The following is a 57,671-nucleotide window of genomic DNA, read 5'->3' as shown; positions in this document are numbered from 1 at the left end:
ACTTTGGTTAACCAAACCTTTACAACGCTTGAAAAAAGGAAAAGTGTACATCTTTTTAATTTCATTATCGGTGTTGTGGTTTTACGCTGTTTTAGCTGGATTTTCTGCTTCAATAGTTCGTGCAGCGGTGTTGTTTTCCATTATTGCTTTTGCAAAAATCTTAAACCGACAATCTAATATTTACAATTCATTAGCGTTATCCGCGATGTTTTTATTGTTATATAATCCAAATTATCTGTTTGATGTTGGATTTCAATTGAGTTTCGCAGCCGTTTTAAGCATTGTTGTTTTTCAACCTTTTGTTCGAAAATACAGTTATTCGAAATATTATATTGTACGAGAAACCAAGTCGTTATTATTGATTTCATTAGTGGCGCAAATTGGCGTGTTGCCCTTGACCTTGTATTATTTCGGACAATTTCCGTTGTTGTTTTTGGTGGCGAATTTAATTGCGATTCCGCTGTCAAGTATAATTTTAGTTGTAGGATTGGTTTTAATTCCGTTCAATTTTTTACTTCCTAAAGTTGCTGTTTATTTGAGTCTTTTCGTAAATATGTTAATTGATTGGATGAATAATTTTACAGCTTGGATTGTTCAATTCGAAACTTTTATAATTAAGAATATCGCTTTTCACGAAGTGTTAGTCGTACTTTTATATGTAATAATCGGCTGTTTAATTTATTTTGTTTACCATCCGAAAGTTAAGAATTTGAGTCCAATTTTAGTTGCTGTTTTACTATTTCAAATGGGTTATTTCTTTTTGAATTCTAATGAAAAAGGTAATGATGAATTTGTGGTTTTTAATGTGATGAAACACAATCTTTTCGTGGAAACTAAAAATAATTCTGCTGTTTTTTATACCGATGATATAATCAATTCTAAACAAACTATTGAATCGTACACACGAGGTAAATTCGTAAAAAACTATCGTGTTGAACCTGTAAAAAATGTATTTGCTTTCAAGAAAAAGATACTTTGTATTGACAGTTTGGGTGTTTATAATTCGATGCAAAAACCAGAAGTTGTGGTGTTGACGCAATCTCCAAAAATTAATTTAAAGCGATTAATTGCGACTATAAGACCCAAGGAAATTATTGCAGATGGTTCCAATTATAAAAGTTATGTAAAACTCTGGAAGGTAACTTGTGAGCAAGAAAAAATCCCTTTTCATGCCACAGCCGAAAAGGGATTTTATAGATTGAATTAATCTTTATTTTTTTGGTAAAAATGTATTAGCATTTGCAATCCAAGTTGTTGCTGATTTATCATATCCTAATGAACCTAAACCAGTTAAATTCACTTGGTTATCTTCCCCTTTTATTGGATTAACAAACCAAACAGTAGGATAACCTTGAATGCCAAAAGTTTGAGCTAATTGTTGGTTTTGCATTTTTAAATTTTGATCTTGTGGTGTTCTTCTTGGGAAATCTAATTCTACTAAAATTACATTTTGCATTGCCCAATTTGCAAATTCAGTAGTTTTTAAAACATCTTTTTGTAATTTTGTACACCAACCACACCAGTCAGAACCTGTGAAAAACAATAGCAAAGGTTTATTTTCTTTTAAGGAAGCTTCCGTTGCTTTTGACATATCAGTATACCAATTTAATTCTTGAGCTTGAGCTATAAATCCGCTAATTAAAAACGCGAATACTAAGATTATTTTTTTCATTTGATATTATCTTAAATTTATTTTACAAATATATACAAATTGTATGTTTAAACACAAGTTACTTAACATCTTGCATTAATTTTTTAACTAATGGCGAAATAACAATTAAAACGATTCCTGCAACTAAAGCATAAATTGCCAATTGATAATAGCCATCAGTATAGGATTGTAATTTTGTTACCAAAGTTGTTCCTTCATTGGATTGAGAAATAGCAGCTCCTAATTTCCCTGCCGCTAATTGCCCAAAAGCACTTGCTAAAAACCATAATCCCATCATCATTCCAAATAATCTTTTTGGAGAAAGTTTTGTGATAATAGACATTCCAATTGGTCCTAAACATAATTCTCCAATTGTTGTTATAAAGTAAGCAAACGTAAAGACATTTAATGAAGTTATTCCTTCAGCGTTTGCGAAAAACTTGGTGTAGTAAAAAATATAGAAAGATGCAGAAAGAAATAAAAATCCAATTCCAAATTTAATTAATGTATTTGGTTCTAATTTCATTTTGGCAAGCCATAACCATAATAATCCTATTAGTGGGCTTAAAATAATTACAAACAATGTGTTAGAGCTATTGTTAACAGCATTTGGATCAATTGTAAAGCCTAATAAATTGTTAGTTAAATTGTCTTTCGCAAATAATGATAAGGATCCGCCGCTTTGTTCATATATCGCGTTAAACAATAAATAGAAAAAAATGAATGCAAATGCTGCAATTAATTTTTTCTGTAAGCTAACATTTCCAAGTTTAACTAATTCATAAATGAAATATAGAAGTGCAATTATTCCAATAGTATACATGAAATAATCAGTATAATCAGTATTAATCACCATGGTGTAAATGAATGGAATACTAATTAAAGAACCAACATAAACGGCAATTTCTCTAACTCTTCTTTTAGATTCTGGCATTTCTAACAAAGGAGAATCTCCAATCGGACCTAAATGTTTTTTAGTAAATAAGAAGGTTAATAAACCAAAAATCATAACAATTGCTGCGGCAAGAAAGCACAATTGCCAAGAATAGAATTTCCCTAAATAAATACATAATATACCACCTAAAAAGCCACCAATATTTATTCCGGCATAAAACATTCCGAATCCTGCATCACGTCGTGGATCTTTTTCATCGTATAATTCACCAACCATTGATGAAATATTTGGTTTAAAAAAACCAGTCCCAATAATTGAAAAAGCAATACCATAGTAAAACATATCTTGAGGAGAAAAGGCAATTAATAAATTCCCTAGAATCATAACAATTCCACCAAAAAATAAGGACTTTTTAAAGCCTAAAACTTTATCCGCAAAAATACCACCGATAAATGTAAAAGCATAAACAAATGCTTGAATAGCACCGTATTGTAAGTTCGCAGCATCATCTTTTAGGAGTAATTGATCTACCATAAAAAACGTAAGTACACCGCGCATTCCATAAAAGCAAAAACGTTCCCACATTTCTACTGTAAACAAATACCACAATTGTTTTGGGTATTTGCCTTTAAAGTTTTGTATTTCTTCTATCGTATACATACTAGTTGATTCCATGATCTTTCATTACTTTGTTTAAGTTTTTTACTAGAGCAAACATTAGTACCGTTGCAAACATCAATAATCCGAAGTTTACCCAAAAGAAATTCGCTTTATCATCATAAGTGTCCCACATACTTGCTAAAACACCTGATAATTTATTTCCGATAGAGGTCGATAAAAACCAACCACCCATCATTAAAGCTGTAATGTTTTTTGGAGATAATTTGGATACAATGGATAATCCCATCGGACTCAGGAATAGTTCTCCAATTGTGATAATTCCGTAATTGGCGACTAACCACCAAACCGATACTTTTTCTGTTCCGTTATTTCCAATATGAACAGCAGCTACCATAACCAAAACAGATAATGCTGAGATTAATAAACCAAAAGCAATTTTAGTTGGAGTAGAAGGTTCTTTTTTTCTACTTCTTAAGAAAGTGAAAAAGGCTACAATTAATGGCGTCAAAATAATTACCCAACCAGGATTGATAGATTGACTTAAATTGGTTGCCCAAATACTAACTTTACTTCCTTCTTGTGGTATTGTTTCTTTAGATGAATTTCTGAAATAAACTGGATAATCCACTACTTTTTTAACTTCACCGTTTTCTTTTTGAAGTCGGAAACTTGAATCGTATAATTCTGTTGAATCTTTTTTGTATTCTACTTCTTTGGATAATTTCAAACTATTGAAAACGGCTTTTGTAGTTCCGCTGATTTCTCTATCTGTATATCTATCAGCCCAAGTGGTTAATGCCGAACCGTTCAGTTTAAAAACAGCCCAAAATAAAATTACTACTGCAAAAATTGATAATAAAGCACCGATAGGTCTTTTTTCTTCGGCTTTAGCCTTGAAATATAAACTTCCGTAAAAATAGACTACAGGAATACAAGCAAAAATAAACGCATCCGTACTGTCTGAACCGAAAATAGCGCAATCTGTATTAATGTCAGAAGCCACACCTTTAATTAACCATCCAATAACTCCAAATATTACTGATGGTACTAAAATGTACATTACAATTTTAGAAAATGGCATATCACCTTCTTGAATTCCTTTTTTCTCTGTTTTGTTTCCGTAATGTTTCGTACCTAATAAAAAGACAATAACACCAATGAACATTCCTAAACCAGCTGCCATAAAAGCATATTGCCAGCCTAATAAAATTTGTAGTGCTGCTCCGAAGAAGTTACAAATGAAAGCACCAACGTTAATTCCCATATAGAAAATGTTGTACCCTTCATCTTTCTTAGCTAAATATTTTTCTTCGTTATAGAAGTTACCTAATAAAGTTGAGATGTTTGGTTTAAAGAATCCGTTACCTACAATTACTAATGTCATAGCAACATACAGCATAGGTAAACTATGAATTCCCATCATAAAATATCCGACTCCCATCATGATTCCTCCAAGTACAATAGATTTTTTATAGCCTAAATATCTATCAGCTACTAAACCACCGATAAAAGGCGTAAGAAATACTAAAGCAATGAAAGTTCCGTATAAATCGGACGCTTCTTTTTCCGTCATAGCGAATCCAGCTTCAACATCTTTAAGATATAAGGTAAAAATTCCAATCATTAAGTAATAACCGAAACGTTCCCACATTTCAGATAAAAACAAGTAAGGCAATGCTTTAGGATGCGATTTCCACATAATAGGTGTGTTTTAAAATTAAAAAAAGCCCCGACGTAATCGGGGCTTGAAAGATATAAAAAATATTTTGAAATAGAATTAGTTAATTCCGTGCATCATTTTTTTCAATTTTGGTGTTAATGCGAATAAGATTGCAGCTGCAATTCCACATAAAACTACGAATACCATGAAGAATTCAAATAAATTATGAATTTCAAAACCAGCAAAAACTGGATTAGTTGGACTAATTTGATTGGTATCTAAAAGCGCTAATTGATCTGCAGTTGGTACAATTTTTTTATCTAAAACAGCTTGTAAATCGATACCTAATTCTTTTGCTTTATTGAATTTGTCTCCAGTTGCAGGCATAATAGAACCTAAAGTTCCTGCTAACGCATATCCAGCTGCATTCGATAAGAAGAAAACTCCGTACAATAAAGAAGAAAAACGTTTTGGTGATAATTTACCAACTAATGATAAACCAATTGGTGATAAACATAATTCGGCACAAGTTTGGATTAAGTACAGTAAGATTAACCATTTAATAGCTAATAAACCATTATTTCCAAGATCTTTTACGTTGTGAGCGATAATAAAATAAGAAACTGCAATTAAAAGTAAACCGATAGCTTGTTTGAAAGGAGAAATTGGTTCTCTGTTATTGGCTCTTAATTTATCCCATAACATACTGAATGGTACTGCAAACATTACAACGAATAATCCATTGAAGATTTGTACCATAGATGGTGGCATGTTCCAACCAAAGAAATTTCTATCTGTTTGATTATCTGCGATAAAAGTTAAAGAAGAACCTGCTTGTTCAAAAGCTGCCCAGAAAAAGATAACGAAAAAGGCAACAATATAAATTACTAAAATTCTATCTCTTTCTATTTTAGTTAATGAAGTATCTGAGATAATTAATCCTGCTAAAGATAATCCACTTGCATAAATTACGGCATAAATAATATTCTGACCGAATGCATAATGGAATAAGAATCCTAAACCTACAAAAGCAACAACAGCACCAATTAAGGCATTTTTAGAGAACACTGCTTTTTGAGATTCTCCTTCTTCAAAGTCTGAAGCGTCATTTTTAGATGGTAAACCTCCAATTGGTCTTCCTTCAGGAGTAACTACATATTTATTTTTTAAATAAAAGAAAACCATTGTTCCAATAACCATAGCAATTGCTGCGGCTAAGAATCCCCATTTGAAAGCATAAATATCTCTAATTCCTCCAGCATCTTTAACATCTCCAACAATTGGACAAATTAACTGACCTAAGAATGCACCTAAGTTAATTCCCATATAGAAAATAGTAAATGCGGTGTCTAATTTGTTTTTTTCTTGTTTAGGATATAAACTTCCTACCATAGAAGAAATATTTGGTTTAAAGAAACCATTACCAAAAATGATAATCCCTAAAGCAACCCAAAGTAAAATTTTTGCTAAATCTAAATTAGAAGTAAAAACAGTTGCACTAATAAACAATAAAAATTGTCCAGCAGCCATCATCAAACCTCCAAGCATGATGCAATTTCTATTTCCTAAGAATCTATCTGCTACAAATCCACCTAACATAGGTGTTAAATAACATAAACCTAAAAATCCACCGTAAACTAAAGAGGCATCAGCTTCTTTCATCATTAATGAATTTACCATAAATAAGGTTAAGATGGCTCTCATTCCGTAGAAATTGAAACGTTCCCACATTTCAGTTCCAAATAATACCCAAAGCCCTTTTGGATGTCCTTGATTTGTTGTTTCTTTCATAGTATAGTAATTTATTTGTATTAAGTTAGTTTATGATTTATAGTTTTTCTAAAATAAAATTAGTCATTTTTGTGTACAATTGTAAACGGGTTTTTCCACCGTAAATTCCGTGATTTTTGTCAGGGTAAATGGCCCAATCAAATTGTTTGTTGGCTTGTACTAAAGCTTCTACCATTTTCATAGTATTTTGTACGTGCACATTATCATCAGCCGTTCCGTGAATTAATAAAAAGTTTCCTTTTAATTTATTTACGTGTGTAATTGGCGAATTGTTATCGTAACCGCTTGCGTTTTCTTGTGGGGTTTGCATGTATCTTTCTGTGTAAACACTGTCATAATATCTCCAAGAAGTTACGGGTGCAACTGCAATAGCTGTTTTGAAAGTATCAGCTCCTTGAAAAATACAGTTTGAAGCCATAAAACCTCCAAATGACCATCCGAAAATTCCAATTCTTGATTTGTCAACATAAGTGTATTTTCCAAAAACTTTAGCCGCATCAATTTGATCTTCGACTTCGTATTTTCCTAATTCTTTTTGCGTACATTTTTTAAATTCGGCACCTTTAAAACCAGTTCCTCTTCCGTCCACACAAGCTACAATGTAGCCTTTTTGTGCTAACATCATAAACCAATAATCGTCAGTTGCGTTCCAAGCGTTATCTACTTGTTGTGAACCTGGACCAGAATATTGGAACATAAATACTGGGTATTTTTTTGTCGCGTCAAAATCTTTTGGTTTAATCATCCAAGTATTTAAAACGTGACCTTTTTCTGTAGTGATTGTTGAGAATTCTTTTGGAGCAACATTGTATTTGGCTAGTTTTTCTTCAACAGCTTCGTTAGATTGAATTTTCTTTAATTCTTTTGAAGTTTTAGAATCGTTTAAAGAATAATAGGGTGCTGAAGTAGCGCTAGAATGTGTATTGATAAAATATTGGAAGTTTGGGCTAAAAGTAGCGTTGTTCGTTCCTGTTTTTAATGATAATCTTTTTTTAGATTTTCCGTCAATTGAAATAGAATAAATATCTCTGTTAATTGAACCGTTTTCTACTGATTGGTAATAAATCGTTTTGTTTTTTTCGTCGAAACCATAATATGAAGTTACTTCCCATTTTCCTTTCGTAACTTGGTTTTTCAACTTTCCAGATTTATCGTAGTGATAAATATGATTGAAACCGTCTTTCTCTGATGTCCAAATAAAACTGTTGTCTTTTAAGAACGTTAAGTTGTCTGTAACATCAATATATGCTTTGTCTTTTTCGTTTAAAACTACTTTTTTCGCTCCTGAATTTCCATCTACAAATAACAAATCTAAATTGTCTTGGTGGCGGTTTAAAACTTGTGCGCTTAAAACGTTAGCGTCATTTGTCCATTTTAATCGGGCAATGTAAAAATCGTTATAATTACTTAGATCAATTTTTTGAGTTTTTGAAGCGTTTACATCGTAAATATGTAAGGAAACGTCTGCATTTTTTTCACCAGCTTTTGGATATTTGAAAACCGATTGTGTAGGATATAAACCTGGATTGTATAAATCCATTGAAAATTCTGGAACGTTGGTTTCATCAAAACGAATGAAGCCTATTTTTGTACTGTTGGCATTCCAATCGAAAGCACGAACAAAAGCAAATTCTTCTTCGTAAACCCAGTCTGTAATACCATTAATTATGGCATTTTTCTTTCCGTCAGTAGTAATTTGAGTTTCTTTATTGGATACGAAATCAAAAACATATAAATTATTATCAAAAGCATAAGCTACTTTGTTTCCATCTGGTGAAAAAGTTGGTTCTTGAATGGCTTTTTCAGTAAATTTTGATAATTTTTTAGAAGCGATATCGTACACAAAATAAGTAGCGGTAAACGAATGTCTAAAAATTTGATTCGAATTGGTTGCGATTAAAATCTTTTTTTCCGCTTTATCGAACGTGTAACTATCTATAGATTCTAATTCTTTGTGGTTTTTTGTATCGATTAATGTCGAAACTTTATTTAGCGTTGCATAATCAAATAAATCAATTTGTGTAGTCTTCGTATTTCTGTCGAAATTTAGTACCGTATATTGATTGGTATTCTTCATGGCGTTCAATTCGTCCATGCCTTTTGTTCTGAAAGCGCCACCCCAAATTTCCTCTAAAGTTAGTTTTTGTTGCCCAACAACTGATACTGAAGTTGTTAATAAAAACAATAATAATTGTATAGATTTTTTCATATGATTGATTTGTAAAAAACCCCCAATTTTAGTGAAAATTTACGACATAGCCATAAAAAATAGTGACATTTTGAAATTTAACATTTTTTTTATATATTTAACAGTTGAACTTTAACTGCTCTGAATGCCCTCATTTTTTAAACATATCTCTTATATTATTTTTATTTTGATTGCACAATGTACTGTTGCGCAACAATTTAAATTTGATGTGATAAATCATGAAAAAGGTTTGTGTTCTTCAACCATTAATAAACTTTATAAAGACAGTAGAGGTTTGTTATGGATTGGTGGTGATGGAGCCGGTTTGTTTAGTTATAATGGTTATGAGTTTAAAAATTATAATAAAGTAAATCAGTATGAAAATTTATTTGTTACGGATATTATTGAAAATAAAAACAAACAATTAGTTATATCTTCAAAATATCTAGGAATTCTTTTTTTTGAAGGCAATAAGTTTATTAAACTCACAAAATTAATAGAAAAAAAAAATTCACCACAAACCCACGTTTCTAAGTTTGCAAAAACACAAAAAGGAATTTATGGTTTTAGTACTTTAAATGTTTATTTTATAAATAATAAAAATGAAGTAACAAACATAAAGGATCTTAATAATTTTTCTATTTCAAAAATAACTTCTGTAGAAACTATTAATGATACACTAATTCTTTTAGGAACTGATAAAGGATTACTTGCTTATAATGTCAAAAATAATAGCTTCGAGAGAATAAGTAATTTTAGTGAAGAAGTCACTGTTTCTAAAGGAAAAAATGTCACTGTTTTAGTTGCAGATATTCGAGGTAATATATTTGAAGCAACTTTTAAAAATACAAAACTAGACACAAGTAAATTACTTGTAACCATAAAGTCTAAAAGTGGTGGGGTTTTTAAGATTACAAATATTTTACAAAATTCCAATGGCAATATCTGGTTTACAGGAACAAAAGAAACTGGAATTGGTATCCTATATAATAAAAAAAAATATACCATTTTAGATGCTAAAAACGGAGTACCCGTTTCAGAGTATTTATCCATTTTATCAGACAATGGAATTATAAATATTGGAACCGATTATCTTGGTTTTTTTCAGTTCGGAAAACAAAGTTTTATAAAATATAACGTTACTCCCGAACTTGGGTCGCCTTATATTTTTAACATTTTAGATGTAAAGGAAAAACTATATACTGTGGTTTCTAAAAAAGGAATTTTAGAATTTGATAATACCGACTTCAATAATTTAAAATTCATCAAAACCATCCCTTTTTCAGGAAGAGTTCATGAATTATATAAAAATTTAAATAATAAACTTCTAGTTGCTTCCACAAATGGATTATTAGAATATGATGGCGTAAAATTAAACACAAAATTTAAAACCCCTACAACAAGTGTTTTTCAAGATACTTTAAGTGAAAAATATTTTGTGGGAACACCAGAAAATGGAGTATATGTATTAGATGAAAATTTTAAAGTAATAGATCAATATGTAAATAAAAATTTTCAAATTACTTATGTCAATTCGATTCAGCAGTTTAAACAAAATTTATATTTAATTTCAACCAATGCTGGAATTATTTTATTTGAATACAAAAACAGAAAACTTAATTTTAAGAAAACAATTACTAGCAAGTTTGCCTTTTTAAAATGTAAAGATCAATATGGGACATTTTGGTATAGTTCAGAAAATTCAATTAACTCAATAAATAAAAATTTAGAAGTTAAAAAATTCACAACTTCTAATGGGTTGTCTTCCACTTTAATTTATACCTTAAATACGCATAAACAATACCTTTATGTTGGAACAAATAAAGGTATTGACAAAATAGAGGTTACTAGTAAAGGCGGAATTAATAGAATTGAAACCTTAAATATTTTTAATGGATTTGATGGTTTAGAAACTAATTTTAATTCGGGTCACGTAGATAAATTTGGAAATGTATATTTTGGAACTGTAAAAGGATTGTATAAATACATAACGTATGAATATCCTAAAAATAGTCAAAAAAATAAATTAAAAATTACATCATTATCTGTTTTCAATGATGAATATGTCTTAAATAATTCTTGGTTTAATGTTCCCAAACAAAATCATAAGTTTGAAAAGAATCAAAATTTCTTAACTTTTAAATTGGGTCATTCTACAAGTGAAATCAACAAAAAAATTCACTATTCCTATAAGCTAGAAAACTATAATAAAGAATGGAGTGAACCGCAATCAAACAATGAAATAGCATTTAGCAATTTATCTTCAGGTTATTATATTTTAAAAATTAGTGAAATTGATGTTTTTTCAAATCATTCTGGTGTTGTAACAACGTATTCTTTTTCTATAAAAGAGCCTTTTTATGGAACTTGGTGGTTTTTTTCAATAATAGCCATTGTGTTTGGAGGAATTTTAAATTTTTCATTTCAAAAATCATTAAAGTTTAATAAAGAATATGTAAAATCACTTTCAGACAGCAACTTTATAGAATACAAAAAAAATTATTTGCTATACTTTGGCGTGATTGTAATTTTAACAGGTATATTTTATGTTTTCTTAAAAATTATTAGCGAACCCCAACTTATAACCCGAATTGTTTTTGGTTCCTCTTGTTTGGTGCTCTATTTTTTATCTAATTATAATATTGTTCTAAAAAATTTAAAATATATTTTCATTTCTTATTTTGGTTTATTGGTCGCTATTTGCCTCCAAAGTTTATCCTTAAATACCATTCCATTATTTATAACAATTGAGTTCTTATTAATATTGTTTTTTGCCTACAATGTATTTGATAAGTTTAAATCGTATATGATCTTCTCAGGTTTAATCTTAATTGCTTTATTTATTTTCTTTTTAAATATAAAAGGGAATAGAGAAATATATTTAATTTTAATTATTGCGAATGTTATCATTTTAATTATCAATTTTTCACGACGTTCCTATTCGTTAAATGCAAATGATAAATTAATTTTTACCAATAATATTATCAATCAATCTAACAGTATAACCTTAGCTTGTGATAATTTAGGGAATGTAAAATTCTGTAGCGATTCTATCACAAAAATTTTAGGATATTCACCACAAGAAGTGCTGGGAAAACAATTTTGGAGATTAACGGCTGATGAAGATTTTAAAGAAGTTGATTATAATGATATTTTTAAACCGAATTCCGTTTTTGTTAGGAAAGTAAAAACGAAATCAGGCGATATAAAATATATTCAATGGAGCGATACCAAGTATGGAGATAGTCTTTTTATTGCTTCGGGTTACGATATTACCGAAAAAATAGAAGTAGAAAAACAATATCAAAATCTAGTTCAATCAGCTTCCGATATAATTTACGAATTAGATCAATACGGAAATTATATTTTTATTAATGAATATACCAAAACATTATTAGGTTACACTTCCGAAGATGTTATTGGAAGAAACTTTAGTTTAATAATTGTGGAAGAGTATTTAGAAAAAGTAATAAATCACTATTCAAAAATTCCAATTGATAAAAATAATTTTGATGTTATAGAATTCCCCATTCATAAAAAAAATGGAGAACAATTATGGATATCTCAAAACGCAACAATTAAAAGAGATTTTAATGGAAAAATAATTGGATATTCAGCCATTGCAAGAGATGTTTCACTTTCTAAGAAAATTGAAATACGTGAAGCTATAAGACACGATAGAATTAATCGATTAAATTCTGTTTCTAACAAATTGGCTACTTTAAATTTCTTGAAATTTGGAACCACTAACGAATTAATTGAACACATTACAAAAGAAGCTGCAATTGGTTTACAAATTGACCGTGTGAGTCTTTGGTATAATTACGAAGATCATATTGATTTATGTAATATTTATGTGCAACATGAAGATAAGCATTATTGTGATTTAACTATTTATAAAAAAGACTTTCCTGTTTATTTTGATATTATTCAAAATCAGCCAATTTTAGTCTCAACAGACACACAAGATGATGCGCAAACTATAGAGTTTAGAGAACATTATTTTAAATTATATGATATTAAATCGTTATTAGATTTTCCTTTATATCTTTCTGGAGAATTAGTCGCTATTACTTGTTTTGAAGCCGTAAAAGAAATAAAAAACTGGTCTGAAGAAGAAATTAATTTCGCGAGAACAGTTTCAGATATCATAACATTAGCGCTTGAAACTATTAAAAGACAAAATGCCGAAGAGCTAATTATTTATAAAAGTGATCTTTTAACATCAATAACAAAAACAACTGAAATACTGCTACAAACTACAAATGAAGACAAGGTTTTTGAAGATTCTTTAAAATATGTTGGAGAAACCACAAAAGTTAATAGGGTTTATTACTATAAAAATGATTTGGACACTAATCTTCTAAATAAAATGTATGAATGGGTAAGTGTTGAAAGTTTTAAAGAAATAGATAATCCAGAATTACAAAATATTCCACATGATGCTTTTCCAGAATTTATGGGAGTAATTATTAAAAACAAACCCTTCTTGTCAATTGTTAAAGAAATTCCTGATGGTGATTTTAAAACTATTTTGGAAGAACAATCTATTTTATCCATTTTAATTTTACCAATCTTTATCAAGAAAGTGTTTTATGGCTTTTTAGGTTTTGATGATTGTACCACCGAACGTATCTGGAATTCTGATGAAATAAATATTTTACAAACATTAACCAATAATATTTCGGTTACTATTGATCGTATTCAAAGTGAAAATATTATTAAAGAAAGTGAAGAAAAATTCAAACTTTTAGCTAACAATATTCCTGCAACTGTATATTTAATTAAAGAAGACGAAAAAAGAAACATCATTTTTATCAATGATGAAATTGAAGTGTTAACAGGCTATAAAAAACAAGAAATCATAAATACCGATTTTCATATTTATAATCTGTATCATCCTGAAGATAAAAAAAATGCGGTAAAAATTATTCAAAATGCGCTAAAAGAGCAAAAATCATATAAAGTGACCTGTAGGATTATTAGAAAAGATGGCGGAATTGTTTGGGTGGAAGAGTATGGGGAAGGAATTGTAAAAGACGGAAAAGTAGAATATTTAGAAGGTGTATTGATTGATATTACCGAAAGAAAACAAGCGGAAAAAGCCGTTATTGAAAAAGAATTAGCCGAATCTTCAAATAAATCAAAATCGGAGTTTTTGGCAAATATGAGTCATGAAATCCGAACACCTTTAAACGGAATTATCGGATTCAGTCAGTTGTTGCTAAATACAGATATCGATTTACTACAAAAAGAATATTTATTAACGGTAAATCAATCTGCAGAATCACTTTTAGAAATTGTAAACGATATTTTAGATATTTCAAAAATTGAAGCAGGTAAACTAGTTTTAGATTTAAAGAAAACAAAATTATATCCAATAGTTTATCAAGCAATAGACTTAATAAAGTTTAATGCTAATGTGAAAAATTTAGAAATAATTGTAGATATTAAAAACGATGTGCCTTGTGACGTGGTTGTAGATGATATTAGAATAAAACAAATTTTAATTAATTTATTAAGCAATGCCGTTAAGTTTACACATGACGGTCAAATAGAATTAATAATTTCAAATCAGGGCTCAGAAAACAATAAAACAAAATTAAAATTTGAAGTTATTGATACCGGAATTGGTATTAAAAGTGAAAATAAATTTAAAATTTTAGATGCTTTTTCACAAGAAGATTCCTCCACAACCAGAAATTATGGAGGGACTGGTTTAGGGCTTTCCATTACTAATAGATTATTAAATTTAATGGATTCTAAATTAATAATTGAAAGTGAAATTAATAAAGGAAGTAATTTTAATTTCGAATTGACTATTGATGCAAAATTTTGTAAATCTCATAAAAAAGTTGAAAACATAATTATAGAAAACGCTTTAGTGATCGATAAAAACGAAAGAGCAGGAAATGTTTTAAATGAATTATTAAAAAATTATGGTGTTAATAGTGTGTGGCATAATAAATTTAAAGAAATAAATTTAAACGAAAACGATGCACTATTTGTAGATTATCATTCCTTGTCGGAAACCCAATGGCAACAAATTTTACTGGCACAAAAAGCAGCTAATTTTTATCTGTATATCATGCAACCCATAATTTCTAGTAATGTAGAAAATTTATTAAATGAGAAAGTTAAAATCTTACTGAAACCATTTAAAATTGATGCTTTACAAAAAGAATTAAACCATAAAAAAAACACGTTATCTCTTGAAATTATTAAACCAGAAAATAATATTGAATTAGGAAATTCTAAAAAAATTAAAATTTTAATTGTGGAAGATAATAAAGTAAATATGCTTTTATCTAAAACTTTAATTTTAAAACAATTTAAAAACGCAATAATTATTGAAGCTGAAAACGGTGAAGAAGCTATTGAGAAATTTAAAAAACATAAACCACATATTACATTAATGGATATTCAAATGCCTGTTAAAAACGGATATGAATCTGCAGAGGAAATTTTACAAATTAATCCGAAAGCCATTATTATTGCATTAACTGCAGGAATATTTACTGGCGAAAGAGAAAAATGCTTAGAAATAGGAATGGTAGATTTTGTGGTAAAACCATTAGATAAAGAACTTTTCGACAATAAACTTTTAAAATGGATTAAAACACTTTAAAAGCAACTTTTATTACCTTTGCAATTCAATACGATACTAATGACTCAAAATAAAATAGGTTTTTCAAAACTAAGTAAAGAAGAAAAAATAAACTGGATTGCTACGAATCATTTTGCTAATCCTAATGAAGCGATAGCCGTTTTGCATCAATATAGAAATTCCGATGAAGCACTTCAAAAACTGCACGATGAATTTATAGAAAATACGCTAACGAATTTTTATTTGCCATTAGGTGTAGCACCAAATTTCACCATCAACGGAAAGAATTTTACGATTCCATTCGCAATTGAAGAAAGTTCGGTTGTGGCTGCTGCAAGTAAAGCTGCCAAATTTTGGGGCGCTCGTGGCGGATTCAAAACAACTATTTTAGGAACAGAAAAAATTGGTCAAGTTCATTTTACCTATGAAGGCGACAAACAAAAACTAACAGAGTATTTCAATTTCGTAAAACCTTTTTTACTTTCTGAAACGGAAGGCATTACCAAAAACATGCAAAAGCGTGGTGGCGGAATTTCCGATATTCAATTAGTCGATAAAACTGAAGCTTTAGAAAATTATTACCAATTGCATGCGACTTTTCAAACGAAAGACAGCATGGGTGCGAATTTTATCAACTCGTGTTTAGAACAATTTGCGAAAACGTTCAAAAATAAATCAGAAGAATTTGGTATCGATACCATTCAAATTGTGATGAGTATTTTGAGCAATTTTGTGCCGAATTGCGTAGTTCGTGCTGAGGTTTCTTGTCCAGTTTCGGAACTGAATGAAGATGCAACCATCACATCAAGTGAATTTGCAGAAAAGTTTTTAACCGCTGTAAAAATCGCAGAAGTAGAACCTTACAGAGCTGTAACGCACAACAAAGGCATCATGAACGGAATCGATGCAGTGGTTTTAGCAACAGGTAACGATTTCCGAGCTGTGGAAGCTGGAATTCATGCTTATGCAAGTAAAGATGGAAAATATACCAGTTTGTCTCACGCAAAAATAGAAAACGGAATTTTTACTTTTTGGTTAGATGTTCCTTTAGCTTTAGGAACCGTTGGCGGATTAACGAATTTACATCCATTAGTAAAGTTTTCTTTGGAAATGTTAGGACATCCTTCCGCAACAGAATTAATGGAAATTGTAGCCGTTGCCGGATTGGCTCAGAATTTCGCAGCTTTACGCTCGTTAACCACATCTGGAATTCAACAAGGACACATGAAAATGCACTTGAACAATATTTTAAACCAACACCAAGCCACAAAAGAAGAAAAACAAGTAGTTGTTGCACATTTTGAAAACCAAACCGCTTCGCATAATTTAGTGGTGGATTTTTTAGAGAGTTTAAGAGCCAAGTAAAAAGTAAAAAGTAAAAAGAATCCATTAAAATACCTTTGCGAGCCTTGCGTAAAACCTTGCGAGCTTTGCGGTTAAACAAAGAAAAAAAACAAAAATCAGCGTTGCGAAGCATCTGTTAAATCAGCGTGCCAATTAACACAAATAAAAAAACACCTTTGTGAGCCTTGCGTAAAACCTTGTGAGCTTTGCGGTTAAATATTATGACAAATAAATTCTACTCTAACGGAAAACTCCTAATCACAGGAGAATATTTGGTTTTAAATGGCGCTAAAGCTTTAGCGTTACCGACTAAATTTGGGCAATCGTTAACTGTTTCTTCATTGGTAGAAAAAAAAATATTTTGGACGAGTTTTGACACAGATAAAAGTATTTGGTTTGAAACCGAACTTTCGTTTGAAGACATTGTTTTACGAAAAGACTTCGAAGAAGAACATGCTATAAAACACACTTTAGTCGAAATTTTACATCAAGCGAATCTTCAAAATCCAAATTTTTTAACTTCGGAAACGGGTTATAAAATTGAAACGGAATTAACATTTCCAAGAAATTGGGGTTTAGGAACGTCTTCCACCTTAATCAATAATATTGCGCAATGGTTGCAAATTGATGCGTTTGAATTGCTTCGAAAAAGTTTTGGTGGAAGTGGGTATGATATTGCTTGCGCGCAACACAATTCGGCTATTACATATCAGTTGAATGCCGAAGAAAAACCTATTGTTGAGGTCGTTGATTTCACTCCAAATTACACGGGTAATATTTTTTTTGTTTATTTAAATAAGAAGCAAAATAGTCGACATGCGATTAAGAATTACATGAATAAGCAACAATTTTTAACTAAAAAAACGGCTACAATTTCTGAAATTACAAACCGAATGGTGCTTTCTCCAAATTTCGAAATTACAACTGGTTTGTTAGACCATCACGAAATTATTTTAAGCGATATTTTAGAATTGGAAACCGTAAAAGAACGTTTGTTTCCAGATTTCAAAGGCACGATAAAAAGTTTAGGTGCTTGGGGCGGCGATTTCGTAATGGTGCTTTCCAAAGAAAATCCAACACACTATTTTACTTCGAAAGGTTATGATACTATTTTGACGTATGAGGAAATGATATTAATCTAATAATAGATTCTTAAACTTATACCCCAAAACCTTCTCCAATTTTTCACTAGAAACTATTTTTCCAATATTAGTTTCGTTTTCATTAAATAAAGGAGCAATCAAATGTAACTGCTTAGCTTTTTCGGTATAATAGTTTTTCCTTGTCGGATGATTGGGTGCGACTGCGTTGAAAGTTTCATTCCATATTTTGTCATGCTGAACTTGTTTCAGTATCTCACATAAAATTCCAATACAATCTTCTTGATGTATTAAGTTTATCGGTGCTTCTGGATTGGCAGCATTGGTTTTTCCAGTTAGCATTTTTACAGCATTTCGGTCTTCGCCGATTAAACCTCCAAAACGGATTATTGTGGTTTGAAAATTAGAAGTATTTCGCAATAAATTTTCGGCTTCCACTAATTGTTTACCACTTTCTGTATCGGGATATATAACGCTTTCTTCTGTAACGGTCGGAATCAAATCAGATTCACTATAAACAGAAGTCGAACTAATAAAAATTACTTTTTCAATAGTTGAACTTTCAATAAATGGAAGTAGGATTTTAATTTTATTTACAAATATTTTTTCAGTAGTTGCTTCTGTAATTTTTCTCAATCCTGGCGGAATATCAATAATCAGAATTTCAGAATCGTTTAAAAATTCGGAAATAGTTCCCGTAATTTCATCTTCAGAAAGTGTAACTAAAAACGGTTCAATTTTATGAGATTGTAAAACGTCTAATTTACTTTCTGAAGTTGTAGAGCCTTTAACTTCGTAACCTGTTTCAATTAATTTTTGGGCCAAAGGAAATCCTAACCAACCACAACCTAATATACTTATTTTCATTTACATTTCTTTTTTAACCAATACATAACCTTCATTTTCCACTGCCATATAACCTTGATCGTATACGAAATAATAAACATTTCCAGTTTTTGTGGTATACACGGAAGTAATTAAATCGAAATCGAAACCTTTGCTAATTAATTTATTTTTAGTGGTTTTGGTTTTGCCTTCTGGGTTTAATTCGGATAAAACTCTATAGTTTTTACGCAATTTGTTGTTAATGTTGCGCATTAAATTGGTATGGTCTTTATTCATTTTATTGTTGTAGGCATTTCTGCAACCGTCGCTGCAAAACTTTTTGTCTTCTCGACCTACAATTTTTTCGTGGCATTCTAAGCAGTTTTTCATGGCGTATAATTTTTCTTTTTTTACTTCGTAAAACTAAATTTAATTTCTTCTTTACTTTCTTCTAAATAGACATAAACATTCATTAGGTTGTCTCCAATTTTCTCATAGGTTAATCCGTCAAAATAAAATCGGTTGTTTTCAATTTTTATAAATTTAAATGTTTCAGGTGTGCTTTCTTCCCATGGTTTTAAGTCGCCACTAAAATGTCTAATTTGCATTAAAATGGTTTTGTCTTTTTCAATTATCTGACCGAATTCGTAAAAAGAAACCTTATTATCATTCAATAATTTAAAACAGAACATCATGGTTTTTCCGCTTGGTTCGTCCCAATTTTCTTGACAAACTCCAAATGGAGAAGTGCCTTTCCAGTTTCCAGCCAGCCATTTTACATCTTCTAATGTCGCGTTTGGCGAACCTTTTTCGTCATTGTATTGTAAGGTGTTTTGAGAAAACCCAATGGAAGTTACAAAAAACACAAAAAGTAAAATGATTTTTTTTAAAGTAGTAGTTTTCATAGTAGTGCGTTTAATTTCAAGTAAATATACAATTTCTTTTCCAATTACAAACGACAACAAACATTTACAACCGATAGTAAATGAATAATTACCGAATAACCTTTTGAACCCACCACATCTTTGCACTGTCGAAATGAAACAACGAGTTCAATTACAAGTTCAATAAGAATATCAAGATACAATTCGATATAAAATAAATATAAGATTTTTGGGATTTCTTTAATTTCTTAAATCTGTGTTTTAAAAAAGAATCATTTTTAATTAATATAAACATTTAAATTTTACACGCCATTATGAAAAACAGAGTACAATTAATCGGACACGTAGGGCAGGAGCCAGAAATCAAGAATTTAGAAAACAGAAAATTAGCCAATTTTTCTATCGCAACGAATGAAAATTTTACGAATGCGAAAGGAGAAAGAGTAGAACAAACCGAATGGCATAGAATCACCGCTTGGGGGAAAACTGCCGAAATCATTGAAAAATATGTTTCAAAAGGAAAAGAAATTGCCATTGAAGGAAAGTTGTCACATAGAAGTTACGAAGACAAAGACGGAATTAAACGTTATGTAACGGAAATTGTTGCTAATGAAATTCTTTTATTAGGAGGAAATAAACAAGAAATGTCATAGAAAACTATATAAGCCAAAATTAAATTTACACGCCATTATGAAAAATTCAGTACAATTAATAGGACACGTTGGTCAGGAACCAGAAATTAAAACTTTAGAAACAGGAAGAAAATTAGCGAATATTACCATTGCAACAAACGATGTGTATTACAAAGAAAACGGTGACAAAGTGGAAAAAACGGAGTGGCACCGAGTTACTGCTTGGGGAAAAACAGCTGAGATTATTGAAAAATACGTTACAAAAGGAAAAGAAGTTGCCGTAGAAGGAAAATTAACGCACAGAAGTTACGACGATAAAGAAGGCAATAAACGGTATATCACTGAAGTTGTAATAAATGAAATCTTATTGTTAAGTAAATAATTTTGGTATGCAAGTTAAAGTATTTTCTATCGGATTAGACGCTGAAAAGTTGGAAAAAGACCAAAATGTGTTGAATGAATTTTTAGCAACAGTCACTTTTAAGAAATCCAGTACGCAATATGTAGAAACAGAAAATTATTGGTCGGTGCTTGTACATTATGATGAAAATGAGATAACAAAACCAGCGAGTTTGGTACGTAAATCATTTGAAGATTTAAATGCAAAAGACCAACAAGTTTACATGTATTTGAAAGAATGGAGAACGAATAAAGCAGAAAAATTGCAGCAAAAAAATTATTTGATTTGTCACAATTCAGAATTAATTGATTTAGCCATGTATAAGCCAAGTAACCTGGACGAATTACAACAAATTAAAGGTTTCGGACCACAAAAAGCAAATAAATTCGGAGATGATATTTTAGCAATTTTGAATGCGGTGTAAATCGTGTTTAAATGAGAAGAGCAACTAAACTAGTTGCTCTTTATTATTTTCATTCATTCATTAAACGTCCAAATTCTTCAAAAAATAAGCCTAAATGGTAACCATCAACTAAACCGTGATGCACATGAACCGACATTGACATGAATTTTTTATCGTTGTCAGTGGTCATTTTTCCAAAAGAAAATTTCGGACAACTATCTGGAAAAGTAAAACTTCTAGAATGAGAAATAGAAGTAAAATTAATCCAAGGTAAGGCTGAAAAATGCACGATGTTTTCGTTGTATTCTCTTGTGAAAAGTCCGGAAGTATTTTTAACTCGAGTAGCTTCCGTGTTGTAGTTTTCAATAAAAGCATTTAGATTTTCATTGTATTCAATTTCTGAAAAGCCAAATGTTTTATCGTCGCGTAAAATCGTTGATGAAATGTTTATTTTATCATATATAAATACTTTTTCATCTTGAATTCTATATCTGAAATTTTCTGTTTTATTAACTGCAACTAACGTTTTGTGTAAATAATAGGTAAAAAAACTTACGCCTAATTCTTTTGATTTTGCGTATGCTCTTGTACAATCAAATTGAATGGTTGTGCCAAAAAAAGGCTCTTCAAATTTACAGAAAAACTCAAAGTGTTCTTTTCTATTCCAAGTTGATAGGTCGAGTTCTTGCTTCATTTTTTAATTATAAAATCTCAAAAAGTTCAGTTAAATTAGTAATGGCTTTAAAATTTTCGTGTTGAATTTCAAAATCAATTTTTTCGTATTCCCAAGTCGTGTGATACGGAATATGGATCCCAATTCCGCCAATATTTAAAACAGGCAATACGTCAGATTTTAACGAATTTCCAATCATAATAAAATCTTTTGGCTCACATTCTAAACGATTTAGCATTTTGGTATAATCCAAATCTGTTTTATCGCTCATTACTTCAATATGGTGAAAATAAGTTCCTAAACCCGAATCGTGTAATTTTCTATGTTGGTCTTTTAAGTCGCCTTTTGTTGCCACAACCAATTTATATTTGCCTTTTAATTGTTCTAAAACTTCGGTAACGTTTGGTAATAATTCGACTGGTTTTTGTAATAAATCTTTACCAATGTTTACTATTTTCTCAATTGCAGTTCCATTGATTTGATGGTTGGTTAATTCCAAAGCCGCTTCAATCATGGATAATGTAAACGCTTTAATTCCAAAGCCATATAAAGGTAAATTCTTTACTTGGTGATTTAAAATCAACTGTAAAATTTCTTGTTTAGATGCAAAATCTTGAAACAATTCGCAAAATTTTGCCTGCGCCTCATCGAAATAAGGTTCGTTGTGCCAAAGCGTATCGTCAGCATCAAATGCGATTGTTTTTTTTGTCATGATTTTGTTTTTATCCAATTACTGCACCATTACCAACACCATCTGTATCTGGATTTACGAAAACTAATTTTCCTTCTGGTGTATTCGTTAGTAAAAGCATGCCTTCACTTTCTACACCACGTAAAGCTCTTGGTGCTAAGTTTACTAAAACCGTTACTTTTTTTCCAATGACTTCTTCCGGTGTGAAATGTTCTGCAATTCCAGAAACGATTGTTCTTACATCGATTCCAGTATCGACTTTTAAAACCAATAATTTGTTGGCTTTTGGCATTTTTTCTGCTTCGATAATCGTTCCGATTCGTAAATCAATTTTCGCGAAATCTTCAAAAGAGGTTGTTTCTTTTTGTGGTGTTACCGTTGCGTTTTCTATTTGATTGGCGGTTTTTGTAGCTTCCAATTTGTCTATTTGTTTTTGAATTTCTGCATCTTCAATCTGTGCGAATAAGATTTCAGCTTGACCGATTTTATGATTGGCTTCTAATAAATCAGATTTTGTTGCAACGTCATTCCATGATGAAACGTTACTTTGTAAAATCTTACCTAATTTTTCAGAAGTGAAGGGTAAAAACGGCTCGCATAAAATTTGTAATGCTGTTGCGATTTGCAGCGCGACATACATTTGCGTTTTGACACGTTCCGGATTTTCTTTCACCATTTTCCATGGTTCTTCATCCGCTAAATATTTATTACCTAAACGTGCTACGTTCATTAATTCGCCTAAGGCTTCTCTGAATCGATATCTTTCAATTGAACTTGAAATAACTGCTGGATACGCTTTTAATTCCGCTAATGTTTGTAAATCAACTTCTGAATATTCATTTGGCGTTGGAACAATTCCGTCGTAATATTTATTCGTTAAAACCACAACTCTGTTTATGAAATTACCGAAAATAGCTGCTAATTCATTATTGTTTCTTGCTTGAAAATCTTTCCAAGTGAAATCATTATCTTTTGTTTCCGGTGCATTTGCCGTTAAAGCATAACGCAACGAATCTTGTTTTTCTGGGAAATCTTGTAAATATTCGTGTAACCAAACTGCCCAATTTTTAGAAGTTGATAATTTATTTCCTTCTAAATTTAAGAATTCGTTGGCTGGTACATTATCTGGTAAAATATAGCTTCCTTCTGCTTTTAACATCGCTGGGAAAATGATACAATGGAATACAATATTGTCTTTTCCAATAAAGTGAACCAATTTCGTATCAGCATCTTTCCAATAGGGTTCCCAGTCTTTTCCTTGTTTGGCAGCCCATTCTTTTGTTGATGAAATGTAACCAATTGGCGCATCAAACCAAACGTATAATTTTTTTCCTTCGGCACCTTCAACTGGCACATCAATTCCCCAATCTAAATCACGAGTTACGGCTCTTGGTTCTAAACCACCATCAACCCATGATTTTACTTGTCCGTACACATTTGGTTTCCAGTCGTTTTTATGACCTTCTAAAATCCATTCTCTCAAGAAAGATTCGTATCTGTTTAAAGGTAAAAACCAGTGTTTTGTTGCTTTTAAAATTGGCGTTTCTCCCGTTATTGTACTTTTCGGATTGATTAAATCTGTTGCGTTTAATGTTGAACCACATTTTTCACATTGGTCGCCATATGCTTCAGGATTGTCGCACTTTGGACAAGTTCCTGTCACAAATCGGTCTGCTAAAAACTGATCGGCTTTGGCATCGTATAATTGTTCTGTAACTTCTTCTATAAAATCACCTTTTTCATATAATTTTCTAAAAAATTCTGAAGCGGTTTTATGATGAATTTCAGAAGAAGTTCTAGAATAATTATCAAACGAAATTCCGAAATCTATAAACGATTTTCTAATAATTCCGTCATATTTATCAATCACTTCTTGTGGTGTAATTCCTTCTTTTTTGGCTTTCATTGAAATCGCAACACCATGTTCGTCACTTCCACAAATAAAGGCGACATCTTTTCCTTGAAGGCGTAAATATCTAGCATAAATATCTGAAGGAACGTAAACACCTGCTAAATGACCAATATGAATTGGTCCGTTTGTATAAGGCAATGCCGCTGTAATGGTATATCTTTTTGGATTTTGTAACATATTTTTTGTTTTAACGCAAACGCGCAAAGTTTTTATCTACTGCAAAAATAAGTTTTTACGCACTAATAGGCGAATTTATTTTGAATTTGTTTAAATTTGAAATCAACATTTAAAACATTTCATGAATAGATATTTCATAATATTTTTTCTTTCTTTAATTTCATATTCACAAAACAAAATGAAAATTCCACCTTATTTAAAAAAAGGCGACACCGTTGCTATTGTTTGTACTGCTCGTAAATTTTTTCCTGAAGAAGCCAAACCGGCGATTGATTTGCTGGAATCTTGGGGATTGAAAGTGAAATTAGGTAAAACAATTGGATTAGATAGTTGTCAACTTGGAGGTACAGATACGGAACGCGCTGCCGATTTTCAGGAACAATTAGATAACGATAATATCAAAGCGATTTGGTGTGCTCGTGGTGGATATGGAACGGTTCGAATTATTGATATGATTGATTTTTCGAAGTTTAAAAAACATCCAAAATGGGTGATGGGTTTTAGCGATGTTACCGTTTTACATAGTCATATTAATACTTTAAATGTGGCGACTTTGCATTCCATTATGCCGTTTACAGTTCCTAAAGCTCCGGAAGAAGTTAAGGAAACATTTAAAAACGCACTTTTCGGAATTAAAAATTCGTACACTATTCCTTCAAAACCGTATGATAAAAAAGGTGTGGCTAAAGGAGAATTAGTTGGAGGAAATTTATCTATTATTTATAGTTTATTAGGTTCGAAATCATCTATTGATACGAAAGATAAAATTCTGTTTATTGAAGATTTAGATGAATATTTATATCATATTGACAGAATGTTGTACAACATGAAACGCAATGATTATTTCAAAAATGTGAAAGGAATTATTGTGGGAAGTATGCGTGATATGCATGATAACGAAATTCCTTTTGGACAAAATGAAGTGCAACTTATCTCTGAGATTGCTAAAGATTTGAATATTCCTATAGCTTTTGAATTTTGTGCCGGTCATCAAAAAGATAATAGAACTTTAGTGCTTGGAAGTCAAGTTGTTTTTGAAGTAAATGAAACTGAAATCAAAATAACTTTTGAATAGACAATGGCAGATCATAACGAATTAGGAAAATTAGGAGAAGAATTAGCTGTAGATTTTCTAACAGAAAAAGGTTATGAAATTTTAGAAACGAATTGGTTTTTTCAAAAAGCAGAAGTTGACATTATTGCTCAAAAAGAAAATATTTTAACTGTTGTTGAAGTTAAAACAAGAAGTAGTGTTGATTTTGGTTTGCCTCAAGATTTTGTAAAACCCAAAAAGATAAAATTATTGGTAAAAGCTATAAATGAGTATGTTATAGCAAATGATTTAGATGTTGAAGTTCGATTTGATATTATTGCCATTCATGTTGGTGAAGGAAATGTTAAAATTGAACATCTGGAAGAGGCTTTCTATTATTTCGACAATTAAGTTACAATTATAACATTTTGTTTTATATATTTGTAAACTAAACACATACACAAAACACACAAACAAATATGAAAACAGTTGCATCCGTAGTTGAAAAATATTTAAAAACAAAGCCTTTTTTATTGAGTTCTTTATCTGAAGGGATAATAAATTTAACATCATTAGCAAGAATTATCATGCCTGAAATTGAAATGCATTTAGGTAAAGATATCAAGCAAGGTGCTGTGGTAATGGCTTTAAAAAGAATATCAGAAGAATTAGATTTTAAAATTAGTCATAGAGTTGCTAAGGTTTTGCAAAATCTGGGAGAAATTACGGTCCGTTCTTCGTTGACAGATTACACTTATGAAATCTCTGACACATTATTAGAAAATCAATCTAAATTAATGTTTGAAATTAAAACAAATAAAAATTTATTCTACACTTCTTCTCGTGGTGTAAACGAAACTAATATCGTAGTTAGTTCTGAAGTAAATTCAATCGTTGAAGAATGTTTAAAATCTGAAAAACTATTAAGTAAGAATGAGAATTTGTCTTCTATTACGGTAAAGTTACCTCATGAAAACGTTTCGGTTCCTGGAGTGTATTATTATATTTTTCAATCGTTAGCTTGGGAAGGAATTACAATTGATGAAGTTATTTCAACTAGTAATGAATTTACTATTATTGTAAATGAAAATCAAATTGATATTGCTTTTAGTGTGATAAAAGACTTAAAAAAATAAAAAAACTTATAAAAAAAAAGGCTGATAAATTTTATCAGCCTTTTTTTTTATAAAAATTATTCTTCTTTTTTAGCATCCATTACCCAAGTGTCCATAAAGGCAGTTGTGTAATTTCCAGCAACATAATCAGGATGATCCATTAATTGTCTGTGGAATGGAATGGTAGTTTTGATTCCTTCAATATGAAACTCATCTAAAGCGCGCTTCATTTTATTGATAGCCTCTTGTCTTGTTTGCGCGGTTGTAATCAACTTTGCAATCATTGAGTCATAATTAGGTGGAATTGTATAACCAGCGTAAACGTGTGTGTCTAAACGTACACCGTGTCCGCCAGGCGAATGTAAAACTGTAATTTTTCCTGGTGAAGGTCTGAAGTCGTTATAAGGATCTTCAGCATTAATACGACATTCTATTGCGTGTAATTGAGGTAAATAGTTTTTTCCAGAAATTGGAATTCCTGCTGCTACCATAATTTGCTCACGAATTAAATCGTAATCAATTACTTGTTCCGTAATTGGGTGTTCTACTTGGATACGAGTATTCATTTCCATGAAGTAGAAGTTTCTATGTTTGTCCACTAAAAACTCAACAGTTCCAGCACCTTCATACTTAATGTATTCGGCAGCTTTTACTGCAGCAAGACCCATTTTTTCTCTTAATTCATCTGTCATGAATGGAGAAGGTGTTTCTTCTGTTAATTTTTGGTGACGTCTTTGAACTGAACAATCTCTTTCAGAAAGGTGACAGGCTTTACCAAATGAATCTCCAACAATTTGAATTTCAATATGTCTTGGTTCTTCAATAAGTTTTTCTAGATACATACCATCATTACCAAAAGCGGCAGCCGACTCTTGACGAGCACTTTCCCAAGCTTTTAATAAATCTTCTTGTTTCCAAACTGCACGCATTCCTTTTCCACCACCACCAGCAGTTGCTTTTAGCATTACTGGGTATCCGAATTCAGCAGCTAATTGTTCCGCTTGTTCGTATGATTCTAAAATCCCAACAGAACCTGGTACACAAGGCACTCCAGCTTCAATCATGGTAGATTTAGCAGAAGCTTTATCTCCCATTCTGTCAATCATTTCTGGAGAAGCACCAATAAATTTGATGTTATGCTCTTGACAAATTTTAGAAAATTTTGCATTTTCAGATAAGAAACCATAACCTGGGTGTATGGCATCTGCATTAGTAATTTCTGCTGCTGCAATAATATTAGACATTTTCAAGTAAGATAAATTACTTGGTGGTGGTCCAATACAAACAGCTTCATCAGCAAATTTTACGTGTAAACTTTCGGCGTCAGCAGTAGAATAAACAGCAACTGTTTTAATTCCCATTTCTTTACATGTACGAATAACACGTAGAGCGATTTCACCTCTATTGGCAATTAATATTTTTTTAAACATATTTTTATAATTAGATAATTAGACAATGTGTCAATTAGACAATTAATGAAGGAAGAAAACTTCTAACTTCTAACTTCTAACTTCTAACTTATTATGATGGGTCAACTAAAAATAATGGTTGGTCAAATTCAACTGGAGAAGAATCGTCAACTAAAACTTTTACAATTTTACCTGAAATTTCAGATTCAATTTCGTTGAATAATTTCATAGCTTCTACTACACAAACTACATCACCTTTGTTGATTGTTGTTCCTACTTCTACAAACATTGGTTTGTCTGGAGATGGTTTTCTGTATAAAGTACCAATCATTGGTGACTTAATAGTGATATATTTAGAGTTGTCTTCTGCTGTTGTGTCTGCAGGTGTTGCAGCAACTGGCGCAGCAGCAACTGGTGCAACTGGTGCAGCTTGCTGAATAGCTTGTTGCATTGGAGCTTGTTGAACGTAAGTGATATCAGGAGAATTACCTTCTAAAGTAGTTCTAATTGTAATTTTTACATCACCAGTTTCTAATTTTACTTCTGCTACTCCAGAATTAGATACAAATTTGATTAGGTTTTGAATTTCTTTTAAATCCATAATTAAGTTGTTTTAGTTATAGTTTGTTATTATTAATATGCCCATTTTAAATAGATAGATCCCCATGTGAATCCACCACCAAATGCAGCAAAAATTAAATTATCTCCTTTTTTAAATTTATCTTCGAAATCTGCTAAAAGTAACGGTAAAGTTGCTGAAGTTGTGTTTCCGTATCTGTGAATATTTACTAATACTTTAGATTCGTCCAAATTCATTCTGTTTGCAGTTGCGTCAATAATTCTTTTGTTTGCTTGATGAGCGATTAACCAATTTACATCGTCATGAGACAAGTTATTGCGTTCCATAATTTTTTCGCTCACATCGGCCATTCCAGATACGGCATGTTTGAAAACCGTTTTTCCATCTTGGAATACAAAATGTTGTTTGTTTTTAACTGTTTCTTCAGATGGAGGTAAAATAGAACCACCTGCGTCAATTTTTAAAAACTCTCTACCAATTCCGTCAGATTTAAGAATTTCATCTTGTAATCCTAAGCCTTCGTAATTAGGTTCGAACAAAGCACAACCAGCACCATCTCCAAAGATAATACAAGTTGCTCTATCGGTATAATCAATAATTGAAGACATTTTATCCGCTCCAATTAATAAAACTTTTTTATATTTTCCAGACTGAATAAAAGCAGCAGCGGTTGACATTCCGAAAAGAAAACTGGAACAAGCAGCTTGCAAGTCGTATGCAAAAGCATTCGTTGCGCCAATTTGTGTAGCTACATATACACCAGTTGCTGCCACAGGCATATCTGGAGTAGTAGTCGCCATGATTACCAAGTCTATTTCTTTCGGGTCTAGTTTTGCTTTTTCTAAGAGATTTTGAGCAGCTTTTATGGCTAGGAAAGATGTTCCTTCGCCTTCTTCTTCTTTTAAAAGCCTTCTCTCTTTTATTCCGGTTCTAGATGTTATCCATTCGTCATTAGTATCAACTAAAGTTTCTAAAACTTGATTTGATAATACGTATTCTGGTACATACGAGCCAATTGCAGTAATTGCGGCAGTAATTTTATTCATATGTTTTAATGTTATTTTTTTTGGTAACATATGTATCGCATTTTGATTTGAATTTTCTTTCGAAAAACAGTGTCTGTTGCGATTTCATAAATAAATAATTTTCTTTGCAAATTTATGTGCGTAAAGAGGCGAAAATTACGAATTATTTCGGAATTTTCTTAAAATAGTATTATATAATTTTCATTAAAATAAAAAAACTCTCACGTGAGTGAGAGTTTCTCATTTATTTTAATGTAATTATATCATTGCTTCAGTCTTGTCGATAACAACTTGACCTCTATAATACATTTTACCTTCATGCCAGTAAGCTCTGTGGTATAAGTGAGCTTCACCAGTTACTACGCAAGTTGCAATTTGTTGTGCAGATGCTTTGTAGTGTGTTCTTCTTTTGTCTCTTCTAGTCGATGACTGTCTACGTTTAGGATGTGCCATTTTACTCTATTTTTTATCCGTTAATAGTTTCTTTAAACCGTCCCATCTTGGGTCTATTTCTTTAATCTCTTTTGTTTTGGTTTCAGTAGGAGAAAATTTTTCCAAATTTTGTAATGCTTCTGTTTGTAATGTTCCGTCTTTTATGCCGGTATGAATTCTTTTTGTTGGAACAGACAACACAATCATTTCATAAATATACTGGGCAACATTTACTTGAAATTCATCATGAGGTAAGATGATAAATTCATCATTCTCATCATTAAACTCTTCTCCAAATCTAACTATCAGCTTCATTTTCCCTTTTATAGGTAAATCAAAATCTTCATTGGTTAAATCACATGGTACATTTACTGTTCCATTATGCGAAAAATTCAACTCAAGCATATTGCTTTTTTTCTCTAATATAACTTTCATTTTGATGTCAGAACTGTTAAATTCATCATATCCAAAATGAGTAAAGAACGTATTGTTTACTTGAAACTCAAACTGGTGTTTACCCAGTTTTAATCCTGAAAATGGGATTAAAAATTCTTTTAATTTTTCCATACTATCAGTTTTCCCCTTTTTATAAGGGTGTGCAAAGATACAAAAATATTGGAATTACAATAATTTTCTTTGCTTTTTTTTAAATTAAACTTTTCCAGATGCTTTTTTCAATGGATTGTTGGTTAGCTCATTATATTCGATTCTGTTTTTATAGATATCAATCGCACTATAAACAGCTTCTCTGAACGAACCTTCATTCGCTATGTTTTTTCCAGCAATATCAAAACCAGTTCCATGATCTGGTGATGTTCTTACCTTATTTAATCCTGCTGTAAAATTCACTCCTTCACCAAATGAAAGGGTTTTAAAAGGAATCAATCCTTGATCGTGATACATCGCGACAACCGCATCGTAATTTTTATATTGGTTCGAACCAAAAAAACTATCTGCCGAAAACGGACCAAAAACTTGAATACCACTTTTGAAAATTTTCTCTAAACTTGGTTTTACAATTTCATCATCTTCTTTTCCAATGACACCATTATCACCACTATGAGGATTCAATCCTAAAACAGCAATTTTTGGTTTATTAATTTTGAAATCAGCAACTAAACTACGATTTATTGTTGTGATTTTTTTCTCAATTAATTTCGAATTGATATGCTTTGATAATTCTGCAATTGGCACATGATCAGTGATTAAACCCACTTTAATGTCTTCGTGAATCATAAACATCAAAGCATCACCTTCTAATTGTTCATTTAAATAATCGGTATGACCAGCAAATTTATAATCTTCTGCTTGAATGTTATATTTGTTGATTGGCGCTGTTACTAAAACATCAATTTGATTGTTTTTCAAAGCAGTTGTTGCTGCTTGAAAAGATTTTATAGCGTATTTTCCAATTTCTTCATCCAATTTCCCGTTTTCTAAATTAACGCCTTCACGCCATACATTTAGTACGTTTATTTTTCCTAATACGATTTGGTCTAATTTGTCAATTCCTTGAATGAATGCGTTTAAATTGTACGATTTTTTTAAAAACGAAACAATTTTAGCATTGGCAAAAATAACAGGCGTACATATTTCTAACATTCGAGTATCTTCAAACGTTTTTAATATTACTTCTGGTCCAATGCCGTTCATGTCTCCAATAGAAACACCAACAATTATATTTTCGGAATGTTTTACCATTTTTATTTCTTAATTTTGATGCAAATTTATAAAAATAAACCGTCATATGTTTACAGGTATCGTAGAAACTCTTGGAATAATTTCAGATATTAAAAAAGATCAGGAAAATATACACTTAACAATTCAAACAAATATCACAAATGAATTGAAAATTGACCAAAGTGTGGCACATAATGGTGTGTGTTTGACAGTTGTGAATTTATTTGACGATAAACACGTTGTAACTGCTATAAAAGAAACTATCGATAAAACTACTTTAGGAGCATGGAGAATTGGTGATAAAGTCAATATCGAAAGGGCCATGAAATTAGGCGACAGATTGGACGGACATATTGTACAAGGTCATGTGGATCAGACGGCAATTTGTACTAATATTGAAGATAAAGAAGGGAGTTGGGAATTTACTTTTGAATACGATACCGCTTTAAATAACATTACGATTGAAAAAGGTTCAATTACTATAAACGGAACAAGTTTAACAGTTGTAAATTCTAAAAAAGACAGTTTTAGCGTAGCGATTATTCCTTATACTTACGAAAATACGATTTTTCATACTTTTGAAATTGGCACAAAAGTTAATTTAGAATTTGATGTAGTGGGTAAGTATATTGCTAGAATGTACGAACTTCAGAAATAAAATTTGAAACTATAAATTTTCTCCAATTTTTTAATTTTATGCCGTTTAGTATGTAAATAGTACAATTTTTATTGGACTATATTGATTACATAATATGTATAATTATTTTTTTATAATTTTTGAAGATTGTCTTCCTGTATTGTTGTGAAAATCAATAAAATAAGTTCCTGATGGATAAGGGAAATCAAAAGTATATTTTTTTATTCCAGCAGAATTAATATCGTCTTTTATAAGGTTTTTTACTATTTTCCCATTGTTGTCGTACAAGTCAATTAATATGTGATCTTCTGCTAAGAAATCTATTTCGATATTCAATTTGTCACTTACAGGATTTGGTGAAACTTTAACGTTTAAATTAATTCTATTGTGTTCCACAAAATCAGAATTTGATAAAATACTGCTCATTTTGTATATGGTTGTGCCACTAGCGTAAGCTGTGTTTCCAACAAAAAATATCCTATTTAAATTACTTCCAACGCCAGTATTTGTCCAAGTAACACCACCATTTAAAGTTTCGTAGAATCCGGTGTTATGGCCACCCATCCATCCATGATTTTCATCTAAAAAACCAACGGCTTGTACTTCGGTTTCTGGAGCATTTGTAAGCGTCCAGGTTAAACCCCCATCAATGCTTTTTGCTAATCTTCCAGGGTTTGGAGATGCTGCTTCTATTGAGCCAAAAAGAATATTATTATTAGAATTTAAGAATTGTAATTTCCAAACGTAATCGCCATTTGTACCTGTATTTAGTAATTGTGTCCAAGTAATTCCACCATCAGTGGTTTTTAAAATAATACCACCAGTTGCATTATTTCCAGATGCAAAACCAATATTTTCATCTATAAAATTAATTTCTACTAAGGTATTTGCGTAGGCAGACATATTAATGTATTGCCAAGTGTTTCCGCTATCTGTTGATTTAATGATATATGCAGGAGAAAAATAAGCGCCACATCCATAAATTGTTGAAGTTCCAACACAGTCTAAACCACAAATAGCTAGGGGATTCGGTGTAATGTTTGTAATTAGTGTCCAAGTTGTGCCACCATCAGTAGTTTTGTAAACTTTCTGATTTATGGTGCCTAAAAAACCAATATTTTCATCTAAAAATTCTATATTTCTAAAATAGTGTGAACTTCCCAGCATAGCTCCGGTAGTTTGTAGAGTCCAGTTTACGCCTCCGTCAATAGTTTTATAAACTGCGGAATAATAACCATTAGCCGCCCAACCTAAATTTTCATTTAAGAAAAAAACATCATCAAAACGTTGACCACTTGCAGAAGAATTACTTGGTATAGAAGTTATCGGTTGCCAAGTTTGTGATGATATTGAATTTGAAATTAATAGAAATAGTAAAGCCAGTTTTTTCATAATAATTTGTGTTTCAAGCAAAAAAAACTCCTAATTAGGAGTTTTCTTATTGTATATTTTTTGTGTAATAAAGTATCCTGTTATTAGCGCAATAAAAAACAGCACCACAACTCCACTATCGATTGGAAAACCAGGCGGTGGTGGTAATGTTGGCGGCGGAGGCGGTTCATTAGCAGAGAAAACTTGCACAGAACTTAAAGCCGAAACTATAAGAAAAAAGATTTGGGCAAAATTATTTTTCATATCATTTTTTGTTTTTTTTAACATTTGATTTTACGAAAATATAAAATAAAATGTTAAATGCAATTATTTTTTACTTTTTTTTAAAAAAAAGTGGTCCCACCTGGGCTCGAACCAGGGACCACCTGATTATGAGTCAGGTGCTCTAACCAACTGAGCTATAGGACCAGTTTTGAGAGTGCAATATTAGGGCTTATTTATATTAGGTGCAAATTTATTTTAAAACTATTTCAAAAGTTAACGTTAATTTGTTATAAACATGTGTTTTCTTGACATAATTCTATTAAAACACCGTTCGTGCTTTTAGGATGTAAAAAGGCAACTAATTTGTTGTCGGCTCCCTTTTTTGGGATTTCATTTAAAACTGTAAACCCTTCATTTTTAAGGCGTTCTATTTCAGTATAGATATTTTCAACATCAAAAGCTATATGGTGAATGCCTTCCCCTTTTTTCTCTAAAAATTTAGCGATTGGACTATTTTCATTCGTAGCTTCTAGTAATTCAATTTTATTTGGGCCACACATAAAAAAAGATGTTTTTACACCTTCGCTTTCCACTTCTTCTGTTTTATAAGCAGGTTGACCAAAAAGTTTTGAAAATAATTCGTTAGAATTTTCTAAATCATGAACTGCAATACCAATATGTTCTATTTTTCTCATTTGTTTATGTATTAATATGCAAAAATAATCATTCAAAAACGTATTTCTGCTTATTTTGTTTGTAAAAATTGTATTTTTGCAGCATGGAAACAAATAGACAAAAAAAAATTGGCGCATTATTGCAAACAGACTTAGTTGATATTTTACAAGGTGAGATTAGAAAAAACTCTATTTCTAACCTAATTATATCCGTTTCAAAAGTGAATGTGACGTCAGATTTATCAATAGCGAAGGTTTATTTAAGTGTTTTTCCTTCAGAAAAAGGACCAGAATTATTGGCAGCTATTAAAAGTAATGCACCTTTAATTAAGCACGATTTATCGCAACGTGTTAAATTGCAATTAAGAAGAGTACCAAATTTAATTTTCTTCATTGATGATAGTTTGGATTATATTGAAAAAATTGACAATGCACTTTCAGGAAAAGAAAATCCAATTGAAAACCCAGAATTATTAGAAAAAAGAAAAAGATCATAAATTGAATTTTCCGTTTTACATAGCCAAAAGATATGCTTTTAGTTTGTCTAAAACTACCGCTATAAACGTCATTACATTTATTGCTTCTTTTGGGATTATAGTCGGTGCTATGGCACTTTTTGTAGTGCTTTCTGTTTTTAGTGGGTTACGTGATTTCAGCTTAAGCTTTACAAATGAAACAGATCCCGATTTACGTATTGAAACCTTAATAGGAAAATCATTCTTCATTTCAGAAGCTCAAGAAAATCAGCTAAAATCAGCTAAAGAATTTACCAAGTATACTAAAATTGTGGAAGAACGTGCCTTGTTCTACTATAATAATAAAGAACATGTGGGCTATTTAAAAGGAGTTGATACTAATTTTAATTCAGTAAACGGATTAGATAAATTTTTATACGCTGGAGATTGGTTAGAACCCAATACCAATCAGGTAGTTGTAGGTTCTGGTGTTTCAAGAAAATTAGCTTTAGGACTTTTCGATTTTAATAATGTATTAGAAGTGTATGTGCCAAAACCAGGCTCGGGATTAATAGAAAATCCTGACGACGCATTTAATAAATCACCATTACTGACTTCCGGAATTTTTCAGGTTAGCGAAGAGATTGATCAAAAATATATTTTTTCTTCTATTCCATTAGCACAAGGTTTATTAAATTATAAACCTAATCAGTTAACCTATATCGATTTTAAAATGGCGCCTAATACATCAGAATCGGATGCTGTTGATACGCTAAATAAAATATTTCCAAATCAGGTTAAAGTGAAAAATAGAGCGCAATTAAATGACGCTTTGTATAAAATGCTAAATACCGAAAATATTGTAGTTTATCTTATTTTTACTTTAGTAATCATAATTGCGCTGTTCAATTTAATTGGAGCAATCATTATGATGATTATTGAGAAAAAAAACAATTTGAAAACGTTATATAATTTAGGGACTGAAATTAAATACTTAAAAAACATTTTCTTATTTCAAGGAAATATCATTTCCATATTTGGTGGTATATTTGGTTTGATTTTAGGTATCATTGTTGTTTTAGTTCAGCAACAATTTGAATTAGTAATGATAACACCTTCATTAGCTTATCCAGTTGTTTTCGATATAAAGAATATTTTAATAGTACTGCTCACCATCGTAATTTTAGGTTTTATAGCTTCTAAAATTGCAAGTAGCACCGTATCTAAAAAATTATTAGAATGAGAAAAATTGTAATTGTAGTAATTGGATTGGTTTTATTCGGATGTAAATCTTCACAACCAACTTATAGATTGAATCAAGAAATGGAACTTAATTTAATTTTAAACGATTGGCATAAAGCGGCAGCTGAAGCAAATTTCGAGGCTTATTTTGGTGCGATGTCAGAAGATGCCATTTACATCGGAACAGACCCAACAGAAAACTGGAACAAACAAGAATTTATAAAATTTGCCAAACCTTATTTTGATAGAGGTAGAGCATGGAATTTCACCGCTTTAGAAAGAAATATTTATTTCACTTCAGATTTAAAAATGGCTTGGTTTGATGAATTACTAAACACACAAATGAAAATTTGTCGCGGAAGCGGTGTTTTGGTTGCAGATGAAAAGGGAAATTGGAAAATAAAACATTATGTGTTATCAATGACTATTCCAAATGATAATACGGATGAAGTCGTGAAAATAAAATCTTTGATTGAAGATAAGGAAATTGAAAAACTAAAAAAAGGCGAATAAATTTTTACATCATAAATAAAAAAAGCAACTTCTAAAAAGTTGCTTTTTTTTGTTCTATTTATAAATCGTTTCTTTTAAATTCTTAAACATGTCAACGGTCATGTTATCCATATCGAAATCGTTTTTCCAACCCCAATCTGCTCTTGCAGCACTATCATCAATACTAGCTGGCCAACTGTCGGCAATTTTCTGACGGAAATCTGGTTCGTAATTTATCGAGAAATTTGGATAATGCTTCGTAATTTCTTCAGCCAATTGTTTCGGAGTAAAACTCATTCCAGATAAATTGTACGAAGAACGAATTTTGATGTCATCAGCATCCGCTTGCATGATACTAATCGTAGCTTTTATAGCATCGTCCATATACATCATCGGTAAAGCAGAATTTTCAGATAAAAAACTTGTAAATTTTCCATCAGTAATTGCTTTGTGATAAATATCAACGGCGTAATCTGTAGTTCCACCACCAGCTTCTGTACTCCAACTAATTAAACCTGGATATCTGATACTTCTAATGTCTACACCATATTGTTTGTTGTAATATTCTGCCCATCTTTCACCAGTTTGTTTTGAAATTCCGTACACAGTACTTGGTTCCATTACGGTATATTGCGGAGTGTTTTCTCTTGGAGTTGTTGGTCCAAAAACCGCAATACTTGAAGGCCAAAATATTTTTTTAATTTTTCCTGCTTTGGCTAAATTTAATACATGAAATAAAGAATTCATGTTCAAATCCCAAGCAAATGCTGGATTTTTTTCGGCAGTTGCAGATAATAAAGCGGCCATTAAATACACATCTGTAATGTGATATTTTTCAATTAATTGCTCAATCTGATTGTAATCTAAAGCGTTTACGACTTCGAAAATCCCATTATTTACAACGTCATTTTCTAATTTTCTAATATCAGAAGCGACTACGTTTTCAACGCCATAGGTTTCACGTAATTTTGCGGTAAGCTCGGTGCCAATTTGTCCACAAGCGCCAATGATTAATATTTTGGTTTGCATAGTTAGTAGTTTTGTTGCACAAATATAAAATATTGACCTTAATATTAACTTATTTATTTGTCTGTTTTTTCCGAATTGTGATATAACAAACATTTAACGCAATTTTCTAAATAATACTATAAACATTTGTAAATTTGCAATTCATAATTCCAAAACGAATGAATTTTTTTAAAATACTTATACTTTCTGTTTTTAGCAGTCTTTTGTTTTTTTCTTGTAAAGATGAAGATAAACAAGCTTTACTAATTGTAAAAATGGAGAAAAAAAACAGAGAATCTTTTGAGCAAATTAACAAAGCTTGGTTGTTAAACATTCCAAATGCGAGTCCTGAAGTGAGTTCGGTTTTAAACCAATGGAAAGAATTTCAAAGTTTTGAACAAGAAATCAAACAAAAACCAAAATCGTCTATTAGCGCTTTCAAACAGAAGGTTCTAAATTTGGTTTCCAAATCGGATAGTTTACATTTAAGTGTGCCAGCAAGATTTAATCAGCCTCAAGTACGAAGCAGAATTGTAGCGTTACAAACCAAAATTTTAGCGTTAGACACCTATTTTTCTTTAGATGTTGTACCTCATGAAAAAGTGGAAGATTTGATTAAAGCTATCAATAAAGAAATGATTGCTTTTTATATGCAATGTGAAGAAATTATTGTAAAAAGTAGAATACCAACTGAAATTGGCGAGCCAAGAATTATCAGTGTAAGCGATACTACTCGAAATGCGAAAGCGATAAATTTCGACGATTTAGAGCAACAAGAAATATTAGATAAAAATAAGAAACCCGATTTAAAAAAGTCTTATAATTAATTTTTTAATTCCGGTTTACAAAATAAAACACTTTGAGTAAATCAGAAATCATTCAAAAATATCAGCAAAATCCAAAAATTGGACAAATTGCTGAATTTTTTGCGTCACGTAAAAAAATAAATGCCACTGGATTGGTGGGTTCTTCGCTATCATTTGTTGTTGATGCCTTATTTAAAAAATCGGATTTACCTTTTTTATTATTGTTCAATGATAAGGAAGAAGCGGCCTATTATTTAAACGATTTAGAAGCACTGATAAACGACCAAGATGTGTTGTTTTATCCAGGTTCTTTCCGTCGACCGTATCAAATTGAAGAAACTGATAACGCAAATGTTTTATTGCGTGCCGAAGTTTTAAATCGAATCAATTCTCGAAAAAAACCAGCCATAATTGTTTCTTATACGGATGCGATTTTCGAAAAAGTAGTGACTCGTAAAGAATTAGATAAAAATACTTTAAAAGTTAGTGTAAACGATAAATTATCTATCGATTTCATTAATGAAACGTTGTTCGAATACAATTTTAAACGTGTCGATTTCGTATCAGAACCGGGAGAGTTTTCGGTTCGAGGTGGAATTATTGATGTGTTCTCTTTTTCAAATGATATTCCGTACAGAATTGAGTTTTTTGGTGATGAAGTCGACAGTATTAGAACCTTCGATATTGAAACACAATTGTCGAAAGAAAAAGTGTCTAAAATCGCCATTATTCCCAACGTTGAAAATAAAGTTTTACAAGAAAAACGTGAAAATTTCTTAGATTATATTTCAGAAAAAACAGTCATTGTTCTTCAAAACACAGATTCTTTAGGGAGTAAATTAGATCGATTATACGAAAAAGCAAAAGAAGCGTATTCGAAATTAACGCTAACGATTAATCATTCAAAACCAGAAGAATTATTCGTCAATCAAGAAACGTTTTTAAAAAGAGCCTTAGATTTTTCGGTTATCGAATTAGATAAAAGTCCGGTTTTTAAATCGGAAAAAGTGGTTCAATTTCATACACAACCGCAACCTTCATTCAACAAACAATTCGATTTGTTGATGAATAATTTGAACGATAATTACCATAACGGAATTAAGAATTTCCTGTTTTCTTCGAACGAAAGTCAAGCCAAAAGATTCAAAGAAATTTTTAAAGATATCGATGAAGACGCCGCTAAAAATGTAAAAGACAAATACGATACAATTGTTTTTCCATTATTTTCTGGTTTCATTGACGAAGAATTGCAAATCGCCTGTTATACCGATCATCAAATTTTTGAACGTTACCATAAATTTTCTATCAAAAATAATGCTTCCAAAAAGCAAACGGTGACTCTAAAAGAATTAACAGCGTTGTCAATTGGCGATTATGTCACACACATCGATCACGGGATTGGGAAATTCGGAGGTTTGCAAAAAATTCAAGTCGAAGGCAAAACACAAGAAGCCATTAAGTTGGTGTATGCTGATAATGATATTGTTTATGTAAGCATTCATTCGCTTCATAAAATTTCAAAATACACCGGTAAAGATGGCGCACCACCAAAAATTTACAAATTAGGAAGCGGCGTTTGGAAAGCCTTAAAGCAAAAAACAAAAGCTCGCGTTAAACATATAGCGTTCAATTTAATTCAATTGTATGCGAAACGTCGATTAGACAAAGGTTATGCTTTCGGACCAGATTCGTACATGCAAAAAGAATTGGAAAGTTCTTTTATTTATGAAGATACACCAGATCAAATTACCGCTACACATGATGTGAAAATGGACATGGAAAACGACCGCCCAATGGATCGTTTGGTTTGTGGTGATGTAGGTTTTGGAAAAACGGAAGTCGCGATTCGTGCGGCTTTTAAAGCTGTTGATAACGGTAAACAAGTTGCGATTTTAGTGCCAACAACCATCTTAGCCTATCAACATTATAGAACATTTACCGAAAGGTTAAAAGACATGCCAGTTACGGTAAGTTATTTGAACCGTTTCCGATCAGCAAAACAAAAAGCAGATACGTTAAAAGGTTTAGAAGAAGGGAAAGTCGACATAGTAATTGGAACGCATCAATTGGTAAACAAAAACGTAAAATTCCGCGATTTAGGTTTGCTAATTGTAGATGAAGAACAAAAATTTGGTGTCAACGTAAAAGACAAATTAAAAACGATTGCCGCAAATATTGATACACTTACTTTAACTGCAACACCTATTCCAAGAACGTTACAGTTTTCATTAATGGCAGCGAGAGATTTATCAGTAATTACAACTCCACCACCAAACAGATATCCAATTGAAACCAACGTAATTCGCTTTAGCGAAGAAGTTATTCGTGATGCGATTTCGTATGAAATTGAGCGTGGCGGACAAGTATTTTTCATCAATAATCGTATCGAAAATATTAAAGAAGTTGCCGGAATGATTCAGCGATTGGTGCCGAATGCGAAAGTCGGTATTGGTCACGGACAAATGGATGGAAAAAAACTGGAAGAATTAATGTTAACTTTCATTGAAGGCGATTTTGATGTTTTGGTGGCTACAACCATCATCGAAAGTGGTTTAGATGTGCCTAATGCCAATACGATTTTTATCAATAATGCGAATAATTTCGGACTTTCAGATTTACATCAAATGCGTGGAAGAGTAGGTCGAAGCAATAAAAAAGCTTTTTGTTATTACATCACGCCGCCAGATTCTGTAATGACAGATGATGCGAGAAAACGAATCAATGCTTTAGTGCAATTTTCAGATTTGGGAAGTGGTTTTAACATTGCGATGAAAGATTTAGAAATTCGTGGTGCTGGAGATTTATTAGGTGGGGAACAAAGTGGTTTTATCAACGAAATTGGTTTCGATACGTATCAGAAAATCATGAATGAAGCTATTGACGAATTAAAAGAAAATGAGTTCGCCGATTTATATAAAGAAGAAAACGATATCGAAACCAAAGAATTTGTAAAAGAGTTTCAAATTGACACCGATTTCGAATTGTTGTTTCCAGATGAATATATCAATAATATTTCGGAACGATTGAGTTTGTATAGCGAATTAGGTGCTGTAAAAAATATTCTAGAATTAGAAGCGTACGAAAAACGATTAATTGACCGATTTGGACCTTTGCCAAAAGAAGCAGTTTCTCTATTAAATAGCGTTCGAATCAAATGGAAAGCGAAACAAATTGGTTTAGAAAGATTGATTCTGAAACAAAACAAAATGGTAGGATATTTTATTGGCGATCAGCAATCTAATTTTTACCAAAGTAACCGATTTATGCATGTGATGAAATTCGCACAACAAAACGGAAATTTATGTAAAGTGAAAGAAAAAGAAACTAAAAATGGATTACGACTTTTAATTACTTTCGAAAACGTAAAAAGCATCAACAAAGCTTTGGAATTAATTGAAATGATATAATCTTAAAAAAGTTGTGGCCATCTTTCAAAAAAAAAACTTATTTTTACACGTTAGCATACTAAATAACCAAATTTATAGTTATTTATAAAAATTATGACATTGAAAAAGATACAATTAAAATATATACTTTCCTTTGGTATTATTGCCATTCTTTTGGCATGTTCTACTAAAAAAGACAATTTCGTAAACAGAAAATGGCATTCTGTAAATACGGAATATAATGTTTTGTATAACGGAGATTTGGCTTTGCAAAAAGGAATTGCCGATGTAAAAGCGACTTATTCTGATAATTTTTGGGAAGTGCTTCCGTTAGAAAGAATGCAAATTACGGAAGAAGAACAAAAACCAGGCGATACTAAAAACGCAAATTTTGAACGCGCCGAAACCAAAGCAACTAAAGCGATTCAGAAACATTCCATGAATATTGGTGGTTATGAAAAAAACAATCAAATTGACGAATCGTATTTAATGTTGGGGAAATCAAGATATTACGAACACAGGTATTTACCAGCAATGGAAGCTTTTAACTATATTTTGTATAAATATCCAACTAGTAATAATGTGTATCAAGCACAAGTTTGGAGAGAAAAAGTAAACTTAAAATTAGAGAACGAGCAATTAGCGATTAAAAACTTAAACAGAACTTTAAAAGGTCAGACAAAAATAAAGAGTCAAGATTTAGCCGATATAAATGCAGTTTTAGCACAAGCTTATGTTACAACAAATAAGTTAGATAGTGCGATTGCCGCGGTTAAAATTTCTAAAAAAGAAACGAAACTAAAAGAAGAAAAGGCACGTTATACTTTTATTTTAGGACAATTATACGAGAAATTAAATTACAAAGACAGCGCTTTTGTGGCGTATCAGGAAGTAATTGATATGAAACGTAAATCGCCTCGTAGTTATACCATTTACTCTCATTTGAAACAATCCACACAATTTGATTTTGAAACTGGCGATTCTGTAGCTTTTCATAAAAAATTAGATAAATTGTTGGAAAACATTGAAAATAAAAGTTTCAGAGATGTAATTCATCATCAAAGAGCCGTTTATTACGATAAAAAAGGTAATGATAAATTAGCCATTTCCAATTATAATAAATCGCTAAAAAACATGTCTACAGATAGATATTTAGCAGCTTCAAACTACAGAAACATTTCGAATGTCTATTACAGAGAGAAAGATTTTCGTTCTTCAAAAAAATATTTAGATTCTACTTTAATTCATTTATCTGAAAAAAACAGCGAATTTAAACCATTAAAAAAGAAGTTAGAAATCTTAATCGATGTGGTCAAATATCAAGATATTATTACTCAGGCTGATAGTGTTATAGTGGTTTCAAAAATGTCTCCATCAAATAAAATTAAATATTATCAAGAGTATATTGATAAATTAAAAATTTCAGATTCAATTGCGGCAAAAAAATTAGCAGAAAGTGCTAGTGGTTCAAATCAAAATCCGAAAGCGGAAATGATGCCAATAGGAAAATCTGACGAAAATATGTTATTGCCTCCTGGTGCTGGTGGATTATCTCCGATAGATGGGAAATCTGCGATGATTGAACCTGCTTTTGAAAAAAAACCAAGTGCTGATTTTCCTATAAATACAGGCGGATTACAAAACAGTTTTTATTTTTATAATCCAGCAACAGTTGCACAAGGGAAAATTAATTTCAAGAAAAAATGGGGTGATAGAAAACTAAGTGACAATTGGAAAATAGTTTCAGCATCGAATCAAAATCAAATAGATCCAAATAATCCAGATGAGGTTGTAGAAGAAGAAAATCCGGATAAAAATGAAGAAATTGGTTTAGAACCAAAATACACAACCACATTTTATATTGACCAATTACCAAAGGACGAAAAAGTTTTAGATAGTTTAAATATTGAGGCGAATCATGCACGTTTTCAATTAGGTTCTATTTTTAAAGAAAAACTTAAAGAAAATAAATTAGCGATTACTTCTTTTGAAGATGTTTTAGAAAACAAACCAGAAAGTAAATTAGTTTTGCCAACGTATTATAATCTGTACCAATTATATGGTTCAGAAAATGGTGGACAAGCAGCAACGTATAAACAAAAAATTCTTTCGGAATATCCAGAAAGTAGATATGCTTCCGCATTTAATAATACGGCAATAAACGCTGACATTACTGCAGATTCTGAATTTAATGTACTTTATACAAAAATTGAAAAAGGCTTGTTTAGAGAAGCAAATTTGGAAGTTGATGCCTTGGTAAAAAAATATGATGGCGACGAGTTAAATGCGAAATTTGATGTGTTAAAAGCAAAAATTTCTGCAAGATTATTAGGGCTTTCAGCATATAAAACAGCTTTACAAAAAATAGTAAAAAACTATCCTAAAGGGGAAGAAACTAAAAAAATTGAGTCGATATTAACTTCTGATATTCCAGCTTTAGAAGCGTTGGAATTTGGAGCAACTCCTAAAACATTTAATTTGGTTTTTGTAACCAATTATCCTAACGAAACTTCGCATAAAAATTTAATTGAAAAATTAAATAAATATGCTAAAGAATCTGGTGATGTTAAAATAAAAGTGTCAAATGATATTTATAGTGTAGAAAAAAACATGATCGTTTTACATGGAATTATAAATAAAATGACAGCTGAATCAGTGGCTAATTATCTGAAAGAACATAAAGATTTTAAGTTAAAAGATGCGCCAATTATTATCTCAAACGAAGATTATAAAGTGGTTCAAGTAAAGAAAAATTTAGAAGAATATTTAGCAAAAATCAAATAAAACATGCTAGATAAAAAACAAAAATCCGATTACGATTTACTAGGAAAAACAAACCGAATTGTAGAACAAACTACAATTACAGGAAATATAGTTTGTGCTGCCGATTTGCGCTTAGATGGCGAATTAATTGGTGATATTACTTGTAAAGGAAAAATTGTATTAGGTCCAAAAAGCAAAGTGGAAGGAAATATTACTTGTAAAAACATAGATATTGAAGGAAAATTTAACGGCAAATTAGTGGTGGAAGAATTACTTGGAATCAAAAAAACAGCTAAAATTTCTGGAGAAGTTACTGTAGGGAAATTAGCGATCGAACCAGGTGCTATTTTTGAAGCAAGTTGTGAAATGAAATCTAAATAGATTTCAACCAGCGAATCCTAAAAAGACAATATTAATCTTCAATTAAATGAAATCTAAATAAGAGCCAAGTAAAAATGAAGAAAACTTTATCTGTTTTATTACTATTATTATCTTTACTTTCTTTTTCTCAAAACCAAGAAATTGGTCAAAATTTTGTGGAAATTTTATTAAAAGAAAAGAACTTTGAAAAAGCCTTAACTTTTTTGGATCCTTCAATAAAGAATCAAATTACAATCGATTTATTATCTAAAACTTCAACACAATTAGATGCGCAATTGGGAGCTTATCAAAACATAATTTCTGTCGCAAATAAAGGAGCTATTTTGTCGTATTTCACACAATTTAAAAACATGGCTTTAGATTTTGATATAAGTTTTAAAGAAGATAAAATTGTAGGTTTCTTTTTAAAACAACATCAAGAGGTTAATGCAAACGATTATAAAATTAAAAGTGGAACAATTGATTTAAAAGGAACTTTATTAGAAGCTGAAAAATCTTCTATTTTAGTTGTTTTTATTCATGGTTCTGGCTCAAATGACAGAGATGAAACTATTGGTCCGAATAAACCTTTTAAAGATATGGCAGAAGCTTTTCAAAAAGAAGGAATTGCTTCGTATCGTTTTGATAAAAGAACAAAATCTAACCCTGAAACTTTTTCTGATGAAAGTACAGTTGAAGATGAAGTTGTTGTTGACGCTGTTGCGATTGTAAATCATTTTAGAAGTTCTGAAAAGTTTAAAAACTATAAAATAATTGTTTTAGGTCATAGTTTAGGAGCTTTTATGATGCCAAAAATTGCTAATTCTGTCTCTTTAGATAAAGCAGTAATGATGGCTGGAAATGCAAGAGGTTTGCAAGATGTGATTATTGATCAATATGTGTATTTAAATAGTTTGAATCCAACAAAAGAAGGAGAAAACGAAATTGCTACTATTAAAAAAGAAGTGAGCTTTTTAACTTCAAATAAATTTAACACAACACTTTCATCTGATGAATTGCCTCTAGGTTTATCTTCAAAATATTGGCAATCTTTATTAAATTATAAGCCTCTTGTAGAAGTTAAGAAAGTTGCTATTCCATTATTAATTCTAAATGGAGAACGCGATTATCAAGTAACTATGAAAGAGTTTAATTTATGGAAAAGGACTTTAGCGAAAACAAAAGCTCAATTTATCAGTTATCCAAAATTAAACCATTTGTTTATTGCTGGTGAAGGCACGCCAAGTCCAGAAGAATATACTGTTAAAGGTGAAGTAGATAAAAAAGTGATTCAAGATATTATTGCTTTTTGTAAACAATAAAATTATGGCAAACAAACCTTTAAATAAGTGGATTCAATTGATAAGTATTCCTGCGCAAATGGGTATAATAATATTCTTATTTGCTAAAATTGGAATGTATATAGATGAAAATTATCCTAATAAAAATAATATTTGGTTTTTAGTTTTTACATTACTAGGAGTAGCACTATCCTTATATAATATAATTCGTCAGGTTAATAAAATAAATTCAGATAAATAATGGGGTTTTACATATACAGTTTTCTTTTTTTGCTAGGATCTACTTTATTAGGTTATTTTGTTTTAAAGTCTTTGTCTAAATCGAAAGAAGATAATTTAGGGTTTTGGTTTTTATTTGTTTTAACCTTAAAAACTATTCTTTTTTACTTTTTTTTACAATACATTTTATTGAGTTTTTATAAATTTTATTATGAAGATAAGATTTTTATTTGCGGTTTATATATGTTTTTTGTGGTTTTAGAAGTTTTTTTTGTGTCAAAATTGTTAAAAAACCAAAATTAAATAGTGAAACTAAAAAATATTAAAAAAATCACATTTCAATCTTGCTATATTAATAAAATTTGTACTTTTGCAAAAAAATTTAAACAATAAAATACAATATCTCAAATGGTGATTTCTAACAAACCACTGAATTTATTTTTAGCGATAGCGATTTCAATATTGCCTTTTCTTGGTTTTTCTAATGTAGAGAATGATACTTTAGTTCATTCTACTGAGAAAAAAACTGTTGAAAATGCTCACAAAACTGAAGGTCACCATGTTGTTGGTCCTGTGAATTCACCAGATGCAGTTTCAGCATACATTGAACATCACTTGCAAGATTCACATGATTTTAACTTTTTCTCAGATGGAGAAACAGGAAAACATTATGGTTTTTCATTACCAGTAATTCTATGGGATAATGAGTTGAAAATGTTTTCTTCTTCAAAATTTCATAACGAATTAGAAGTAGCAAATGTTGATGGTTCTTTTTATAAATTACATCATGGTAAGATTTACGTTTCTGACGCTAAGGGTTCGTTAAATTTAGATGCCAAACAACATCCTTTAAATAAAATGCCTTTAGATTTTTCTATTACAAAAAATGTTGTTTCAATGTTATTTGTGGCATTTATGGTTTTCTTTATGTTTACTAGTTTAGCTAGAGCATATAAGAAAAACGGAAGTATGCCAAGTGGATTTGGTAGAGTTTTAGAGCCACTAATTATTTTTATTAGAGACGAAATCGCAATTCCAAATATCGGAGAGAAAAAATATAGAAAATTTATGGGTTATTTGTTAACTGTGTTTTTCTTTATTTGGCTTTTGAACTTATTAGGGATGACTCCGCTAGGAATTAACGTAACTGGAAATATTGCAGTAACAATTTGTTTAGCTGTGTTTACTTTTATCATTACGCAATTTAGTGCTAATAAAGATTATTGGAAACATATTTTCTGGATGCCAGGTGTACCAGTTCCAATGAAAATTATTTTAATGCCTATTGAATTGTTAGGGACATTAACTAAGCCATTCGCTTTATTAATTCGTTTGTTTGCAAATATTACTGCTGGTCACGTTGTGATTATGAGTTTAATTGCAATGATATTTGTTGGTAAAAATTTGGCTTCTGATTTACCTATTTCAATTGGGTTGACATTGTTTATCTCTGTTATTGAAATCTTAGTTGCGTTTTTACAGGCTTTTATTTTTACAATGTTATCGTCATTATTTATTGGTATGGCAGTACAAGAACATGATCATGATGATCATCATTAATAGATTTTTAATACAAGTTTAATTTTAATATATATATTATGAACATTCCAATGTTAGTAGGTGCAGGTTTAGTGGTAATCGGTGCTGGTTTAGGTTTAGGTAAAATCGGTGGTTCTGCAATGGATGCTATTGCTCGTCAGCCAGAAGCTGCAGGTAAGATCCAAACTGCAATGATTATTATTGCTGCATTATTAGAAGGTTTAGCATTCGCTGCTTTAATCTTAGGTAAAGCTTAATTAAAAACAAACAAAGCCTGCAACGGTTGGTTGCAGGTTTGTTTTATTCTAAAAAATTAAATTAATTACAACTCAAATATAAAATGGATAAGTTAATTAACGATTTTTCATTCGGATTATTCTTCTGGCAATTAATAATATTAGTAGTATTGATACTATTAATGGTTAAATTTGCTTGGAAGCCAATTATGAATACCATTACTGAGCGTGAAGAAGGTATTAAAGATGCTTTATTATCTGCTGAAAACGCTAAGAAAGAAATGATGGCTTTAAAATCTGATAATCAAAAATTATTGGATGAAGCTCGTGCTGAAAGAGATATGATGATTAAAGAAGCTACTGCTATCAAAGAAAAAATGATCGCCGATGCTAAATCTGAAGCTCAAAATCAAGGCGCAAAAATGATTGAACAAGCGAAAGCTACAATCGAAAGCGAAAAAAATAATGCTGTTGCTGAAATCAAAAATCAAGTGTCTTCATTATCTTTAGAAATCGCTGAAAAATTATTAAAAGAAGAATTATCTAACAAAGAATCTCAAACTAAATTAGTTGAGAAAATGTTAGCTGATGTTAAATTAAACTAATCTAAAGTTATGTCAAGAGCTGCGATTAGATACGCAAAAGCAATTATAGAAATCGCTACAGAAAGTAATAATACTACTGCTGTAAATAACGATATGAAAACTATTGTTTCTGCAATCAAAGAAAGTGAAGAGTTAAAAGACTTTTTATCTAACCCAATTGTTAATGGTACGGTAAAAATGAATGCGTTAAGCGAAATTTTCCCATCTTTGCAAACGGAAACTAAAGGTTTGTTTCAGTTGTTGTTAGCAAATAAAAGATTTGAAATTTTGTCTGCAATTGCAACTCAATTCAATAATTTATTTGACATTGCAAGTGGTGTTGAAAAAGCTGTTGTTACTACAGCTGTTCCTTTAACTGCTGAATTAGAAGTGCTAGTTAAAAATAAGTTGAAAGAATTTTCTTCAAACACAATTTCTATTACGAATGTAGTAGATGCTTCGATTATTGGAGGTTTTGTTTTAAGAATCGGAGATAAACAATACAATGCATCTGTTGCTAATAAATTACAACAGTTAAAAAGAGAATTTACATATTAAATAAATACCATTAAATATATATAAAATGGCAGAAATTAAACCAGCTGAAATTTCAGCAATATTAAAGAAACAATTATCAGATTTTCAATCTGGTGCTACGTTAGAAGAAGTAGGTACTGTACTACAAGTTGGTGATGGTATTGCTCGTGTATATGGTTTATCAAATGCTCAGTACGGTGAGTTAGTACAATTCGACAACGGATTAGAAGCTATCGTATTGAACTTAGAAGAAGACAATGTTGGTGTGGTTTTATTAGGACCATCAACAGGAATCAAAGAAGGTTCTAATGTAAAAAGAACTAACAGAATTGCTTCTTTAAAAGTTGGTGAACAAATGGTTGGTCGTGTAGTAAATACACTTGGTGAACCAATTGATGGTAAAGGACCAATCGGTGGTGACTTATACGAAATGCCTTTAGAGCGTAAAGCTCCAGGAGTTATTTTCCGTCAACCTGTAACTGAACCATTACAAACTGGTATCAAAGCTATCGATGCGATGATTCCTGTTGGACGTGGACAACGTGAATTAGTTATTGGTGACCGTCAAACTGGTAAATCATCAGTTTGTTTAGATACCATCTTAAATCAAAAAGAATTTTACGATGCTGGACAACCAGTATTCTGTATATATGTTGCAATTGGACAAAAAGCGTCTACAGTTGCTTCAATCGCAAAAACATTAGAAGAAAAAGGTGCAATGGCTTATACAGTTATTGTTGCTGCAAATGCTTCTGACCCAGCTCCAATGCAAGTATATGCTCCTATGGCAGGTGCTGCAATTGGTGAGTACTTCCGTGATTCAGGTCGTCCTGCTTTAATTATTTATGACGATTTATCTAAGCAAGCAGTTGCTTACCGTGAAGTATCTTTATTATTAAGAAGACCTCCAGGTCGTGAGGCTTATCCAGGAGACGTTTTCTACTTACACTCTCGTTTATTAGAAAGAGCTTGTAAAGTAATTAACGATGATAATATCGCTAAAAACATGAATGACTTACCAGATTCTTTAAAAGGAATTGTAAAAGGTGGTGGTTCATTAACAGCTTTACCAATTATCGAAACACAAGCGGGTGACGTTTCTGCATATATCCCAACTAACGTAATTTCGATTACGGATGGACAAATTTTCTTAGATGGAGATTTATTCAACTCTGGAGTACGTCCTGCAATTAACGTAGGTATTTCTGTATCTCGTGTTGGAGGTAACGCACAAATTAAATCAATGAAAAAAGTATCTGGTACTTTAAAATTAGACCAAGCACAATTCCGTGAATTAGAAGCTTTCGCGAAATTTGGATCTGACTTAGATGCTGTTACTTTAAACGTAATTGAAAAAGGTAAACGTAACGTGGAAATCTTAAAACAAGGTTTAAATGATCCGTTTGCTGTTGAAAACCAAGTAGCAATTATTTATGCTGGAACGAAAAACTTATTAAGAAATGTTCCTGTTAATAAAGTAAAAGAATTCGAAAAAGATTATATTCAATTCTTAACTTTAAAACATAGAGATGTTTTAGATGCATTAAAAGCTGGTAAATTTGATGATAACATCACAAATGTATTAGAAGCTGCTGCAAAAGAAATTTCTGCAAAATACTAATTAATTTTCGATTAGCCAATGTGCCTATTATTCAATTAATTGGCACATTGATAATTGTCAAATTGACACATTAATAAAATGGCAAACTTAAAAGAAATACGTAATAGAATTGTATCTGTATCGTCAACGATGCAAATCACTTCTGCTATGAAAATGGTTTCGGCTGCTAAATTAAAAAAGGCACAAGACGCTATTACTGCAATGCGACCTTATTCTCAAAAATTAACAGAGTTAATTCAAGGTTTAAGCGCTTCTTTAGAAGGTGATGTTGCTGCTAACTATACGACTCAAAGAGAAGTAAAAAAAGTTTTAGTAGTGGCTATTACATCAAACAGAGGTTTGTGTGGTGCTTTAAATTCAAATGTATTAAAACAAGTTAAAATTTTAACTGAAAAATACGGTCACGATAATGTTGGTATTTTTGCCATTGGTAAAAAAGCAAATGATGGTTTACACAAAACAAACTATGTAATTGCTAACAGAAGTGATCTTTTTGATGATTTAACTTTTGATAATACAGCTGAAATCGCACAATCATTAACACATTTGTTTTTAGATGGTGAGTATGATAAGATTGAATTAGTGTACAATCAGTTTGTAAATGCAGCTACTCAAATAGTTGTAAACGAACAGTTTTTACCATTAGCACCAATTAAAGGTACTGAAGCAATTTCATCTGATTACATTTTCGAACCATCAAAAGAAGAAATTGTATTGGAATTAATACCAAAATCGTTAAAAACTCAATTGTACAAAGCGGTAAGAGATTCTTTCGCAGCGGAACACGGTGCGCGTATGACAGCTATGCATAAAGCAACTGACAACGCAACTGATTTAAGAAACCAATTGAAGTTAACATACAATAAAGCGCGTCAAGCTGCAATTACTGGAGAAATCTTAGAAATTGTTGGTGGTGCTGAAGCCTTAAATAACTAATGTTCTTATTTAAAGTTAATTTTTTTATAAATACTAAAAGTCTCAATTTATTGAGACTTTTTTATTTTATATATTTGTGGAAACAGTCCAATAACTACTATGAAATATTTTTTTACAGCTTTTCTTTTCGCTTTTACTTCAATATTATCTTCACAAAATCTTCAATTAGAAGAAATCATGAAAGGCAACGAGTTTATTGGACAACAACCGTCTAATCAACGTTGGTCTGTAGACGGAAAAACCATTTATTTCGATTGGAATCCAAAAAATGAAATTGGCGATAAAACCTATTATTGGCAACAAGGCTTTTCCGAACCAAAGTTACTTTCAAAAACTGAATTCAATTTTTCCGAAATTCAATTTCAAGGGCAAGAAAAATTTGATGTTGTGTATTACACCAATCAAGGCGCTTTGTTTTCGTACCATAAAAAGACAAAAGAAAATAAAGTTATCTATCAAACCACTTCTACTATCAATTCGATTCAAAGAAGTGTGAACCCGAATATTATTTATTTTCAACAAAATAGAAATATTTTTAAGTTAAATGTGTTGAATTTTGAATTGTTACAACTGACAAATTTCAAAAGCGGTACAGTAGCTTCAGAAAATACTAAAGACACTTTTTTAACTACACAACAAAAGGAATTGTTCCAATTTGTAAACGAAGAAAACGCTAAATCAAAATGGAACGAAAAACAATCCGAAGAAAATAAATTGAAATTTCCTTCTGAGATTTTTTATAATACAAATACTTTAGAAGCTATAAAAATCAATCCAAGTGGAAAATTTGTAACCTATAGATTATCGGAATATCCAACAGCTAAAGAAACTAAAGTTGAAAATTTCATAACTTCTGATGGTTATACGAAAAATAAATCTGCACGTGAAAAAGTTTCGATAAACAACATTAGCAAACACAATATGTATGTGTATAATGTAGAAAAAGATACTGTTTTTCAAATCTCATTTTCTAAATTAATAGGAATCAAAACCTTTCCAAAGTATTATCAAGAATATGAAAATTTAAAGGATTTAGAATCTGTTGAAAAAGCAATCACGATGCAAGCGCCAGTTTACAATGCAACTGGGGATTTAGCGGTTTTTGAAGCCAGAAGTTTAGACAATAAAGACCGTTGGATTCTTCAATTAAATTTAGAAACCGCCACAATTACAGAATTAGATTACCAACACGATGACGCTTGGATTGGCGGACCTGGAATTCCAGGTTATAATTTCAATAGTGGAACATTAGGCTTTTTAGCAGATAATAAAACGATTTATTTTCAATCTGAAGCTACTGGTTTTTCTCATTTATATACAATCAATTTAGGAACAAAAAAGAAAAGCCAACTAACACAAGGGAAATGGGAAGTTCGAGATGTGGTTTTATCAAAATTGACAAATTCCTTTTATATCACAACTACCGAAACCCATCCAGGAAATCGTTCTTTCTATAAATTAGATAGTAATACAGGTAAGAAAACACCAATTCTAACAAATGACGGAGCTTTTGAAATTGAATTATCACCAGATGAAACCAAATTGGCAATTCGCTATTCGTACATCAATAAACCTTGGGAAATTTATGTGGCTGATAATAAATCGAATCCAGTTTTAAAACAAATAACATTTTCAACTTCGGATGCCTTCAAAAAATACAATTGGAAAACACCAGAAGTTATCTCTTTTAAAGCTACAGACGGAACTGATGTTTATGCCCGAGTTTACAATCCGAAAAAAGAAAATAAAAATAAAGCGGCAATCATTTTTGTTCACGGCGCAGGATATTTACAAAATGCGCATAAATATTGGAGCACGTACCATAGAGAATACATGTTTCATAATATGTTATCCGATTTAGGTTACACAGTTTTAGATATTGATTACCGAGCAAGTGATGGCTACGGACGTGATTTCAGAACTGGAATTTACCGTCATATGGGCGGCTTAGATTTACAAGATCAATTAGATGGAAAAAAATATTTAGTCGAAAAAATAGGCATCGATGCGAATAAAGTCGGAATTTACGGTGGTTCGTACGGTGGATTTATTACGTTAATGGGATTGTTAACCAAACCTGGCGAATTTAAAGCAGGTGCAGCATTACGTTCGGTTACCGATTGGGCACATTATAATCAAGGTTACACATCAAATATTTTAAATTTTCCTGAAACTGATGTGGAAGCATACAAAAAAAGTTCGCCAATTTATTTCGCTAATAATTTACAAGACAAATTGTTAATGCTTCACGGAATGGTAGATGATAACGTACAATTTCAGGATATTGTTAGAATGACGCAACGTTTTATTGAATTAGGAAAAAAAGATTGGGATTTAGCTGTTTTTCCAGTGGAAGCACACGGATTTCAAAAATCGTATTCTTGGACAGATGAATACAGAAGAATTTTAGAATTATTTAATGAAACTTTATTAGGTAAAAAGTAATGGAAATACGTATCTTAACTCAAAAAGAAGAGATGTTACAACAGTTGGAAATTATTCAACAGTTGTATCCTGATTATTCGATGGAAAAATATGGCACGCTTTTAGACGATATGTTAAAAGTGAACTACCAACAAATAATTGTTACAGAAAATAATCAAACAATAGCTTTAACTGGCGTTTGGACGGGTACTAAATTATGGTCTGGTAAATACATAGAAATTGACAGTTTTGTAGTTCACGAAGCTTTTAGAGGTAGAAAAATTGGTGATATTTTAATTGCAGAAGTACATAAAATAGCTAAAGAAGTTTGCGCGAATCAGATTGTTTTAGATGCGTTTACTACCAATTTCGCAGCAGGAAAATTTTATATCAATCACGGATTTGAACCAAAAGGTTTTCATTTTGTAAAAACTTTAAATCATTAGATTATGAAAATATTTACATTAATTATAGTAGCATTTTTCAATATGAATTCATGTTCATCAGAAAAAGCAAGTCAAGTAGGAAAACAATATATTGAAAAAATAACTTTTCAAAATTGGGTTGGTGGTGTGAAAGGCGCTGGTGGCGGAACCATTTTAAATATTATTTTATTAAAAAGTTTGCCTTCCAATATGGAATTGGTAAAAATACATTTTCAAGAAAGAGAAGCAAGTATCACAAAACTAAACGATTTGTCCTATCAATCTTCAATTAGACGATTTGATAATATGGATGAAACCGTTCATATGCCAACAATTAAAACTGGTTTAAAAGACAATCAAGCTAAAATTTTTTTTAAAATCGATGGTAAGGAAAACTTTTTAATTATTGATGATGTAAAAGAAATACCAATGATAATGTATCCGTCTGCTAAACCAAGAAATAATTAACTATTTTTGTTCTATAAAAAAAATAAAAATTGAGCGCCAATAAAAGTCTTTTAAAACAAACCCTAATTTACGGTATAGCTACTGTGTTGCCGCGTGTAATCAGTTTTTTATTAGTGGGTTTGCACACCGATTTAATGCCAAAAGTGGCGTATGGAGAAATCACTATTCTGTTAGCTTATATGATATTTTTCAATGTTATTTTATCTTACGGAATGGAAACTGCTTTTTTCAGATTTTATCATAAACAAGAAAACAAAAAAGAAGTAGTCAGCACGGCAACCGTTTCCATTTTTTGGAGCACGATTTTGTTTTTATGCGTCACACTTTTATTCCAAAAAACACTGGCAGGATTATTAAATGTTGATAAAGAATATGTAAACTATGCAATATGGATTTTAGCTTTCGACGCTTTAGTAATCATTCCTTTTTCTAAACTTCGAGCTGAGCAAAAGCCTATTAAATACTCCGTTTTTAAAATTTCAAATGTCATTATTAACATGTTGCTTAATGTGTTTTTATTGGCCATTTTACCAAAATTAGCACATGCCAATCCACAAGGGTTTTGGAGCACTTTTTATTTTGAAGGCTATCAAATTGGTTATGTTTTCTTAGCGAATTTAATCGCAAGTTTGTTCACGTTTATATTGTTTATGCCGCATTATTTTCAACCGAATTGGTTGTTTGATAAGGAGCTTTGGCTACAAATGCTTAAATATGGTTGGCCTATTTTATTCGCAGGTTTGGCCTTCGGAATTAATGAGCATTTAGATAAAATTTTACTTTCAGAATGGTTAGATCCTGCTAAAGCAAAAGCAGCAGTTGGTGCTTATTCTGCTTGTTATAAAATCGGATTGTTTATGGTTTTATTTAGAACAGCTTACACTTTAGGTATCGAGCCGTTTTTCTTCAGTCAAGCTGGAAATGCGAATGCACCGCAAACTTATGCTACAATTACAAAATATTTTGTGATTTTAGGTTCTTTAATTTTATTGGTTGTTGTCGTTTTTGCAGATGTTGTAAAATTCTTTTTGGTAAGACAACCAGAATATTGGGAGGCCATGTCAATTGTTCCATTAATTATAATTGCCAATTTCTTTTTAGGAATTTATACCAGTTTATCAGTTTGGTATAAATTGATTGATAAAACGATAATTGGCGCTTACATTTCAGCAGTCGGAGCTGTAATTACATTAAGTTTGAATTATATTTTAATTGTAAAATTTGATATGAGTTATGTCGGTTCGGCAATTGCAACTATTTGTGCGTATGGAAGTATGATGGTGATATCGTATTATTTAGGAAGAGAAAAATATCCAATCCCTTTCGAAATGAAAAAGATTTTAACGTACCTTTTTGCTTCGATAGCTTTAGCTTGTATTTCTTTTTATGTCGATATTTTAAGACAAACTTTCATTTTCGGAATACTTGCAATCATTGGGTTTAGTTATTATATTTACAAAAATGAAAAAGAAGTTATTTTAAGAATTATAAAACGAAAATAAATTAACAAAACCTTGCGAACCTTGCGAAAAACCTTCGCGACTTTGTGGTATAAAAAATAGACTTTGCGGTCATAAAATAAATAAACCTTGCGAACTTTGCGAAAAACCTTTGCGACTTTGCGGTTAAAAAAAATAGACTTTGCGGTCATAAAATAAATAAAAAAAACTTTGCGAACTTTGCGAAAAATCTTTGCGACTTTGCGGTAAAACAAAATAAAAAATGCAAATAAAAATCATCAATAAATCGCAACATCCATTACCTAATTACGAAACAAACGCTTCAGCGGGAATGGATTTACGTGCGAATTTAACAGAATCAATCACACTAAAACCATTAGAAAGAACGTTAGTAAAAACAGGGCTTTTTATTGAATTGCCAATTGGGTTTGAAGCACAAGTTCGTCCAAGAAGTGGTTTAGCATTCAAAAAAGGAATCACAGTTTTGAATTCTCCAGGAACGGTTGATGCCGATTATCGTGGTGAAATCGGTGTAATTTTGGTAAATTTATCTCAAGAAGATTTCGTAATCGAAAACGGAGAAAGAATTGCCCAACTAATCATCGCCAAACACGAACGCGCCGAATGGCAAGAAACTATCGAACTAACGGAAACTTCTCGTGGTGAAGGCGGATTTGGTAGTACTGGAGTGAAATAAAAACTTCAACATTCAACATTCCAAGTTGAATATTCCAAGTTAAAAAATGTTGAATATTCAATTAAGATTAACGAATT

The 57,671-nt window shown here is 31.0% G+C and carries 52 protein-coding genes and 1 tRNA gene (1 of these 53 running past the window's edge); 31 read left to right on the top strand and 22 right to left on the bottom strand.

Translation table 11 applies throughout. From position 1 onward, the window contains the following. Positions 1-1,207: the 3' portion of a ComEC/Rec2 family competence protein gene (locus G6N05_RS13090; protein ID WP_166130292.1), read on the top strand. 803 nt of this gene lie to the left of the window's left edge; 1,207 of the gene's 2,010 nt are visible here — the last part of the coding sequence; the start codon falls outside the window, past its left edge; the stop codon is at positions 1,205-1,207. Positions 1,208-1,210: 3 nt separating this feature from the next. On the opposite strand, the gene G6N05_RS13085 is transcribed toward G6N05_RS13090, so the two are convergent. The 5 genes from G6N05_RS13085 to G6N05_RS13065 form a co-directional block, all read right to left on the bottom strand. Beyond that, complete coding sequence (locus G6N05_RS13085; protein WP_166130289.1) at positions 1,211-1,672, bottom strand: thioredoxin family protein; 462 nt, start codon at positions 1,670-1,672, stop codon at positions 1,211-1,213. Between the two features lie 58 nt (positions 1,673-1,730). After that, positions 1,731-3,221 carry a peptide MFS transporter gene (locus G6N05_RS13080; protein WP_166130285.1) on the bottom strand — a complete coding sequence of 497 codons (1,491 nt, stop codon included), beginning with the start codon at positions 3,219-3,221 and terminating at the stop codon, positions 1,731-1,733. Beyond that, positions 3,208-4,866 (bottom strand): peptide MFS transporter, encoded by a 1,659-nt coding sequence (locus G6N05_RS13075; RefSeq protein ID WP_166130282.1) that lies wholly within the window; start codon positions 4,864-4,866, stop codon positions 3,208-3,210. Before G6N05_RS13075 ends, G6N05_RS13080 begins: the two co-directional genes overlap by 14 nt. A 78-nt stretch (positions 4,867-4,944) precedes the next feature. Next, on the bottom strand, positions 4,945-6,618 hold the full coding sequence (locus G6N05_RS13070) for a peptide MFS transporter (RefSeq protein WP_166130278.1): 1,674 nt from the start codon (positions 6,616-6,618) through the stop codon (positions 4,945-4,947). Positions 6,619-6,655: 37 nt separating this feature from the next. Continuing rightward, entirely contained in the window at positions 6,656-8,827 is a 2,172-nt protein-coding gene (locus G6N05_RS13065; RefSeq protein WP_166130274.1) for a S9 family peptidase, read from the bottom strand. A gap of 124 nt (positions 8,828-8,951) precedes the next feature. On the opposite strand from G6N05_RS13065, the gene G6N05_RS13060 reads away from it, so the two are divergent. The 3 genes from G6N05_RS13060 to G6N05_RS13050 all read left to right on the top strand — a co-directional run bounded on the left by G6N05_RS13060 (position 8,952) and on the right by G6N05_RS13050 (position 17,899). Then, the gene (locus G6N05_RS13060) at positions 8,952-15,434 is read left to right on the top strand and encodes a PAS domain S-box protein (protein ID WP_166130271.1); all 6,483 of its coding nucleotides are present in this window, start codon (positions 8,952-8,954) and stop codon (positions 15,432-15,434) included. Positions 15,435-15,473: 39 nt separating this feature from the next. Next, a complete protein-coding gene (locus G6N05_RS13055; RefSeq protein ID WP_166130267.1) occupies positions 15,474-16,778 on the top strand; it encodes a hydroxymethylglutaryl-CoA reductase, degradative in 1,305 nt (434 codons plus the stop codon). Positions 16,779-16,978: 200 nt separating this feature from the next. Next, positions 16,979-17,899 (top strand): GYDIA family GHMP kinase, encoded by a 921-nt coding sequence (locus G6N05_RS13050; protein WP_166130264.1) that lies wholly within the window; start codon positions 16,979-16,981, stop codon positions 17,897-17,899. Here the strand turns inward: G6N05_RS13050 and G6N05_RS13045 are convergent. From G6N05_RS13045 to G6N05_RS13035, 3 genes are read right to left on the bottom strand one after another with little or no spacing between them, the layout of a single operon-like run. Next, positions 17,891-18,724, bottom strand: a complete 834-nt coding sequence (locus G6N05_RS13045) for a Rossmann-fold NAD(P)-binding domain-containing protein (RefSeq protein WP_166130261.1) — start codon at positions 18,722-18,724, stop codon at positions 17,891-17,893. The genes G6N05_RS13050 and G6N05_RS13045 overlap by 9 nt on opposite strands. Continuing rightward, positions 18,725-19,072, bottom strand: a complete 348-nt coding sequence (locus G6N05_RS13040) for a hypothetical protein (protein WP_166130258.1) — start codon at positions 19,070-19,072, stop codon at positions 18,725-18,727. It lies immediately after the preceding gene. A 20-nt stretch (positions 19,073-19,092) separates the two neighbouring features. Next, on the bottom strand, positions 19,093-19,587 hold the full coding sequence (locus tag G6N05_RS13035; RefSeq protein WP_166130255.1) for a DUF6265 family protein: 495 nt from the start codon (positions 19,585-19,587) through the stop codon (positions 19,093-19,095). Between the two features lie 293 nt (positions 19,588-19,880). Here G6N05_RS13035 and G6N05_RS13030 point away from each other — a divergent pair, with 293 nt between their 5' ends. The 3 genes from G6N05_RS13030 to G6N05_RS13020 are packed head-to-tail and all read left to right on the top strand — an operon-like array spanning position 19,881 to position 21,022. After that, on the top strand, positions 19,881-20,219 hold the full coding sequence (locus G6N05_RS13030) for a single-stranded DNA-binding protein (RefSeq protein ID WP_166130251.1): 339 nt from the start codon (positions 19,881-19,883) through the stop codon (positions 20,217-20,219). Positions 20,220-20,256: 37 nt separating this feature from the next. Further along, complete coding sequence (locus G6N05_RS13025; RefSeq protein ID WP_166130247.1) at positions 20,257-20,580, top strand: single-stranded DNA-binding protein; 324 nt, start codon at positions 20,257-20,259, stop codon at positions 20,578-20,580. A 7-nt stretch (positions 20,581-20,587) separates the two neighbouring features. Beyond that, positions 20,588-21,022, top strand: coding sequence for an HRDC domain-containing protein (locus G6N05_RS13020; RefSeq protein WP_166130242.1), 435 nt, complete (start codon positions 20,588-20,590; stop codon positions 21,020-21,022). A gap of 49 nt (positions 21,023-21,071) precedes the next feature. Here the strand turns inward: G6N05_RS13020 and G6N05_RS13015 are convergent, their stop codons facing one another. The 3 genes from G6N05_RS13015 to metG are packed head-to-tail and all read right to left on the bottom strand — an operon-like array spanning position 21,072 to position 24,454. After that, positions 21,072-21,695: a chloramphenicol acetyltransferase gene (locus tag G6N05_RS13015; RefSeq protein WP_166130238.1), complete on the bottom strand. Its 624-nt coding sequence runs from the start codon at positions 21,693-21,695 to the stop codon at positions 21,072-21,074. Positions 21,696-21,702: 7 nt separating this feature from the next. After that, positions 21,703-22,386 carry an HAD family hydrolase gene (locus G6N05_RS13010; protein WP_166130235.1) on the bottom strand — a complete coding sequence of 228 codons (684 nt, stop codon included), beginning with the start codon at positions 22,384-22,386 and terminating at the stop codon, positions 21,703-21,705. 10 nt (positions 22,387-22,396) lie between these two features. Further along, entirely contained in the window at positions 22,397-24,454 is a 2,058-nt protein-coding gene (gene metG / locus G6N05_RS13005; protein ID WP_166130231.1) for a methionine--tRNA ligase, read from the bottom strand. A 178-nt stretch (positions 24,455-24,632) separates the two neighbouring features. Between metG and G6N05_RS13000 the strand changes: the two genes are divergently transcribed. The 3 genes from G6N05_RS13000 (at position 24,633) to G6N05_RS12990 (ending at position 26,623) form a co-directional block, all read left to right on the top strand. Further along, positions 24,633-25,529, top strand: coding sequence for a S66 peptidase family protein (locus G6N05_RS13000; protein WP_166130228.1), 897 nt, complete (start codon positions 24,633-24,635; stop codon positions 25,527-25,529). 3 nt (positions 25,530-25,532) lie between these two features. Continuing rightward, positions 25,533-25,898 carry a YraN family protein gene (locus G6N05_RS12995; protein ID WP_166130225.1) on the top strand — a complete coding sequence of 122 codons (366 nt, stop codon included), beginning with the start codon at positions 25,533-25,535 and terminating at the stop codon, positions 25,896-25,898. A gap of 68 nt (positions 25,899-25,966) precedes the next feature. Continuing rightward, positions 25,967-26,623 (top strand): aspartate kinase, encoded by a 657-nt coding sequence (locus tag G6N05_RS12990; protein ID WP_166130222.1) that lies wholly within the window; start codon positions 25,967-25,969, stop codon positions 26,621-26,623. 56 nt (positions 26,624-26,679) lie between these two features. Here the strand turns inward: G6N05_RS12990 and accC are convergent, their stop codons facing one another. The 6 genes from accC to pdxA all read right to left on the bottom strand — a co-directional run bounded on the left by accC (position 26,680) and on the right by pdxA (position 31,749). Then, the gene (gene accC / locus G6N05_RS12985) at positions 26,680-28,032 is read right to left on the bottom strand and encodes an acetyl-CoA carboxylase biotin carboxylase subunit (protein WP_166130218.1); all 1,353 of its coding nucleotides are present in this window, start codon (positions 28,030-28,032) and stop codon (positions 26,680-26,682) included. A gap of 91 nt (positions 28,033-28,123) precedes the next feature. Then, positions 28,124-28,612, bottom strand: a complete 489-nt coding sequence (gene accB / locus G6N05_RS12980; RefSeq protein WP_166130215.1) for an acetyl-CoA carboxylase biotin carboxyl carrier protein — start codon at positions 28,610-28,612, stop codon at positions 28,124-28,126. A gap of 32 nt (positions 28,613-28,644) precedes the next feature. Then, positions 28,645-29,637 carry a beta-ketoacyl-ACP synthase III gene (locus G6N05_RS12975; RefSeq protein WP_166130212.1) on the bottom strand — a complete coding sequence of 331 codons (993 nt, stop codon included), beginning with the start codon at positions 29,635-29,637 and terminating at the stop codon, positions 28,645-28,647. A 237-nt stretch (positions 29,638-29,874) separates the two neighbouring features. Next, positions 29,875-30,069 carry a 50S ribosomal protein L32 gene (gene rpmF / locus G6N05_RS12970; RefSeq protein WP_166130208.1) on the bottom strand — a complete coding sequence of 65 codons (195 nt, stop codon included), beginning with the start codon at positions 30,067-30,069 and terminating at the stop codon, positions 29,875-29,877. Between the two features lie 6 nt (positions 30,070-30,075). Then, entirely contained in the window at positions 30,076-30,615 is a 540-nt protein-coding gene (locus tag G6N05_RS12965; protein ID WP_166130205.1) for a YceD family protein, read from the bottom strand. Positions 30,616-30,699: 84 nt separating this feature from the next. Further along, positions 30,700-31,749 (bottom strand): 4-hydroxythreonine-4-phosphate dehydrogenase PdxA, encoded by a 1,050-nt coding sequence (gene pdxA / locus G6N05_RS12960; RefSeq protein WP_166130200.1) that lies wholly within the window; start codon positions 31,747-31,749, stop codon positions 30,700-30,702. Between the two features lie 46 nt (positions 31,750-31,795). On the opposite strand from pdxA, the gene G6N05_RS12955 reads away from it, so the two are divergent. Next, positions 31,796-32,386 (top strand): riboflavin synthase, encoded by a 591-nt coding sequence (locus tag G6N05_RS12955; RefSeq protein WP_166130197.1) that lies wholly within the window; start codon positions 31,796-31,798, stop codon positions 32,384-32,386. Positions 32,387-32,488: 102 nt separating this feature from the next. Here the strand turns inward: G6N05_RS12955 and G6N05_RS12950 are convergent, their stop codons facing one another. From G6N05_RS12950 to mce, 4 genes are all read right to left on the bottom strand, one after another. Then, the gene (locus G6N05_RS12950; protein ID WP_166130193.1) at positions 32,489-33,757 is read right to left on the bottom strand and encodes a T9SS type A sorting domain-containing protein; all 1,269 of its coding nucleotides are present in this window, start codon (positions 33,755-33,757) and stop codon (positions 32,489-32,491) included. Between the two features lie 30 nt (positions 33,758-33,787). After that, on the bottom strand, positions 33,788-34,000 hold the full coding sequence (locus G6N05_RS12945; RefSeq protein ID WP_166130189.1) for a hypothetical protein: 213 nt from the start codon (positions 33,998-34,000) through the stop codon (positions 33,788-33,790). 91 nt (positions 34,001-34,091) lie between these two features. Next, positions 34,092-34,165 (bottom strand) — tRNA-Ile (locus G6N05_RS12940). 83 nt (positions 34,166-34,248) lie between these two features. Continuing rightward, positions 34,249-34,656: a methylmalonyl-CoA epimerase gene (gene mce, locus G6N05_RS12935; RefSeq protein WP_166130185.1), complete on the bottom strand. Its 408-nt coding sequence runs from the start codon at positions 34,654-34,656 to the stop codon at positions 34,249-34,251. A gap of 83 nt (positions 34,657-34,739) precedes the next feature. Here mce and rbfA point away from each other — a divergent pair, with 83 nt between their 5' ends. The 3 genes from rbfA to G6N05_RS12920 are packed head-to-tail and all read left to right on the top strand — an operon-like array spanning position 34,740 to position 36,845. Further along, positions 34,740-35,132: a 30S ribosome-binding factor RbfA gene (gene rbfA, locus G6N05_RS12930; RefSeq protein ID WP_166130182.1), complete on the top strand. Its 393-nt coding sequence runs from the start codon at positions 34,740-34,742 to the stop codon at positions 35,130-35,132. Between the two features lies 1 nt (position 35,133). Beyond that, entirely contained in the window at positions 35,134-36,333 is a 1,200-nt protein-coding gene (locus G6N05_RS12925; protein WP_166130179.1) for an ABC transporter permease, read from the top strand. Next, positions 36,330-36,845: a nuclear transport factor 2 family protein gene (locus tag G6N05_RS12920; RefSeq protein WP_166130176.1), complete on the top strand. Its 516-nt coding sequence runs from the start codon at positions 36,330-36,332 to the stop codon at positions 36,843-36,845. The genes G6N05_RS12925 and G6N05_RS12920 overlap by 4 nt, the downstream gene beginning before the upstream one ends. Before the next feature lie 54 nt (positions 36,846-36,899). On the opposite strand, the gene G6N05_RS12915 is transcribed toward G6N05_RS12920, so the two are convergent. Continuing rightward, positions 36,900-37,853, bottom strand: coding sequence for an NAD-dependent epimerase/dehydratase family protein (locus tag G6N05_RS12915; protein ID WP_166130173.1), 954 nt, complete (start codon positions 37,851-37,853; stop codon positions 36,900-36,902). Positions 37,854-38,011: 158 nt separating this feature from the next. On the opposite strand from G6N05_RS12915, the gene G6N05_RS12910 reads away from it, so the two are divergent. The 17 genes from G6N05_RS12910 (at position 38,012) to dut (ending at position 57,594) form a co-directional block, all read left to right on the top strand. Next, on the top strand, positions 38,012-38,659 hold the full coding sequence (locus tag G6N05_RS12910) for a hypothetical protein (RefSeq protein WP_166130169.1): 648 nt from the start codon (positions 38,012-38,014) through the stop codon (positions 38,657-38,659). Between the two features lie 32 nt (positions 38,660-38,691). Then, on the top strand, positions 38,692-42,045 hold the full coding sequence (gene mfd / locus G6N05_RS12905) for a transcription-repair coupling factor (protein WP_166130166.1): 3,354 nt from the start codon (positions 38,692-38,694) through the stop codon (positions 42,043-42,045). A 99-nt stretch (positions 42,046-42,144) separates the two neighbouring features. Then, entirely contained in the window at positions 42,145-44,808 is a 2,664-nt protein-coding gene (gene porW, locus G6N05_RS12900; protein ID WP_225875176.1) for a type IX secretion system periplasmic lipoprotein PorW/SprE, read from the top strand. 3 nt (positions 44,809-44,811) lie between these two features. Continuing rightward, positions 44,812-45,168 (top strand): bactofilin family protein, encoded by a 357-nt coding sequence (locus G6N05_RS12895; protein ID WP_166130159.1) that lies wholly within the window; start codon positions 44,812-44,814, stop codon positions 45,166-45,168. A gap of 74 nt (positions 45,169-45,242) precedes the next feature. Then, the gene (locus G6N05_RS12890) at positions 45,243-46,469 is read left to right on the top strand and encodes a DUF3887 domain-containing protein (protein ID WP_166130155.1); all 1,227 of its coding nucleotides are present in this window, start codon (positions 45,243-45,245) and stop codon (positions 46,467-46,469) included. A 4-nt stretch (positions 46,470-46,473) separates the two neighbouring features. Continuing rightward, positions 46,474-46,689, top strand: a complete 216-nt coding sequence (locus G6N05_RS12885; protein ID WP_166130152.1) for an AtpZ/AtpI family protein — start codon at positions 46,474-46,476, stop codon at positions 46,687-46,689. A 386-nt stretch (positions 46,690-47,075) separates the two neighbouring features. Then, positions 47,076-48,227, top strand: a complete 1,152-nt coding sequence (gene atpB, locus G6N05_RS12880; protein ID WP_166130148.1) for a F0F1 ATP synthase subunit A — start codon at positions 47,076-47,078, stop codon at positions 48,225-48,227. Between the two features lie 38 nt (positions 48,228-48,265). Further along, a complete protein-coding gene (gene atpE / locus G6N05_RS12875; RefSeq protein WP_014082777.1) occupies positions 48,266-48,463 on the top strand; it encodes an ATP synthase F0 subunit C in 198 nt (65 codons plus the stop codon). A gap of 83 nt (positions 48,464-48,546) precedes the next feature. Continuing rightward, positions 48,547-49,047, top strand: a complete 501-nt coding sequence (locus G6N05_RS12870; RefSeq protein ID WP_166130144.1) for a F0F1 ATP synthase subunit B — start codon at positions 48,547-48,549, stop codon at positions 49,045-49,047. A gap of 9 nt (positions 49,048-49,056) precedes the next feature. Beyond that, on the top strand, positions 49,057-49,584 hold the full coding sequence (atpH, locus tag G6N05_RS12865) for an ATP synthase F1 subunit delta (RefSeq protein WP_166130140.1): 528 nt from the start codon (positions 49,057-49,059) through the stop codon (positions 49,582-49,584). A gap of 25 nt (positions 49,585-49,609) precedes the next feature. Beyond that, a complete protein-coding gene (gene atpA, locus G6N05_RS12860; protein WP_166130135.1) occupies positions 49,610-51,184 on the top strand; it encodes a F0F1 ATP synthase subunit alpha in 1,575 nt (524 codons plus the stop codon). Positions 51,185-51,262: 78 nt separating this feature from the next. Next, a complete protein-coding gene (gene atpG, locus G6N05_RS12855; protein WP_166130132.1) occupies positions 51,263-52,120 on the top strand; it encodes an ATP synthase F1 subunit gamma in 858 nt (285 codons plus the stop codon). Between the two features lie 99 nt (positions 52,121-52,219). After that, positions 52,220-54,565: a S9 family peptidase gene (locus G6N05_RS12850; protein WP_166130128.1), complete on the top strand. Its 2,346-nt coding sequence runs from the start codon at positions 52,220-52,222 to the stop codon at positions 54,563-54,565. Beyond that, positions 54,565-54,990 (top strand): GNAT family N-acetyltransferase, encoded by a 426-nt coding sequence (locus tag G6N05_RS12845; RefSeq protein ID WP_166130124.1) that lies wholly within the window; start codon positions 54,565-54,567, stop codon positions 54,988-54,990. The genes G6N05_RS12850 and G6N05_RS12845 overlap by 1 nt, the downstream gene beginning before the upstream one ends. 3 nt (positions 54,991-54,993) lie before the next feature. Continuing rightward, positions 54,994-55,437, top strand: coding sequence for a hypothetical protein (locus G6N05_RS12840; protein WP_166130121.1), 444 nt, complete (start codon positions 54,994-54,996; stop codon positions 55,435-55,437). A 29-nt stretch (positions 55,438-55,466) separates the two neighbouring features. After that, positions 55,467-56,939 carry a lipopolysaccharide biosynthesis protein gene (locus G6N05_RS12835; RefSeq protein WP_166130118.1) on the top strand — a complete coding sequence of 491 codons (1,473 nt, stop codon included), beginning with the start codon at positions 55,467-55,469 and terminating at the stop codon, positions 56,937-56,939. 220 nt (positions 56,940-57,159) lie between these two features. Beyond that, positions 57,160-57,594: a dUTP diphosphatase gene (gene dut, locus G6N05_RS12830; protein WP_166130114.1), complete on the top strand. Its 435-nt coding sequence runs from the start codon at positions 57,160-57,162 to the stop codon at positions 57,592-57,594. The last annotated feature ends 77 nt before the right edge of the window (positions 57,595-57,671 follow it).

This window comes from Flavobacterium bernardetii (genome assembly GCF_011305415.1).
In the GTDB taxonomy this organism is placed as follows: Bacteria; Bacteroidota; Bacteroidia; order Flavobacteriales; family Flavobacteriaceae; genus Flavobacterium; species Flavobacterium bernardetii.
The sequence above is the reverse complement of the archived record's forward strand: the minus strand, read 5'-3'. Positions and strand labels throughout refer to the sequence as shown.

Bases quoted from the DNA above. Each gene is read 5' to 3' on its own strand.
- G6N05_RS13085 (WP_166130289.1), bottom strand. From the start codon at position 1,672: ATGAAAAAAATAATCTTAGTATTCGCGTTTTTAATTAGCGGATTTATA.
- G6N05_RS13080 (WP_166130285.1), bottom strand. From the start codon at position 3,221: ATGGAATCAACTAGTATGTATACGATAGAAGAAATACAAAACTTTAAA.
- G6N05_RS13075 (WP_166130282.1), bottom strand. From the start codon at position 4,866: ATGTGGAAATCGCATCCTAAAGCATTGCCTTACTTGTTTTTATCTGAA.
- G6N05_RS13070 (WP_166130278.1), bottom strand. From the start codon at position 6,618: ATGAAAGAAACAACAAATCAAGGACATCCAAAAGGGCTTTGGGTATTA.
- G6N05_RS13065 (WP_166130274.1), bottom strand. From the start codon at position 8,827: ATGAAAAAATCTATACAATTATTATTGTTTTTATTAACAACTTCAGTA.
- G6N05_RS13060 (WP_166130271.1), top strand. From the start codon at position 8,952: ATGCCCTCATTTTTTAAACATATCTCTTATATTATTTTTATTTTGATT.
- G6N05_RS13055 (WP_166130267.1), top strand. From the start codon at position 15,474: ATGACTCAAAATAAAATAGGTTTTTCAAAACTAAGTAAAGAAGAAAAA.
- G6N05_RS13050 (WP_166130264.1), top strand. From the start codon at position 16,979: ATGACAAATAAATTCTACTCTAACGGAAAACTCCTAATCACAGGAGAA.
- G6N05_RS13045 (WP_166130261.1), bottom strand. From the start codon at position 18,724: ATGAAAATAAGTATATTAGGTTGTGGTTGGTTAGGATTTCCTTTGGCC.
- G6N05_RS13040 (WP_166130258.1), bottom strand. From the start codon at position 19,072: ATGAAAAACTGCTTAGAATGCCACGAAAAAATTGTAGGTCGAGAAGAC.
- G6N05_RS13035 (WP_166130255.1), bottom strand. From the start codon at position 19,587: ATGAAAACTACTACTTTAAAAAAAATCATTTTACTTTTTGTGTTTTTT.
- G6N05_RS13030 (WP_166130251.1), top strand. From the start codon at position 19,881: ATGAAAAACAGAGTACAATTAATCGGACACGTAGGGCAGGAGCCAGAA.
- G6N05_RS13025 (WP_166130247.1), top strand. From the start codon at position 20,257: ATGAAAAATTCAGTACAATTAATAGGACACGTTGGTCAGGAACCAGAA.
- G6N05_RS13020 (WP_166130242.1), top strand. From the start codon at position 20,588: ATGCAAGTTAAAGTATTTTCTATCGGATTAGACGCTGAAAAGTTGGAA.
- G6N05_RS13015 (WP_166130238.1), bottom strand. From the start codon at position 21,695: ATGAAGCAAGAACTCGACCTATCAACTTGGAATAGAAAAGAACACTTT.
- G6N05_RS13010 (WP_166130235.1), bottom strand. From the start codon at position 22,386: ATGACAAAAAAAACAATCGCATTTGATGCTGACGATACGCTTTGGCAC.
- metG (WP_166130231.1), bottom strand. From the start codon at position 24,454: ATGTTACAAAATCCAAAAAGATATACCATTACAGCGGCATTGCCTTAT.
- G6N05_RS13000 (WP_166130228.1), top strand. From the start codon at position 24,633: ATGAAAATTCCACCTTATTTAAAAAAAGGCGACACCGTTGCTATTGTT.
- G6N05_RS12995 (WP_166130225.1), top strand. From the start codon at position 25,533: ATGGCAGATCATAACGAATTAGGAAAATTAGGAGAAGAATTAGCTGTA.
- G6N05_RS12990 (WP_166130222.1), top strand. From the start codon at position 25,967: ATGAAAACAGTTGCATCCGTAGTTGAAAAATATTTAAAAACAAAGCCT.
- accC (WP_166130218.1), bottom strand. From the start codon at position 28,032: ATGTTTAAAAAAATATTAATTGCCAATAGAGGTGAAATCGCTCTACGT.
- accB (WP_166130215.1), bottom strand. From the start codon at position 28,612: ATGGATTTAAAAGAAATTCAAAACCTAATCAAATTTGTATCTAATTCT.
- G6N05_RS12975 (WP_166130212.1), bottom strand. From the start codon at position 29,637: ATGAATAAAATTACTGCCGCAATTACTGCAATTGGCTCGTATGTACCA.
- rpmF (WP_166130208.1), bottom strand. From the start codon at position 30,069: ATGGCACATCCTAAACGTAGACAGTCATCGACTAGAAGAGACAAAAGA.
- G6N05_RS12965 (WP_166130205.1), bottom strand. From the start codon at position 30,615: ATGGAAAAATTAAAAGAATTTTTAATCCCATTTTCAGGATTAAAACTG.
- pdxA (WP_166130200.1), bottom strand. From the start codon at position 31,749: ATGGTAAAACATTCCGAAAATATAATTGTTGGTGTTTCTATTGGAGAC.
- G6N05_RS12955 (WP_166130197.1), top strand. From the start codon at position 31,796: ATGTTTACAGGTATCGTAGAAACTCTTGGAATAATTTCAGATATTAAA.
- G6N05_RS12950 (WP_166130193.1), bottom strand. From the start codon at position 33,757: ATGAAAAAACTGGCTTTACTATTTCTATTAATTTCAAATTCAATATCA.
- G6N05_RS12945 (WP_166130189.1), bottom strand. From the start codon at position 34,000: ATGAAAAATAATTTTGCCCAAATCTTTTTTCTTATAGTTTCGGCTTTA.
- mce (WP_166130185.1), bottom strand. From the start codon at position 34,656: ATGAGAAAAATAGAACATATTGGTATTGCAGTTCATGATTTAGAAAAT.
- rbfA (WP_166130182.1), top strand. From the start codon at position 34,740: ATGGAAACAAATAGACAAAAAAAAATTGGCGCATTATTGCAAACAGAC.
- G6N05_RS12920 (WP_166130176.1), top strand. From the start codon at position 36,330: ATGAGAAAAATTGTAATTGTAGTAATTGGATTGGTTTTATTCGGATGT.
- G6N05_RS12915 (WP_166130173.1), bottom strand. From the start codon at position 37,853: ATGCAAACCAAAATATTAATCATTGGCGCTTGTGGACAAATTGGCACC.
- G6N05_RS12910 (WP_166130169.1), top strand. From the start codon at position 38,012: ATGAATTTTTTTAAAATACTTATACTTTCTGTTTTTAGCAGTCTTTTG.
- G6N05_RS12895 (WP_166130159.1), top strand. From the start codon at position 44,812: ATGCTAGATAAAAAACAAAAATCCGATTACGATTTACTAGGAAAAACA.
- G6N05_RS12890 (WP_166130155.1), top strand. From the start codon at position 45,243: ATGAAGAAAACTTTATCTGTTTTATTACTATTATTATCTTTACTTTCT.
- G6N05_RS12885 (WP_166130152.1), top strand. From the start codon at position 46,474: ATGGCAAACAAACCTTTAAATAAGTGGATTCAATTGATAAGTATTCCT.
- atpB (WP_166130148.1), top strand. From the start codon at position 47,076: ATGGTGATTTCTAACAAACCACTGAATTTATTTTTAGCGATAGCGATT.
- atpE (WP_014082777.1), top strand. From the start codon at position 48,266: ATGAACATTCCAATGTTAGTAGGTGCAGGTTTAGTGGTAATCGGTGCT.
- G6N05_RS12870 (WP_166130144.1), top strand. From the start codon at position 48,547: ATGGATAAGTTAATTAACGATTTTTCATTCGGATTATTCTTCTGGCAA.
- atpH (WP_166130140.1), top strand. From the start codon at position 49,057: ATGTCAAGAGCTGCGATTAGATACGCAAAAGCAATTATAGAAATCGCT.
- atpA (WP_166130135.1), top strand. From the start codon at position 49,610: ATGGCAGAAATTAAACCAGCTGAAATTTCAGCAATATTAAAGAAACAA.
- atpG (WP_166130132.1), top strand. From the start codon at position 51,263: ATGGCAAACTTAAAAGAAATACGTAATAGAATTGTATCTGTATCGTCA.
- G6N05_RS12850 (WP_166130128.1), top strand. From the start codon at position 52,220: ATGAAATATTTTTTTACAGCTTTTCTTTTCGCTTTTACTTCAATATTA.
- G6N05_RS12845 (WP_166130124.1), top strand. From the start codon at position 54,565: ATGGAAATACGTATCTTAACTCAAAAAGAAGAGATGTTACAACAGTTG.
- G6N05_RS12840 (WP_166130121.1), top strand. From the start codon at position 54,994: ATGAAAATATTTACATTAATTATAGTAGCATTTTTCAATATGAATTCA.
- dut (WP_166130114.1), top strand. From the start codon at position 57,160: ATGCAAATAAAAATCATCAATAAATCGCAACATCCATTACCTAATTAC.